50 protein-coding genes (1 of these 50 cut by a window edge) are annotated in these 53040 nt (G+C 65.5%); 12 read left to right on the top strand and 38 right to left on the bottom strand.

The window, feature by feature from the left end; genetic code table 11:
- The 5 genes from QZ709_RS12055 to QZ709_RS12075 all read right to left on the bottom strand — a co-directional run.
- Positions 1 to 1845 carry the 5' portion of a methyl-accepting chemotaxis protein gene (locus tag QZ709_RS12055; protein WP_294637545.1) on the bottom strand. The gene continues 486 nt to the left of window position 1, outside the view, so only the first 1845 of its 2331 coding nucleotides appear in the window; the start codon lies at positions 1843 to 1845; its stop codon lies off the left edge, out of view.
- Between the two features lie 53 nt (positions 1846 to 1898).
- On the bottom strand, positions 1899 to 2435 hold the full coding sequence (locus QZ709_RS12060; protein ID WP_294637546.1) for a chemotaxis protein CheW: 537 nt from the start codon (positions 2433 to 2435) through the stop codon (positions 1899 to 1901).
- Between the two features lie 10 nt (positions 2436 to 2445).
- Positions 2446 to 2811, bottom strand: a complete 366-nt coding sequence (locus QZ709_RS12065; RefSeq protein WP_294637547.1) for a response regulator — start codon at positions 2809 to 2811, stop codon at positions 2446 to 2448.
- 106 nt (positions 2812 to 2917) lie between these two features.
- Positions 2918 to 3331 (bottom strand): response regulator, encoded by a 414-nt coding sequence (locus tag QZ709_RS12070; RefSeq protein WP_294637591.1) that lies wholly within the window; start codon positions 3329 to 3331, stop codon positions 2918 to 2920.
- A gap of 86 nt (positions 3332 to 3417) precedes the next feature.
- Positions 3418 to 3570, bottom strand: coding sequence for a rubredoxin (locus tag QZ709_RS12075; protein WP_241031159.1), 153 nt, complete (start codon positions 3568 to 3570; stop codon positions 3418 to 3420).
- A 129-nt stretch (positions 3571 to 3699) separates the two neighbouring features.
- Between QZ709_RS12075 and QZ709_RS12080 the strand changes: the two genes are divergently transcribed.
- From QZ709_RS12080 to mpl, 3 genes are all read left to right on the top strand, one after another.
- A complete protein-coding gene (locus QZ709_RS12080; protein WP_294637548.1) occupies positions 3700 to 4656 on the top strand; it encodes a hydroxymethylpyrimidine/phosphomethylpyrimidine kinase in 957 nt (318 codons plus the stop codon).
- Complete coding sequence (gene hemL / locus QZ709_RS12085) at positions 4646 to 5938, top strand: glutamate-1-semialdehyde 2,1-aminomutase (RefSeq protein WP_294637549.1); 1293 nt, start codon at positions 4646 to 4648, stop codon at positions 5936 to 5938. Before QZ709_RS12080 ends, hemL begins: the two co-directional genes overlap by 11 nt.
- A 114-nt stretch (positions 5939 to 6052) precedes the next feature.
- A complete protein-coding gene (mpl, locus tag QZ709_RS12090) occupies positions 6053 to 7429 on the top strand; it encodes a UDP-N-acetylmuramate:L-alanyl-gamma-D-glutamyl-meso-diaminopimelate ligase (protein ID WP_294637550.1) in 1377 nt (458 codons plus the stop codon).
- A 91-nt stretch (positions 7430 to 7520) separates the two neighbouring features.
- On the opposite strand, the gene ugpQ is transcribed toward mpl, so the two are convergent.
- Positions 7521 to 8336: a glycerophosphodiester phosphodiesterase gene (ugpQ, locus tag QZ709_RS12095; protein ID WP_294637551.1), complete on the bottom strand. Its 816-nt coding sequence runs from the start codon at positions 8334 to 8336 to the stop codon at positions 7521 to 7523.
- A gap of 288 nt (positions 8337 to 8624) precedes the next feature.
- Here ugpQ and QZ709_RS12100 point away from each other — a divergent pair, with 288 nt between their 5' ends.
- Positions 8625 to 12641 (top strand): DUF3683 domain-containing protein, encoded by a 4017-nt coding sequence (locus QZ709_RS12100; RefSeq protein ID WP_294637552.1) that lies wholly within the window; start codon positions 8625 to 8627, stop codon positions 12639 to 12641.
- A 5-nt stretch (positions 12642 to 12646) separates the two neighbouring features.
- Positions 12647 to 13078: an HIT family protein gene (locus QZ709_RS12105; RefSeq protein WP_294637553.1), complete on the top strand. Its 432-nt coding sequence runs from the start codon at positions 12647 to 12649 to the stop codon at positions 13076 to 13078.
- 88 nt (positions 13079 to 13166) lie between these two features.
- Here the strand turns inward: QZ709_RS12105 and QZ709_RS12110 are convergent, their stop codons facing one another.
- The 4 genes from QZ709_RS12110 to QZ709_RS12125 all read right to left on the bottom strand — a co-directional run bounded on the left by QZ709_RS12110 (position 13167) and on the right by QZ709_RS12125 (position 16791).
- Positions 13167 to 13643, bottom strand: coding sequence for a chemotaxis protein CheW (locus QZ709_RS12110; RefSeq protein WP_294637554.1), 477 nt, complete (start codon positions 13641 to 13643; stop codon positions 13167 to 13169).
- A 29-nt stretch (positions 13644 to 13672) separates the two neighbouring features.
- Positions 13673 to 15829: a chemotaxis protein CheW gene (locus QZ709_RS12115; RefSeq protein WP_294637555.1), complete on the bottom strand. Its 2157-nt coding sequence runs from the start codon at positions 15827 to 15829 to the stop codon at positions 13673 to 13675.
- A gap of 53 nt (positions 15830 to 15882) precedes the next feature.
- Positions 15883 to 16245: a response regulator gene (locus QZ709_RS12120; protein WP_109037223.1), complete on the bottom strand. Its 363-nt coding sequence runs from the start codon at positions 16243 to 16245 to the stop codon at positions 15883 to 15885.
- Positions 16246 to 16341: 96 nt separating this feature from the next.
- Positions 16342 to 16791 carry a hypothetical protein gene (locus tag QZ709_RS12125; RefSeq protein ID WP_294637556.1) on the bottom strand — a complete coding sequence of 150 codons (450 nt, stop codon included), beginning with the start codon at positions 16789 to 16791 and terminating at the stop codon, positions 16342 to 16344.
- A gap of 271 nt (positions 16792 to 17062) precedes the next feature.
- Here QZ709_RS12125 and QZ709_RS12130 point away from each other — a divergent pair, with 271 nt between their 5' ends.
- Positions 17063 to 18217: a response regulator gene (locus tag QZ709_RS12130; RefSeq protein ID WP_294637557.1), complete on the top strand. Its 1155-nt coding sequence runs from the start codon at positions 17063 to 17065 to the stop codon at positions 18215 to 18217.
- A 4-nt stretch (positions 18218 to 18221) separates the two neighbouring features.
- The gene (locus QZ709_RS12135; RefSeq protein WP_294637558.1) at positions 18222 to 18851 is read left to right on the top strand and encodes a response regulator transcription factor; all 630 of its coding nucleotides are present in this window, start codon (positions 18222 to 18224) and stop codon (positions 18849 to 18851) included.
- Between the two features lie 49 nt (positions 18852 to 18900).
- Here the strand turns inward: QZ709_RS12135 and QZ709_RS12140 are convergent, their stop codons facing one another.
- The 8 genes from QZ709_RS12140 to QZ709_RS12175 form a co-directional block, all read right to left on the bottom strand.
- Positions 18901 to 19455 (bottom strand): Dps family protein, encoded by a 555-nt coding sequence (locus QZ709_RS12140; RefSeq protein WP_294637559.1) that lies wholly within the window; start codon positions 19453 to 19455, stop codon positions 18901 to 18903.
- Between the two features lie 165 nt (positions 19456 to 19620).
- A complete protein-coding gene (locus QZ709_RS12145) occupies positions 19621 to 20358 on the bottom strand; it encodes a hypothetical protein (RefSeq protein ID WP_294637560.1) in 738 nt (245 codons plus the stop codon).
- An 80-nt stretch (positions 20359 to 20438) separates the two neighbouring features.
- A complete protein-coding gene (locus QZ709_RS12150) occupies positions 20439 to 22913 on the bottom strand; it encodes a UvrD-helicase domain-containing protein (RefSeq protein WP_294637561.1) in 2475 nt (824 codons plus the stop codon).
- A 50-nt stretch (positions 22914 to 22963) separates the two neighbouring features.
- The gene (locus QZ709_RS12155; RefSeq protein WP_294637562.1) at positions 22964 to 24205 is read right to left on the bottom strand and encodes a nitronate monooxygenase family protein; all 1242 of its coding nucleotides are present in this window, start codon (positions 24203 to 24205) and stop codon (positions 22964 to 22966) included.
- Positions 24206 to 24281: 76 nt separating this feature from the next.
- Positions 24282 to 24659, bottom strand: coding sequence for a hypothetical protein (locus tag QZ709_RS12160; protein WP_294637563.1), 378 nt, complete (start codon positions 24657 to 24659; stop codon positions 24282 to 24284).
- Positions 24656 to 25120 carry a phage holin family protein gene (locus QZ709_RS12165; RefSeq protein ID WP_294637564.1) on the bottom strand — a complete coding sequence of 155 codons (465 nt, stop codon included), beginning with the start codon at positions 25118 to 25120 and terminating at the stop codon, positions 24656 to 24658. Before QZ709_RS12165 ends, QZ709_RS12160 begins: the two co-directional genes overlap by 4 nt.
- 40 nt (positions 25121 to 25160) lie before the next feature.
- Positions 25161 to 25472 (bottom strand): DUF883 family protein, encoded by a 312-nt coding sequence (locus tag QZ709_RS12170; RefSeq protein WP_294637565.1) that lies wholly within the window; start codon positions 25470 to 25472, stop codon positions 25161 to 25163.
- 59 nt (positions 25473 to 25531) lie between these two features.
- Positions 25532 to 25981, bottom strand: coding sequence for a universal stress protein (locus tag QZ709_RS12175; protein ID WP_294637566.1), 450 nt, complete (start codon positions 25979 to 25981; stop codon positions 25532 to 25534).
- A 248-nt stretch (positions 25982 to 26229) separates the two neighbouring features.
- On the opposite strand from QZ709_RS12175, the gene QZ709_RS12180 reads away from it, so the two are divergent.
- Positions 26230 to 29064, top strand: coding sequence for a valine--tRNA ligase (locus QZ709_RS12180; protein WP_294637567.1), 2835 nt, complete (start codon positions 26230 to 26232; stop codon positions 29062 to 29064).
- 121 nt (positions 29065 to 29185) lie between these two features.
- Here the strand turns inward: QZ709_RS12180 and QZ709_RS12185 are convergent, their stop codons facing one another.
- From QZ709_RS12185 to QZ709_RS12210, 6 genes are read right to left on the bottom strand one after another with little or no spacing between them, the layout of a single operon-like run.
- The gene (locus QZ709_RS12185; RefSeq protein ID WP_294637568.1) at positions 29186 to 29752 is read right to left on the bottom strand and encodes a shikimate kinase; all 567 of its coding nucleotides are present in this window, start codon (positions 29750 to 29752) and stop codon (positions 29186 to 29188) included.
- 11 nt (positions 29753 to 29763) lie between these two features.
- Complete coding sequence (locus tag QZ709_RS12190) at positions 29764 to 31899, bottom strand: type IV pilus secretin PilQ (RefSeq protein ID WP_294637569.1); 2136 nt, start codon at positions 31897 to 31899, stop codon at positions 29764 to 29766.
- Positions 31900 to 31922: 23 nt separating this feature from the next.
- The gene (locus QZ709_RS12195; protein WP_294637592.1) at positions 31923 to 32411 is read right to left on the bottom strand and encodes a pilus assembly protein PilP; all 489 of its coding nucleotides are present in this window, start codon (positions 32409 to 32411) and stop codon (positions 31923 to 31925) included.
- A gap of 44 nt (positions 32412 to 32455) precedes the next feature.
- On the bottom strand, positions 32456 to 33133 hold the full coding sequence (locus QZ709_RS12200) for a type 4a pilus biogenesis protein PilO (RefSeq protein WP_294637570.1): 678 nt from the start codon (positions 33131 to 33133) through the stop codon (positions 32456 to 32458).
- Positions 33134 to 33141: 8 nt separating this feature from the next.
- A complete protein-coding gene (locus QZ709_RS12205; protein WP_294637571.1) occupies positions 33142 to 33810 on the bottom strand; it encodes a PilN domain-containing protein in 669 nt (222 codons plus the stop codon).
- Positions 33807 to 34886: a pilus assembly protein PilM gene (locus tag QZ709_RS12210; RefSeq protein ID WP_294637572.1), complete on the bottom strand. Its 1080-nt coding sequence runs from the start codon at positions 34884 to 34886 to the stop codon at positions 33807 to 33809. Before QZ709_RS12210 ends, QZ709_RS12205 begins: the two co-directional genes overlap by 4 nt.
- A 243-nt stretch (positions 34887 to 35129) precedes the next feature.
- Here QZ709_RS12210 and QZ709_RS12215 point away from each other — a divergent pair, with 243 nt between their 5' ends.
- Entirely contained in the window at positions 35130 to 37532 is a 2403-nt protein-coding gene (locus QZ709_RS12215; protein WP_294637573.1) for a penicillin-binding protein 1A, read from the top strand.
- On the opposite strand, the gene cyaY is transcribed toward QZ709_RS12215, so the two are convergent.
- A complete protein-coding gene (gene cyaY, locus QZ709_RS12220; RefSeq protein WP_294637574.1) occupies positions 37533 to 37895 on the bottom strand; it encodes an iron donor protein CyaY in 363 nt (120 codons plus the stop codon). It abuts the gene before it with no gap.
- Between the two features lie 24 nt (positions 37896 to 37919).
- Between cyaY and QZ709_RS12225 the strand changes: the two genes are divergently transcribed.
- Together QZ709_RS12225 and lysA are read left to right on the top strand one after the other, a co-directional pair.
- The gene (locus tag QZ709_RS12225; RefSeq protein ID WP_294637575.1) at positions 37920 to 38138 is read left to right on the top strand and encodes a lipoprotein; all 219 of its coding nucleotides are present in this window, start codon (positions 37920 to 37922) and stop codon (positions 38136 to 38138) included.
- Positions 38135 to 39406: a diaminopimelate decarboxylase gene (gene lysA, locus QZ709_RS12230; protein ID WP_294637576.1), complete on the top strand. Its 1272-nt coding sequence runs from the start codon at positions 38135 to 38137 to the stop codon at positions 39404 to 39406. Before QZ709_RS12225 ends, lysA begins: the two co-directional genes overlap by 4 nt.
- A 143-nt stretch (positions 39407 to 39549) precedes the next feature.
- Here the strand turns inward: lysA and QZ709_RS12235 are convergent, their stop codons facing one another.
- Both QZ709_RS12235 and QZ709_RS12240 read right to left on the bottom strand, forming a co-directional pair.
- Entirely contained in the window at positions 39550 to 40872 is a 1323-nt protein-coding gene (locus QZ709_RS12235; protein ID WP_294637577.1) for a porin, read from the bottom strand.
- A gap of 181 nt (positions 40873 to 41053) precedes the next feature.
- Positions 41054 to 42100 (bottom strand): porin, encoded by a 1047-nt coding sequence (locus tag QZ709_RS12240; RefSeq protein WP_294637578.1) that lies wholly within the window; start codon positions 42098 to 42100, stop codon positions 41054 to 41056.
- Positions 42101 to 42415: 315 nt separating this feature from the next.
- Between QZ709_RS12240 and ruvB the strand changes: the two genes are divergently transcribed.
- Positions 42416 to 43525, top strand: coding sequence for a Holliday junction branch migration DNA helicase RuvB (gene ruvB / locus QZ709_RS12245; protein ID WP_294637579.1), 1110 nt, complete (start codon positions 42416 to 42418; stop codon positions 43523 to 43525).
- Between the two features lie 6 nt (positions 43526 to 43531).
- Here ruvB and QZ709_RS12250 read toward each other — a convergent pair whose 3' ends face one another.
- From QZ709_RS12250 to QZ709_RS12300, 11 genes are all read right to left on the bottom strand, one after another.
- Positions 43532 to 43771 carry a sulfurtransferase TusA family protein gene (locus QZ709_RS12250; protein ID WP_294637593.1) on the bottom strand — a complete coding sequence of 80 codons (240 nt, stop codon included), beginning with the start codon at positions 43769 to 43771 and terminating at the stop codon, positions 43532 to 43534.
- A 15-nt stretch (positions 43772 to 43786) separates the two neighbouring features.
- Positions 43787 to 44689 carry a cysteine synthase CysM gene (gene cysM, locus QZ709_RS12255; protein ID WP_294637580.1) on the bottom strand — a complete coding sequence of 301 codons (903 nt, stop codon included), beginning with the start codon at positions 44687 to 44689 and terminating at the stop codon, positions 43787 to 43789.
- A 684-nt stretch (positions 44690 to 45373) separates the two neighbouring features.
- Entirely contained in the window at positions 45374 to 45694 is a 321-nt protein-coding gene (locus tag QZ709_RS12260) for a hypothetical protein (protein ID WP_294637581.1), read from the bottom strand.
- Positions 45691 to 46101, bottom strand: a complete 411-nt coding sequence (locus tag QZ709_RS12265) for a M15 family metallopeptidase (RefSeq protein ID WP_294637582.1) — start codon at positions 46099 to 46101, stop codon at positions 45691 to 45693. The genes QZ709_RS12260 and QZ709_RS12265 overlap by 4 nt, the downstream gene beginning before the upstream one ends.
- Entirely contained in the window at positions 46098 to 46478 is a 381-nt protein-coding gene (locus QZ709_RS12270; protein ID WP_294637583.1) for a hypothetical protein, read from the bottom strand. Before QZ709_RS12270 ends, QZ709_RS12265 begins: the two co-directional genes overlap by 4 nt.
- 270 nt (positions 46479 to 46748) lie before the next feature.
- Positions 46749 to 47867 (bottom strand): exo-alpha-sialidase, encoded by a 1119-nt coding sequence (locus tag QZ709_RS12275; protein ID WP_366937168.1) that lies wholly within the window; start codon positions 47865 to 47867, stop codon positions 46749 to 46751.
- Positions 47864 to 48769, bottom strand: coding sequence for a hypothetical protein (locus QZ709_RS12280; protein ID WP_294637584.1), 906 nt, complete (start codon positions 48767 to 48769; stop codon positions 47864 to 47866). Before QZ709_RS12280 ends, QZ709_RS12275 begins: the two co-directional genes overlap by 4 nt.
- A 72-nt stretch (positions 48770 to 48841) precedes the next feature.
- Positions 48842 to 49120 carry a hypothetical protein gene (locus tag QZ709_RS12285; RefSeq protein ID WP_294637585.1) on the bottom strand — a complete coding sequence of 93 codons (279 nt, stop codon included), beginning with the start codon at positions 49118 to 49120 and terminating at the stop codon, positions 48842 to 48844.
- Positions 49117 to 50367, bottom strand: a complete 1251-nt coding sequence (locus tag QZ709_RS12290; protein WP_294637586.1) for a hypothetical protein — start codon at positions 50365 to 50367, stop codon at positions 49117 to 49119. The genes QZ709_RS12285 and QZ709_RS12290 overlap by 4 nt, the downstream gene beginning before the upstream one ends.
- 74 nt (positions 50368 to 50441) lie before the next feature.
- Positions 50442 to 51326, bottom strand: coding sequence for a hypothetical protein (locus QZ709_RS12295; RefSeq protein WP_294637587.1), 885 nt, complete (start codon positions 51324 to 51326; stop codon positions 50442 to 50444).
- Positions 51323 to 52645, bottom strand: coding sequence for a hypothetical protein (locus tag QZ709_RS12300; protein WP_294637588.1), 1323 nt, complete (start codon positions 52643 to 52645; stop codon positions 51323 to 51325). The genes QZ709_RS12295 and QZ709_RS12300 overlap by 4 nt, the downstream gene beginning before the upstream one ends.
- Between the last annotated feature and the right edge of the window lie 395 nt (positions 52646 to 53040).

The raw sequence follows: 53040 nt of genomic DNA on the forward strand, positions 1-53040 counted from the left end.
CGTGATGTCCGAAATCAGCTCGGTGATTTCGCCGATCTCCTGCGACGACTCGCCCAGCCGCTTGATGCGCTTGGACGTTTCCTGGATCTGTTCGCGGATGGTATTCATGCCGCCGATGGCGTTCTGCACGGCCTCCAGCCCCGAGTCGGCGGCGGCCAGCGACTGGCGCGCCACCTCGGCCGACTGCTGGGCCTGCGCAGACACCTCGTTGATTCGGCCCGCCATCTGCAGCACCGATTCACCGGTCTCGCGGATCTCGCGCAGCTGCTCGTCGGAGGCGGCCAGCAGCTCGGTCGACGTTGCTTCCACCTGGCTGGTGGTGTCCGTCACCCGCTGCACCGTGCCCTGCACCTGGGCCACGAGGTTGCGCAGTTCTTCCACGGTGAAGTTCACCGAGTCGGCAATCGCGCCGGTGATGTCCTCGGTCACGGTGGCCTGCTGCGTCAGGTCGCCTTCGGCCACCAGTTGCAGTTCGTTCATCAGCCGCAGAATGGCCGCCTGGTTCGCGTCGTTAACGCGCTTGGCCTCGCGCTCCTGACGCTCGGCCTCCTGGCGCTGGAATTCGGCGATGCGGGCGCGGTGACGCTGGTCCGTCAGGAAGACCCGTAGCAGGCCCCACGCGGCGGCGGCCGTACCCAGCAGGAACACCAGAATCAGGGCCACGTTGGCCCCGCCGATGCCTGCGCCATCGTTCAGGCGCGTCTGCACATCCTCCAGGCCTTTGCGCAGCGGTTCGCTGTCGTCGATGATGGCCACCTGGGCGTCCCGCGCGGCCACCAGACCTTGCAGCGAACCCAGGATGAAGGTGGACTGGGTGCGGGTCCGCTCGAAGATCTTCAGCAGGGCCTCCAGCTGCTCGCGCAAGGCTGGATCGCGGGTGCCGGTCAGGTGCAGATCGGCATTGCCGGACAGCAGACCTTCGGCGATTTCCTTGAAGGCGTTGAGGTCCTTGCCCAGCAGGAACACGGCCTCGGTGGACACCCCCTCCACCGTCAGGAACTCGTTGGCCGACTTGCCGATCCGCTGAGTCAGCATCACCAACTGGTTCAGTGCCAGTGACTCGCCCGTCGACACCCCGCCCTTTTCCAGCCGCGCGGTGGCAATGCCCTCGGCCAGGTCCAGCAGCTCGGACGACTGCGCGTTCACCTCGCGCAGGGCCTGGCTCACCTGGGTCAGCGTCTGCTTCTGCGCCAGCACATAGTTGGCGTTCTTCTCGGCCCGGTCGACCAGCTGCAACAGGGGGGTCAGCGACTCACGCGCCCCGCCCGATACCTCGCTCAGGCCCGCCTTTCTGTCGCCTTGCGCGAGCCCCCGCACGTTCGTGGCCAGCACCTTCACACTGTCTTGCACCTCGGAGAACGCCTGCGCCCGCCCCACCAGCGCCTGAGACACCGACTTGGCCAGCCGCTGCGACTGCATCAGCGCCTGGCCCGTCGCACCGGTCTGGGCCGCACGGCGATCGGCGGAGTTCACCGAGAGGAAGGCGCTCAGCACCAACCCCAGCACGCCCACGGCCAGCACACCACCGAGCAGCCGCTGCTGGCGATCCAGCCCGAGATGGCCGACCAGGGGCAGCCCCGACTGGGGCTCCAGCACGCCGTCCTCCAGCGTGTCGGCCTTGAGCCGGTTATCAAAGTAGTCGGGCGGGAATTCCGATGGCGCAGCCTCGGAGATGACGGAGTCGGTCTGTGTCGCTGGCTGCAGGGTCGAGGGGCTGGCCGACTGCGTGTCGACGGTTCGGGCGCCCGATGTCACGACCATGCCCTCGGTGCTCAAGGCCTCCGGCTGGACCTCGTCCTCCTCGCGCGGCTTGCCCAGCTCCTTGATTCGACTCAGGAAACTCATGTGAACGTGCTCCAAACTGACAACGGGTGAGCCTGTGGCGGGTGAGCACCCGGTCAGGCATCGATTTTCAGAAACGCTTCATCGGCCGCCAGCGCGGCCAGGTCCAGCTCGTACCAGACACGACCCTGGGCATCGGCCAGGGCCCGGACCACGAAGTGCGGGGCGGCCTCGCCGCCTTCGGCGGGCTGGAGCGCATCAGGCTGGCGCAGCCCCAACAAGCGGTCGATCAGCAGGCAGGCGTTGAGTTGCAGCCCCTGGTTGAACGCCACCAGACGGCCGGCATCCCGGGCCGGCACATCGCTGCCGGTCCGCGGAGCCCGGTCTCGCAGCCCCAGAAAGCGGCCGAGATCCGCCACGCCGTGCAGGTGGCCACGCAGGTTCGCCACGCCCAGGAACCAGGGCTGGCTGTGGGGCACGGCCTGAATGGCAGCCACAGGGAAGATTTCGCCCGCCTGGTCCAGCGGCAGCAGGAAGCCATGCGCCGCAATCTCGACCGCGAGCCAGTTTCGTGTGGGCGCCTGCTCACGCACGCGTTGCAGGCGGTCCGCCAGACGCTGCTGCAGCTGTCGTAGGGCTTCCTTGTTGGCCATCTGCCCGCCCTCAGCCGAAGGCCTTGATCTTGGCGAGCAACTCGTCCGGGTTCACCGGCTTGACGACGTAATCGCGCGCACCCTGGCGCATGCCCCACACGCGATCGGTTTCCTGATTCTTGCTGGAGCAGATGATCACGGGAATCGCGGCGTACTGCGGATCACGGGTGATGGTGCGGGTGAGCTGGAAACCGTTCTGCCCCGGCATCACGACGTCCATCAGGATCAGATCCGGCTTGTCTTCCTGCAGTCGGCGCAGCGCCTCTTCCCCATTTTCGGCGGTCCGCACCTGATAACCCTTCTTGGTCAGGAGTTCGGACAGCACGTGCAATTCGGTCTTGGAATCGTCAACCAGCAGTATTTTCTGAATCGGCATGCTTTTACCTCGGCACACGACAGGCTGCCACAAGGCCGTGGCGGCACGTGTTTCAAATCATTTCTGACACCCCGGATGACGGGACACCACGCGAAAGCCGGGACACTCACCCGCCCGCATACTGGGACACGGCCTGAAGCAACTGGTCCTTGGTGAACGGCTTGGTGAGGTAGTCCTGTGAGCCCACCATGCGCCCGCGGGCCTTGTCGAACAGCCCGTCCTTGGACGACAGCATGATCACCGGCGTGCGGGCAAAGCGCGGGTTGCGCTTGATGATGGCGCACGTCTGATAGCCATCGAGCCGTGGCATCAGGATGTCGCAGAAGATGACGTCCGGCTCGTGGTCATTGACCTTGGAAAGGGCGTCGAAGCCGTCCTCGGCCAGCACCACCTCGTACCCACCCTGCTTCAGAAAGATTTCCGCGCTGCGCCGGATCGTGTTGCTGTCATCGATGACCAGCACCTTCCTGGCACCCGCACTGCCGGCCGCCTCGGGCCCGGGCTGCGCGGTGTTTTCAATGTCTGACACGGACCCGCTCCTCCAAACGTCGGCACCCGCTCAAAAGGCGGGTCACCGTGGTCACAGCTTATATCGTCAGGATGACGTCAGACCTGAACCATCTCAAAGTCGTCCTTGCGTGCGCCGCATTCCGGGCACACCCAGTTCATCGGCACATCCTCCCAGCGGGTCCCCGGGGGAATGCCTTCGTCCGGCAGCCCTGCGGCTTCGTCGTAAATCCAGCCACAGATCAGGCACATCCAGGTTCGGAATTCGTTCACGTCAACAAGATCAGCTTGAATACAATGGATCGATTGTAGCCACCTGCCGGACGGCGCCACCCCAGGGTTTCTGGGCACGGCGCACCGGCCAGAGATACTGTTGAACGCATGAATTCACCTCAGAACAGCGCTGATGAAACCACCCCGGTGACCGGCGAGCAGGATTCCGGTGCGCCGGCATGCGTCCTGAGCTTCAACGCCAATGACCCGAGCGGCGCCTCCGGCATCGGGGCCGACATCGCCACCATCTCGGCCATGGGGGCGCACGGCCTGCCCGTCGTCACCAGCCTGCTGATCCGTGACACCGCCGAGGTGTTCGAATCGCACGAAATCGACCCCGACGCCGTGGTGGACCAGGCGCGCTCTATTCTGGAAGACTGCACCATTGCCGCCTGGAAGGTGGGCTTCCTGGGCAGCGCCGAAGGGGTGAGCGCCGTGGCCGAAATCCTGTCCGACTACTCGGACGTGCCGCTGGTGTCCTACCTGCCCAACCTGTCCTGGATGGACGAAGACCCGCAGACGGCCTACCTGGACGCCTTCCGCGAACTCATCCTGCCCGCCACGCGGGTGTTGGTCGGCAACCACAAGACGCTGACCGACTTCCTGCTGCCCGAGTGGGATGCCGAGCGCCAGCCCTCGGCCCGCGAACTCGCTGTGGCCGCCGGCGAACTCGGCGCCGACTACGTGCTGGTGACCGGCATCCAGCTGCCAGACCAGTACATCGACAACGTGCTGGCCTCGCCCCAGGGGGCCCTGTGTGGCGAGCGCTTCGAGCGCTTCGACACCGCCTTCGTCGGCGCGGGCGACACGCTGTCGGCGGCGCTGGCCGCCATCCTGTCGTCGGGCACCGAGCTGGATGTGGCCGTGTCCGAGGCCTTGAGCTTCCTCGACCAGTCGCTGGATGCGGGTTTCCGCCCCGGCATGGGCGGCGTGGTGCCTGACCGCTTCTTCTGGGCCCTGCCCCCTGGCGAACAGCCCGCGGAAGGCGCCGCCAGCGCCGCCCCTGAGAACGCCCCCCTTCTTGACGACTCCACCCCGCCGCCTTCTTCGCGCAATGTCCACTAACACCGAGCTGTTCGAGCGCGCCCAGCGCGTCATCCCGGGCGGCGTGAACTCGCCCGTGCGCGCCTTCCGCGCCGTCGGCGGCACGCCCCGCTTCATCCAGCGCGCTCAGGGCGCCTACATGTGGGACGCCGAAGGCACCCGCTACATCGACTACATCGGCTCGTGGGGCCCGATGATCCTGGGTCACGGCCACCCCGAGGTGCTCGAGGCGGTGCAGAAGGCGGCTGTCGACGGCTTCTCCTTCGGCGCCCCCACCGAGCGCGAAGTGGAACTGGCCGAGGCCATCCTGGCCCATGTGCCGAGCGCCGAACAGGTGCGCCTGGTCAGCTCGGGCACCGAAGCCGGCATGAGCGCCATCCGCCTGGCGCGCGGCGTGACCGGCCGCAGCAAGCTGATCAAGTTCGAGGGCTGCTACCACGGCCATGCGGACGCCCTGCTGGTCAAGGCCGGCTCGGGCCTGGCCACCTTCGGCCACCACACCAGCGCCGGCGTGCCCCCTGAGGTGGTGCAGCACACGCTGGTGCTCGAGTACAACAACATCGAGCAGATCGAGCAGGCGTTTGCCACCCAGGGTGACGAGATCGCCTGCGTGATGATCGAGCCCATCGCCGGCAACATGAACTTCGTGCGCGCCAGCGTGCCCTTCGTGAAGCGCATCCGCGAGCTGTGCGATCAGCACGGCGCGCTGTTCGTGTTCGATGAGGTGATGAGCGGCTTCCGCGTGGCCCTGGGCAGCGCACAAAGCCTGTACGCGCAGGCCATTCCGGGCTTCCGCCCGGACATCAGCGTGTTCGGCAAGGTCATCGGGGGCGGCATGCCGCTGGCCGCGTTTGCCAGCACCCGCGCCATCATGTCCAAGCTGGCCCCGCTGGGTCCGGTCTACCAGGCCGGCACGCTGTCGGGCAACCCGGTGGCCACGGCCTGCGGCCTGACCACGCTCAAGCTCATCGGCCAGCCGGGCTTCTTCGACGCGCTGGGGGAACGCACCCGCAGCCTCATGACCGGACTGGACGGTGCGGCCAGGGCCGCCGGCATCGAGTTCTGCACCGACAGCCAGGGCGGCATGTTCGGTTTCTTCTTCGCGCCGGAACTGCCTCAGCACTACCAGGCCGTGATGGCCCGCGGCACCGACACGTTCAACCGCTTCTTCCACCTGATGTTGGACCAGGGCGTGTACCTGGCCCCGGCCATGTACGAAGCCGGATTTGTCAGCGCGGCGCACACCGCGCAGGACATCGCCGACACGGTGGCGGCCGCCGCCAACGCCTTCCGCCAGCTCTGAACCAGGCCCAGGGCCGCGCCGCCCTCGTCCTTTCTGCCCAGGCCACCCCTCAGCGGGTGGCCTTTGCATTCAGAAGCACAAGAACGTGCCGGTGCGCTGCCTACAATGCGCGCCATGCACATCCACATCCTTGGCATCTGCGGCACCTTCATGGGTGGCGTGGCCGCTCTGGCCCGTGAGGCGGGCCACCGTGTGACCGGCTGCGACGCCGGCGTCTATCCGCCGATGAGCGACCAGCTGCGCGCCCTGGGCATCGAGCTGATCGAAGGCTACACGGTGGACCAGCTCGCGCTGAAGCCTGACCTGTTCGTGATCGGCAACGTCGTCAGCCGGGGCAACCCGCTGATGGAAGCCATTCTGGACGGTGGCCTGCCGTACACCAGCGGCCCGCAGTGGCTGAGCGAAAACGTGCTGCAGGGACGCCATGTGCTGGCCGTGGCCGGCACGCACGGCAAGACGACCACGACGTCGATGCTGACCTGGATTCTGGAACACGCCGGCAAGCAGCCCGGCTTTCTGGTGGGCGGCGTGCCGCAGAACTTCGGCGTGTCGGCCCGTTTGGGCGACACCCGCGCCGAGACGCGCCCGGCCAGCGGCCACCCCTTCGTCATCGAAGCCGACGAGTACGACACGGCCTTCTTCGACAAGCGCAGCAAGTTCGTGCACTACCGTCCCCGCACGGCGGTGCTCAACAACCTCGAGTTCGACCACGCCGACATCTTTGCCGACCTGGCCGCCATCGAGACGCAGTTCCATCACCTGGTGCGCACCGTGCCCGCCAGTGGCCGACTGGTCGTCAACGCCCGTGAAGAGGCCTTGCAGCGGGTGCTGGACCGGGGCTGCTGGAGCGACGTGGCGCGCTTCGGCGTGCGCGGTGACACGCCGGGCTTCCGCGCACGCGGCGAGCCCCACGCCTTCGACGTGCTGAAGGCCGGCGTGCTGGTGGGCCGCGTCGAATGGGCGCTGCTGGGCGAGCACAACCAGATGAATGCGCTGGCGGCCATCGCCGCCGCCGAGCACGTGGGCGTGGCCCCGCAGCAGGCCTGCGAAGCCCTGGGGCAGTTCGCCAACGTGAAGCGCCGCCTCGAACTGCGAGGCCAGGCGCGCAACATCACCGTCTACGACGACTTCGCCCACCACCCCACGGCCATCCGCACCACGGTGGACGGCCTGCGTCGCAAGGTCGGCCCCGATGCGCGCATCCTGGCCGTGTTCGAGCCGCGCTCCAACACCATGAAGCTGGGCACGATGAAGGCGCTGCTGCCCTGGTCGCTGGAGGAAGCCGATCTCGCCTTCTGCCACAGTGGCGGCCTGGGCTGGGACGCCCACGAGGCACTGGCCGAGATGGGCGAGCGCGCCATCGTGGCCGACACCATCGACGTGCTGGTGAACAAGGTCGTCAAGGCCGCCCGCCCGGGCGACCAGATCCTGTGCATGAGCAACGGCGGCTTTGGCGGCATCCACGACAAGCTGCTGGCGGCCCTCGCCTGACGCGCACCCTCGGGCGATTCAGCCCGCCTGACGTGACAACGGCGACCTCGCGAGGTCGCCGTTTCACTTTGCGGAAGAGACCCGAGCAGACTCAGACCGCCATCGCATCAGCCGCCATCATCATCAGGCGGGCCGGATTGGCGCCCAGACGCGCCTGGGGCTCGAAGGTGTCTACCCGGTCGGTGATGAGCCCGTCCAGGCCGGACAGCCACAGGGCCGATGCCTGAGCCGGCTCGTTGACCGTGTAAGTCAGCACCTTCAGGCCGGCCGCCTGCGCGGCGCGGATGCGCTCGCGGTCAAGTTCGGGGTGATGCACCACGATGGCCTGGCAACCCAGGTCGAGTGCCAGCTTGACGCCATCGACCGCCCAACGCTCCAGCAACAGGGCCCGCGGCAACTCGGGGCAGGTGCGCTGCACGGCACGCAAGGCCTCCACGCTGAACGAACTCAGCAGAGGCTTGACATGGGCGTTGGCCCACAGGCGCGCCACCTGTTCGGCCACCACACGGCCCGTGCGCTGCTCGTCACCGGGCGTGGGTTTGATCTCCAGATTGACGAGCAGGCCCAGCCCCTGCAACCAGCGCGACAGTGCCTCCAGCCGCACCAGCGGTTCACCCGCGTACATGCGACCGTGCCAGCTGCCGGCGTCCAGCCGGGACAGCGCATCCCATGTCAGTGCACCCGCCAGCCCCTGCCCATTGGTGGTGCGGTTCAGTTCGGCGTCGTGCAGCAGAAAAGGCTCCCCATCGGCACTGAGCTTCACATCGCATTCGAACATGGCAAAGCCGTGCTCGGCACCCATGCGGAACGCCGCCAGGGTGTTTTCCGGGGCCAGCTTGCCGGCGCCACGGTGGGCAATCCAGCAGGGATAGGGCCAGGCGGGGGTCGATCGGTTGGGAAGGCTCATGACTGCTTGATAAGAGGCCGTTGAAACGGTGATGCCCCTTCGCCACCAGCCGGGGCCGCCGGAGAGAAACATCGCATGACAGTCAGGATAGCCATTCTCGCCCTGGGGCAAAGCGCGCCACAAGGCGGTCAGGAGTGCCCATTTCTGGCGCATGGGGGATGGGGGTGCGGTACCATCTCGCCTCAGGCGCGAAAACCCACCCCACTCTGATCTGCGTCTGGGCGTCCTCCCCGACCCCAGGCGCGTTGATCTTTTCTCGAAACAGGCACCTTCGCACCTGGCGCCCGCATGAACGCACCGACCGAGCTGACCCACATGACCGCCCAGGCCGCCGCTCACGATGACGGCCATCCCCGCCTGCGCGAGATCCCGTACAACTACACGTCGTTTTCAGACCGTGAAATCGTTCAGCGTCTGCTGGGCCAGCGCGCCTGGGAAGTCCTGAGCCTGCTGCGCACCGAGCGCCAGACCGGCCGCTCCGCGCGCATGCTGTATGAAGTATTGGGCGACGTCTGGGTGGTTCAGCGCAACCCCTATCTGCAGGACGACCTGCTGGACAACCCCAAGCGCCGCGGTCAGCTGATCGACGCCCTGCACCATCGCCTGGGCGAGGTCGACAAGCGACGCACCCCCAGCAGCGACGCCTCCCGTGACAAGCTGGTGGCCGAGCTGCTCGACGCGGCCCGCGTGGCGGTCGACCGCTTCGCCCGCGCCTTCGACGAGATGGCCAGCCTGCGCGAGCGCACCACGCGCGCGCTGGGCCGCGTCACCAAGTCGGACAACATCAAGTTCGATGGTCTGAGCCGTGTCTCTCATGTGACCGACGCCACCGACTGGCGCGTCGAATACCCCTTCGTTGTCCTCACGCCGGACACCGAAGAAGAGATGGCTGCCCTGGTCAAGGGCTGCGTCGAACTCGGCCTGACCATCATCCCGCGTGGGGGCGGCACCGGCTACACCGGCGGCGCCGTGCCGCTGACCTGGAAGAGCGCGGTCATCAACACCGAGAAGCTCGAGCAGATGACCGAGGTCGAGCTGGTCGACCTGCCCGGCGTGGCGCACAAGGTGCCCACGGTGTGGACGGGGGCCGGTGTGGTCACCCAGCGGGTGGCGGACGCCGCCGAACGGGCGGGCTATGTGTTCGCGGTCGACCCGACCTCGGCCGAGGCCTCCTGCATCGGCGGCAACATCGCGATGAACGCCGGCGGCAAGAAGGCGGTGCTGTGGGGCACCGCACTGGACAACCTGGCCAGCTGGCGCATGGTCACGCCCCAAGCCGAATGGCTGGAAGTGGTCCGCGTGAACCACAACCTGGGCAAGATCCACGACGTCGAGGTGGCCAACTTCGAGCTGCACTACTACGCAGCCGACGGCAAGACCCACCTGCGCACCGAGAAGCTCGACATCCCTGGCCGCATTTTCCGCAAGGAAGGCCTGGGCAAGGACGTCACCGACAAGTTCCTGGCGGGCCTGCCCGGCATCCAGAAGGAAGGCTGCGACGGCCTGATCACCAGCGCCCGCTGGATCGTGCACCGCATGCCCAAGCACACCCGCACGGTGTGCCTGGAGTTCTTCGGCAACCCGACGTTGTGCGTGCCTTCGATCGTCGAGATCAAGGACTTCATGTTCGAGGAGATGAAGCAGCCGGGCGGCGCCATCCTGGCCGGCCTGGAACACCTCGACGATCGCTACCTGAAGGCGGTGGGCTACGCCACCAAGAGCAAGCGCGCGGTGGGCGGCAACGGCCTGCCCAAGATGGTCCTGATCGGCGACATCGTCGGTGACGACGAGGACCGCGTGGCCCGCGCCACCAGCGAGGTCATCCGCCTGGCCAATGGCCGCAATGGCGAGGGCTTCGTGGCCGTCAGCGCCGACGCGCGCAAGAAGTTCTGGGCCGACCGCAAGCGCACCGCCGCCATCGCCAAGCACACCAACGCCTTCAAGGTGAACGAAGACGTGGTGATCCCGCTGCCGCGCATGGGCGAGTACACCCTCGGCATCGAGCGCATCAACATCGAGCTGAGCCTGCGCAACAAGCTGGCCCTGCTGGACGCATTCGACGGCTTCTTCAAGGGTGGCAACGCGGCCATCGCACAGTTCATGGGCAAGACGGACGACCCGTCCGAGCTGCCCAGCGACGAGCAACTGGCCGAGAAGGTGCAGGCGGCGCAAGCCCTGCTGGACCAGGTACGCGCACGCTGGACCTTCCTGTACGAGCACCTCGACACCCCGCTGAGCAGCGTCTCGGCCGATCTGGTGGCCCTGGGCTACACCCAGCACCAGGACGGCACCTACGTGCCCGACGAAGCCACGGCGGGCCGCGACACGGTCTTCAACCTGCTGCAGACGTGGAGCATCCGTGCCGGCTGGAAGAAGGAAATCCGTGAGCCACTGAGCAAGGTCTTCAATGGCGGCGCGCTCAGCCCCGTGATCGACGAACTCAAGCGCATCCACAAGCAGGTGCTGCGCGGCCGCGTGTGGGTGGCCCTGCACATGCACGCCGGCGACGGCAACGTGCACACCAACATCCCGGTCAACTCCGACAACTACGAGATGCTGCAGACGGCGCACGAAGCCGTGGCCCGCATCATGAAGCTGGCGCGTTCGCTCGACGGCGTGATCTCGGGTGAGCACGGCATCGGCATCACCAAGCTCGAGTTCCTGACCGACGACGAGATCGCGAACTTCACGGCCTACAAGCTGAAGGTCGACCCGGAAGGCCGCTTCAACAAGGGCAAGCTGCTGCGTGGCGCTGCCTTGAAGGCGCTGGGCGACGACGTCCACGCTGCCGACCTGACCGAGGCCTACACGCCCTCGTTCGGCCTGATGGGCCACGAGTCGCTGATCATGCAGCAGAGCGACATCGGTGCGATTGCCGATTCGGTCAAGGACTGCCTGCGCTGCGGCAAGTGCAAGCCGGTGTGCAACACGCACATCCCGCGCGCCAACCTGCTGTACAGCCCACGCAACAAGATCCTGGCCACCTCGCTGCTGGTCGAGGCCTTCCTGTACGAAGAGCAGACGCGCCGGGGCGTGTCGATCAAGCACTGGTCCGAGTTCGAGGACGTGGCCGACCACTGCACGATCTGCCACAAGTGCCTGACGCCGTGCCCGGTCAAGATCGACTTCGGCGACGTGTCGATGAACATGCGCAACTTGCTCAACAAGATGGGCAAGAAGAGCTTCCGCCCCGCAGGCGCGGCCGGCATGGCCATGCTCAACACCAACAACCCGCAGACGATCAAGCTGATCCGCACGGCGCTGGTGGATGTGGCGATGCCGTTACAGCGCGTGGCCAACGACGTGCTGAAGCTGGCTGCCCGCAAGCAGACCAGCGCGCCGCCGGCCACGGTGGGCAAGGCGCCGCTCAAGGAAGAGATCATCCACTTCGTCAACAAGAAGATGCCGGGCGGCCTGCCGAAGAAAACGGCGCGCGCCCTGCTGGACATCGAGGACAAGGACTACGTCCCCATCATCCGCAACCCGAAGGCGACCACGGCCGACACCGAAGCGGTGTTCTACTTCCCCGGCTGCGGCTCGGAGCGCCTGGTCAGCCAGGTGGGCCTGGCCACGCAGGCCATGCTGTGGCATGCGGGCGTGCAGACCGTGCTGCCACCGGGCTATCTGTGCTGCGGGTACCCGCAGCGCGGTGCCGGCCAGTTCGACAAGGCCGAGAAGATGATCACCGACAACCGGGTGCTGTTCCACCGCGTGGCCAACACGCTGAACTACCTGGACATCAAGACGGTGGTCGTGTCCTGCGGCACCTGCTACGACCAGTTGCAGGGCTACCAGTTCGACAAGATCTTCCCCGGCTGCCGCATCATCGACATCCACGAATACCTGCTCGAAAAGGGTATCACGCTCCAGACCAAGGGCGCCTTCCTGTACCACGACCCCTGCCACACGCCCATGAAGCTGCAGGACCCGATGAAGACGGTGAAGGCCCTGGTGGGCGACGGCGTCATCAAGTCGGACCGCTGCTGCGGTGAATCGGGCACGCTGGCCGTCAACCGGCCGGACATCTCGACGCAGGTGCGCTTCCGCAAGGAAGAAGAGATCCGCAAGGGCGAGGCCGCGCTGCGCGAACAGGGGCTGCTCGACCCGAAGGACAACGTCAAGGTGCTGACCTCGTGCCCGGCCTGCCTGCAGGGCCTGAGCCGCTACGTGGACGACGCCCAGAACGGCCTGCTGGAAGCAGACTACATCGTAGTCGAGATGGCCCGCCAGATCCTGGGCGAGAACTGGATGCCGGAGTACGTGGCCCAGGCCAACAACGGCGGCATCGAGCGCGTGCTGGTGTGACCACGATGACCCGCTGTGAGCTGTGCGAGCAGGAAGGCGGCATCCCCGTCTTCCGCAACGACACCCTGCGCGTGATCCGCGCGGAAGATGCAGATCACCCGGCTTTCTACCGGGTGATCTGGAATGCCCACGTGGCCGAGTGGACCGATCTGGCGCCGGCCGACCGCAGCCGCATCATGCAGGCTGTGGCCAAGGTCGAAACGGTGCTGCGCGAGCGGCTGAAACCGACCAAGGTCAACCTGGCGAGTCTGGGCAACATGGTGCCGCACCTGCACTGGCACGTCATTGCACGCTTCGACTGGGATGGGCGCTGGCCAGCCCCCGTGTGGGCACCCCTGCGCGAGCGAGTGCCCGACGCGGCTGCCCGTCTGGGCCTGCCGCTGGCGGAACTGGACCGGCACGTGGCCCAGGCGCTGCAAGGCCTGACGACCGACTGACGCGCCTCGGCCAACGGAGCATCACAGCAAAAAGGCCCGGTATGACCGGGCCTTTTTCATGGGGTTTGGCGTCTTTGCCGCCACCGGCTCAGTCGACGAGCCCCATGTCCTGGCTCATCAGCATGCTCTCGATGTCGAGCAAGATCACCATGCGCTCACCCACCTGGGCCAGGCCCTTGATGTAAGTGGCATCGATCGCCGAGCTCATCTCGGGCGCCGGACGGATGGCCTCCGCCGGAATCTCCATCACGTCGCTCACCGAGTCGACCACCGTGCCGATGGTGCGCTGCCCGATGTGCAGCACGATGGACACGGTGAAGGCGTTGTACTCGGCCGAGCTGCAGCCGAAGCGCAGTCGCAGGTCGACGATGGGGACGATCGTGCCGCGCAGGTTCACCACCCCCTTCAGGAAGTGGGGCGCGTTGGCAATGCGCGTCGGGTTCTCGTAGCCACGGATCTCCTGCACCTTCAGGATGTCGATGCCGTACTCCTCGTCACCGAGACGGAAGGTCAGGTACTCGCGCGCCAGATCGGTCTGCACGTCCAGTTTTTCCATCATGCCCATGTTGGCTTCTCCTTCACTTCATGCCCGGATCAGTGACGCGAGCGGCGCACGAGGCTGCCCACGTCCAGAATCAGGGCCACGCGGCCGTCACCCATGATGGTGGCGCCCGACACGTCATTGACCTTGCGGTAGTTCGATTCGAGGTTCTTGACCACGACCTGTTGCTGGCCGAGCAGCTCGTCGACCAGCAGGGCCACGCGCCCGCTTTCGGCCTCGACCACCACCATGATCCCGCTGTTGTGTTCCCAGTCGAAACGGGGCACCTGGAACACCTTCTCCAGCTCGATCACCGGCATGTACTCCTCGCGGACCTCGACCACGCGGCCGGAGCCGCCGATGGTCTTGACCATGTCGGGGCTGACCTGGAAGGACTCGACCACCGACGACAGCGGCAGGATGTAGACCTCTTCGCCCACGCCCACGCTCATGCCATCCATGATGGCCAGCGTCAGCGGCAGGCGCACCGCCACCCGCATGCCGTAGCCTTCGGCCGAATCGATCTCGACCGTGCCCCCCAGCGAGGTGATGTTCTTCTTGACCACGTCCATGCCGACACCGCGGCCGGACACGTCGGTCACTTCTTCCGCCGTCGAGAAGCCCGGCGCGAAGATCAGGTTCCACACTTCCTGGTCGGTCAGGGTGTCCGGTGCGTCGATGCCCTTCTCGCGGGCTTTCTTCAGCAGCTTCTCACGCGACAGGCCGCGGCCGTCGTCGCGCACCTCGATCACGATGGAGCCGCCCTGGTGCGAGGCCGCCAGCGTGATGGTGCCGACTTCCGGCTTGCCATTGGCCAGACGCACATCCGGCATTTCGATGCCGTGGTCGCAGCTGTTGCGCACCAGGTGGGTCAGCGGGTCGGTGATCTTCTCGACCAGGCCCTTGTCCAGTTCGGTGGCTTCACCCTGCGTGACCAGCTCGACCTTCTTGCCCAGCTTGTTGGCCAGGTCGCGCAGCATGCGCGGGAAGCGGCTGAACACAGTCGACATCGGAATCATCCGGATCGACATCACGGCCTCTTGCAGGTCGCGGGTGTTGCGGTCCAGATCGGTCAGGCCCGACACCAGCTGCTGGTAGACGACCGGGTCCAGGCCACGGCTGTTCTGGGCCAGCATGGCCTGGGTGATCACCAGTTCGCCCACCAGGTTGATGAGCTGGTCGACCTTTTCGACCGAAACGCGGATGGTGGATGCCTCCAGGCCGGCATGCGGCTTGTCGGCCTTGGCCGCTGCGGGCGCGGCCGGCTTGGCGGGCACGACGGCCGCGGGCTTGGGCGCTTCGGCAGCCGGTGCTGCGGCCTTTTCGGGCGCACCGGGGGCGTTGTCGAAGAAGCCGTAGCCCTTTTCCGGCGCCGGTTCAGCAGGCGCGGCGGCGGCCTCGGGGGCCGGCGTGTCGAAGAAGCCATAGCCCGGGTCGACGGCCGGCTGCGCGGCGGCCGACTCGGCTGCACCACCCATGGCGACGAAGCTCACCTGCTCACGGGCCACGTGGAAGGTGAACAGGTCGACCAGTTCCGATTCCTCGGTGGCCGTGCTGACCTTGAAGCGACGGATCCCGGCCAGTGCGGGGTCATCGGCCAGCGGCTCGATGGTGCCCAGGTCGGTGATTTCCTTGAACAGATCGACCAGGTTGTCTGCCTGGGCCGGGTCAGCCAGCGGGCCCACGCGCAGTTCAACGGTGCGTTGCCCCGAGGTCGGCGCTGCCGCAGCGGAAGGCGTCGGGGCGGCGGCCACGGGCGCAGATGCCGGCGCAGCCACCGGGGCCTCGCCCGAGCTCATGGCGCGGATGTTGAAGAGCAGCTCGGTCGTGTCGACCTCGCCACCGCCAGAGCCCTGATGGCGCGCCAGCATGGCCTTGAGCGCATCACCCGACTGCAGCAGCACGTCGACCATCGGGGCCGTCGGCGCGAGTTCGTGGCGGCGCAGCTTGTCCAGCAGCGTCTCCATCTGGTGGGTCAGCTCGGCGACGTCGCTGAAGCCGAAGGTGGCCGCACCGCCCTTGATCGAGTGCGCGCACCGGAAGATGGCATTGAGCTCTTCGTCGTCGGCCGCGTTGATGTCCAGCTCCAGCAGGAGCTGTTCCATGTTCTCGAGGTTTTCACCGGCTTCTTCGAAGAAGACCTGATAGAACTGGCTCAGGTCGATGCCGGCGGAAGAAGAGGCGCTGTTGTCCGTGCTGGTCTCTGCCATGTCAGGCTCCTGGAGATTGTCGTGCGCTGCGCGGGTCGTGGCCCGTCGTCAGGTCAGCGGATGACCTTCTGGATCACCTCGATGAGCTTGTTGGGATCGAAGGGCTTGACCAGCCAGCCGGTCGCCCCGGCTGCGCGGCCCGCTTGCTTCATCTGGTCGCTCGACTCGGTCGTCAGAATCAGGATCGGGGTGGTCTTGAACTGCGGGTTCTCGCGCAGCTTCTTGGTCAGGCTGATGCCATCCATGCGAGGCATGTTCTGGTCGGTCAGCACCAGGTCGAAGCTGCGGCCGCCGGCCTTCTCGTAGGCATCCTGACCGTCCACGGCCTCGACGACGTTGTAGCCGGCGCTCTTGAGGGTGAAGGAAACCATTTGGCGCATGGACGCAGAATCGTCGACGGCAAGGATCGAATGCATGTCGCTCTCCGGTACTTGAAATAGCAGGACAGATCGGCTGTCTGGAAAAAATGAAACCAGTCGCTTGACGGGATTTCGACAGATGGGACGGAATCTTTAGAACAACTCGACCGACCCGGCGTCCATTTCGTCCTGGGTCACCGGGTTGGGTTTCATCGGGGCATCCACCACCACGGCTGCGCCGTCCGGGTCGTCATCGCCCAGCGCGTCGCGCGCAATCTGGTCGGCACAATTCCGCAATCGCTTGTTGGTGTGCGCAATCAGCTGCGTGGCCATGTCCTGGAACTGCAGCGCCGTCACCGTTCGGTACAGCGTCTGGCGCACTTCTTCCAGGTGGGGCGTGATGGCATGCCCTTGATCGATCACGTCACTGAGCTGGCCGGCGGTGCCGTGAAAGCCTTCCATCAGCACGATGCAGGCGTCATCGAGCAGACGCTGAAGACGCTCCAGGTCGTTGGAGGCCGTCATCAGGTGGTCCTGCAACTCCGCCGCGAGCAGGAGCGGCATCTCCGCTGGCGCGTTGTCGACTGGTTCGTCGTAACTCATTGTGGCTCCACTCAACCTGTTGGTGTCACGTCGACGGCTGGCTGTCGACGCGAGAAAACGGGGTGCTGCTGATACACCCAGCCCCCGTGTCTTCGGCAAGACGGGCCCGGTCTTGAACCGGTTGTTAGAATTTTTCGCATTTCCCGGCGCCAGTTGTTCACAATCACGTGGCAAAACCTGGCACTCATCGACGGATCGAAGGCCGCGCGTGTCCGATTTCACATCTCAGCCCCCTCAAGACGCCGTAGCGCCCGCCCCGGAGGCGGAAGGCATGCCGCCCGTGCGCCTGAAGGTGCTCCACCTCGAAGACAACGAGGAGGATGCGGCGCTGGTCGCCATCCACCTGCGGCGCGGCGGCATCAATGCCGACATTCACCGCATCGACACCGAGGTGGCGCTGTCCGACGCCCTGCACGAGGAATGGGACCTGATCCTGTCGGACTACAACCTCCCCGGCTACTCCGGCCTGGCGGCGCTCGACAAGATCCGGGCCCTGGGCAAGCTGGTGCCCTTCATCCTGGTCTCGGGCGAGATCGGCGAGGACATCGCCGTGCAGGCCATGCGCAACGGCGCGAACGACTACCTGCTCAAGAGCAACCTCACACGCCTCGCTCCGGCCGCGCTGCTGGCCATCGAGGCCAACCGCATCCGCATCGCCAAGCAGCGGGCCGACCTGGCCCTGAGCCGCTCGCGCCAGCAACTGCGCGAGCTGGCCCAGCATCTGCAGACCAGCATCGAGCAGGAGCGGGCCGCCATCGCCCGAGAGATCCACGACGATGTGGGCGGCGCGCTGACGGCGGTGAAGTTCGACCTGGCCTGGATCGCCCGCCATGCGCCCACCCCGCAGATTGCCGAGCGGGTGCAGCAGGCGCTCGAGTCGGTGGGGCACGCCCACGAGGCCAGCCAGCGCATCATGCACAACCTGCGTCCGGCCATTCTCGAGCAGGGCCTGGTGCCGGCCCTGCAGTGGATGACCGACCGTTTCGGCAAGCGCACCGGCATCCACGCCCTGTTCCGCACCAGCCAGGAGCAGCTCCAGCTGCCGGCCGGCGTGCCGCTGGTGGCCTACCGCTTCGCCCAGGAGGCCCTCACCAATGTCTCCAAACACGCACAGGCCACACAGGTCAGCGTCGATGTGACCCAGGCCGGTGGCGTGCTGTCCATCGAAGTCACCGACAATGGCCGTGGCCTGAGTGCCGACGATCTGGCCAAGGCCCGGTCATTCGGCATCCGGGGCCTGCACGAGCGGGCGGAAACCGTGGGCGGTTGGGTCGACATCAGCAGCAACCCCGGCGGGACCACGCTCATTCTGTCCGTGCCCCTGTCGGGCCCGGAAAATGGGTTCATCGACCAACTGTTCACCAACCTCGACGTCGACACGCCTTCCGGCGACGCAGACCCGGACGATCCCACGGTATGGGGCTGAGCACATGATCAAAGTCATTCTCTGCGACGACCACGCGCTGATCCGCCGCGGCATCCGCGACACCCTGGCTGACGCCGCCGACATCGAGGTGGTGGGCGAGGCCGCAGACTACGGCGAGCTGCGCGCCCTGATGCGCGACAAGAGTTGCGATGTGCTGGTGCTCGACATCAACCTGCCCGGCCGCAGCGGCCTGGACGTGCTGCACGTGCTCAAGGAAGAAGGCAGCACGCTGAAAGTGCTGGTGGTGTCGATGTACCCGGAAGACCAGTACGCCATGCGGGCGCTCAAGGCGGGCGCCTCGGGCTACCTGAACAAGGGCAGCGACGCCGCCCAGATCGTGGCGGCCGTGCGCACGGTGGCACAGGGCAAGAAGTACGTGACGCCCGAGATGGCGCAGATGCTGGTCGACAACCTGACCACGCCGGCGCAGGAAGACCTGCACCAGAAGCTGTCCGACCGCGAGTTGCAGACGCTGGTGATGATCGCCTCGGGCAAGCGGCTGTCGGACATCGCAGAGCAGCTGCTGTTGAGCCCCAAGACGGTGAGCGTCTACCGCGCCCGCGTGCTGGAAAAGCTCGGGCTGACGAACAACTCCGAGCTCACGGTCTACGCCATCCGCAACGGGCTGGTCTGAACGCCTGGCCCGCCGCGGTCGGCCGGATCGACTCCGGCCGCAGGCTGCGTCACTCTTCGAGCATCGAGCGCAGCATCCAGGCTGCTTTTTCGTGCACGTCCAGGCGCTGCGTCAGCAGGTCGGCCGTGGGTTCGTCAGAGGCCTCGTCGACCAGCGGGTACAGACCACGGGCGGTGCGCGCCACGGCCTCGTGCCCGTCCACCAGGATGCGGATCATCTCCTTGGCCTTCGGTGGCGTGCCCGGTGCATCCGGCAGGCTGCTGGCCTTGCTGTAATCGGCGAACGAGCCCATGGCCGGGAAGCCCAGGGCGCGAACGCGCTCGGCAATGGGGTCGACCGCATTCCACAGCTCCGTGTACTGCGCCATGAACATGGTGTGCAGCGTGTTGAACATCGGGCCGGTGACGTTCCAGTGGAAGTTGTGCGTGGTCAGGTACAGCGTGAAGGTGTCGGCCAGCAAGGCGTTCAGGCCCTGTGCGATGGCGGCACGGTGCTCGGCGCTGATGCCGATGTCGATCGGGGCCGCGCCCGGGGCCACGGCCACACGGGCAACCTTGGCCGACTTGGCAGCCGATTTGGAGGGGGACTTGTCAGACTTGGCCATGCTGGATCTCTCCTGGAGTGTGTTGAGACGGCGCTGAGCAAAAGGTCAGCAAGAAAAGCTGCTGCTCACTTTAGCGCGACCGCCTCCCTGCACGCGCCATGGCCTTTGAATTGGCTCAATGAACGCCATCGATGCGTTCAATGAGCCCGGCCCCGATGACCAGGGTCAGAAGCGCAGGCCGGCGCGGATGCTCGCGCTGGTCGCGTCGCCGGTGCGGTCTGCCTCGAAGGCCAGGTTCACCAGCAGCAGGCTCACGTTCACGCCGGCAAACAGGCGGGTCTGCGTGTAGCGCTCGCGGGCCCAGCGGCCGGTGTCATCCGAAGCACGGCTCTGCACCAGGCCGACACCGCCGTACGGCGTGACGTTCGCAAAGCCCTTGGACACCGACAGGTCCACGCCCTGGCTGCGCAGGCTCATGTCGCCCAGGCCGCTGGTCTGCGTGTAGAAGCCGCGCACGGCCACGGCCGGGGTCAGCACGCCGCCTTCGATGAAGGCCCACTTGACGTTGCCGCTGACCGCGCGCACCGACGTGCCCGGGATCACGGTGTAGGCCGCCCCCACGTCCACGCCGAAGGGCAAGCCCTTTTCGGCGCGCAGGGTCACGGTCGGCAGCGTGCTCGGCACGTTGTCCGATCCGGTGGCACGCTCGACGATCTTGTGGCTCTTCACGCTGGTGCCACCCAGGCTCACGCCCAGGTCGAAGCCGGTCAGGCCCAGGCCTTCGGCGGGCGCCTGCGGCTTGAAGGCCAGCGTGGCGCTCAGGTCTTCCGACAGCTGGCGGAACTCGGCCTGCGAGGCCAACTGGTCCAGGGCGTTGAATTCATAGGCCTGGGCCGCGGAGGCCGAGCCCAGGGCTGCGGTGATCAGGGCGGCGCGCAGACGAACAGAGGTACGGTGAGACATGGTTGGATTCGTTACGGTTGAAAAGAAAGTTGGGTTGGGGCTGACGGCGCCCGCGCTGCGGCATGCCGTCATGCCCCGTTTCATTCGATCGGGGTGAGCTTGGCCACGCTGAGCATCAGCCATTTCGTGCCATGCCGGCCGAAGTTGACCTGCACACGGGCGTCGGGCCCGCTGCCTTCGAGCGTCAGCACCACGCCTTCGCCGAACTTGGTGTGGAACACACCCTGCCCCACGCGCAGCCCGCCCTCGCTCTTGGCGGCGGCCATGGCCTTGGGCAGCGGCGCCGTCAGGTCCTTGAAGTCGTCTTCCTTGCGGGCACCGCCCCAGGCCTGGCCGCCATAGCCGCCACGGCTGCCGCCACCGTGGGCGCCCTGGCGATAGGGTTGCGCACCGGCGCCCACCATCGAGCCCATGCCGCGGCCGCTGGACCACGCATCCTGGTAGGACTTGGCAAAGCCCGAGCCGAAGCCCTGGTTGCGGGGCGTGAGCCACTTCAGCGAGGACTCGGGCAGCTCGTCCAGGAAGCGGCTCTTGATGTTGTAGCGCGTCTGGCCATGCAGCATGCGCGTCTGGCTGAAGCTGATGTGCAGCCGCTGGCGCGCGCGCGTGATGGCCACATACATCAACCGGCGCTCTTCCTCCAGGCCCTCGGTGGTGTTCATCGAGTTCTCGTGCGGGAAAAGGCCTTCCTCCAGCCCGGTCAGGAACACGTTGTTGAACTCCAGCCCCTTGGCCGCGTGAATGGTCATGAGCTGGACGGCATCCTGCCCCGCCTGAGCCTGGTTATCGCCGGCCTCCAGCGAGGCGTGCGTCAGGAAGGCCAGCAGCGGCGAGATGATCTCGCCGGTCTCGGCATCGGGCAGCGTGTTGGCCAGGGCCACGGCAGCGGGCAGGCCCGCGCTGATGGCGCCGGCCGGCTCGTCCACCGGCAGGGCCACGGCGTCTTTCCCGAAGCCCTCCTGCGTCACGAAGGCCTCGGCCGCGTTCACCAGTTCGGCCAGGTTCTCCAGCCGCTCCTGGCCTTCCTTCTCGGCGCGGTAGAAGTCGGCCAGGCCCGAGGCCTCGACCACATGCTCGATGATCTGGCGCAGCGTCAGGCCGCGCGTGCACTCGCGCATCGCATCGACCAGGGCCACGAAGCCCTGCAGGTTGGCGCCGGTCTTGCCGGGCACGGCCGTCACGCTCTGCGCCAGGCTGCGGCCCGTGCTCCGCGCCGCATCCTGCAGCAGCTCGACGCTGCGCGCCCCGATGCCCCGCGCCGGGAAGTTCACCACGCGCAGGAAGCTCGTGTCGTCGTTCGGGTTCTCGATCAGGCGCAGGTAGGCCAGCGCGTGCTTGATTTCCGCGCGTTCGAAGAAGCGCAGGCCACCGTACACCTTGTAGGCCACGCCCGCGTTGAACAGCGCCGATTCGATCACCCGCGACTGCGCGTTGCTGCGGTAGAGCACCGCCACCTCGTGCAGCGGGTGCCCCTCGCGGTGCAGCAGGCGGGTCTCCTCCACGATCCACTGGGCCTCGGCGTAATCGCTCGAAGCCTCGTACACGCGGATGGGCTCGCCCTGGCCCGCGTCGGTGCGCAGGTTCTTGCCCAGGCGCTTGCTGTTCTGGGCGATCAGCGTGTTGGCCGCATCCAGGATATGGCCGAAGCTGCGGTAGTTCTGCTCGAGCTTGATGACCTTGGGCACGCGGAACTCGCGCTCGAAGTCGGCCATGTTGCCCACCTGGGCGCCCCGGAAGGCGTAGATGCTCTGGTCGTCATCCCCCACGGCAAACAGGCTGGTGCCCGTTTCTTCGGGTCGGCCCGCAAACATCTTCAGCCACAGGTACTGCAGCCGGTTGGTGTCCTGGAACTCGTCGACCAGGATGTGCTGGAAGCGACGCTGGTAGTGGGCGCGCACCTCCGGGTGGTCGCGCATGATCTCGTAGGTGCGCAGCATCAACTCGGCAAAGTCGACCACGCCCTCGCGCGCGCACTGGTCCTCGTAAGCCTGGTACACGGTCAGCTGCATGCGGCCCAGTTCGTCGCGCGGCTGGATGTCCTTGGGGCGCAGGCCATCTTCCTTGCAGTTCGCGATGAACCAGGTGGTCTGCTTGGGCACGCACTTCTCTTCGTCGTACTTCAGCGCCTTGATGATGCGCTTGACCGCCGAGAGCTGGTCCTGCGTGTCGAGGATCTGGAAGGCCGACGGCAGGCCAGCAATGCGGGCGTGCGCGCGCAGGAAGCGGTTGCACAGGCCGTGGAAGGTGCCGATCCACATCGCCCGGGTGTTCACAGGCAGCATGGCCGACAGACGGGCCTGCATCTCCTTGGCGGCCTTGTTGGTGAAGGTCACGGCCATGATGCTGGCCGGCGTAGCCTGGCCAGTCTGCAGCAGCCAGGCGATGCGGGTTGTGAGCACGCGCGTCTTGCCCGAACCGGCACCGGCCAGGATCAGGGCAGGCCCGGGCGGGGCCGTCACGGCGGCAAGCTGCTCGGGATTCAGCCCGGCCAGCAAGGAGGAGGAGCCGGCGGCGTGCGAGGCCGCCAGGCCGGAGGGCGCGTTGTGCTCGGTCATCGACCGATTTTAGGCGGCATTGCCCTGCCGCCTGGGTCGCCGCGCGCCGCTCAGGCCCCTTGGGGCACTGGCGAGCCCAAGGCCATGTCACGTGTCAGCAAACGCGACATCAGCTCGCCCACACTGCGGATCTGGTCGCCGAAAGGCAAGGCCCCCGCACCGCGGAAGAACAGCCCCTTGCTGACGTCCCCCCGCAGGGCGGCGGCCAGCTGGTTGTCGATGCAGAACTGCCCCCAGCCTGCCAGGCCATCGCGCAGCCCGCATTGCGCCAGGCAGTCGAAGGCCTTGGTGCAGCGCTTGCGCACCTGGGTCACGGCCTGCAGGCGGTCTTCCACGCGCAGGTAGGCCTTGAGCCAGGGGGTCATCACGGCGCGGGCGGGCAAGCCGGCCACGCTGGTGAAGGTGGTCAGGTCCTCGTCGCGTGCCTCGGCCAGCACGCGCTTGAACTCGGGGTGCGCGTCCGATTCCTGCGTGACCGCGAAGGGCGTGCCCAGCTGCACGGCGGCCGCACCCAGGTCTTGCAAGCGCTGGATGTCTTCGAAGGTGCGGATGCCGCCTGCGGCAATCAGCGGCACCTCCTTCTCGATCCCGGCGTCACGGAGAAAAGCCCGCACGGCCGGGATGACGTTCTCGAAGTCGAATCGCGTGTCCTGCAGGTCGGCCACCTTGGCGGCCCCCAGGTGGCCACCGGCCAGGCGCGGGTGCTCGATCACGATGGCATCGGGCAGGCGTTTCTTGCGCTCCCATTTGCGCACCACCAGCTGCACGCCCCGGGCATCCGACAGGATGGGCACCAGCAGCGCGTCGGGATGGTCCTGCGCCAGGTCCGGCAGGTCGAGCGGCAGACCGGCGCCCACCACCACGGCATCGATGCCGCATTCCAGCGCCCGTTTGATGGCCGGCGCGTACTCGCTCACCGCCCGCATCACATTGACCGCGAGCAGGCCACGCCCTTGCGACAGCGCACGGGCTGCCGTGATCTCGCGCTCGAGCGCTTCCAGGTTGGCCTCGTCGATCTGGGCCTTGGTGTCTTCGTCCTGGCCGATGCGCGAGGCCAGCCCCTGCGTGCGCGCCATCAGGTCGGGATGATGCCGACGCAGGTCGACGGACGACAGGGTGCCCACGCCGCCCGCTGCGGCCACCGAACCGGCCAGCCGGTGCGCCGACACGCCCACGCCCATGCCCCCCTGCACGATGGGCAGCAGACTGCGCCCGCCCAGAGACAAAGGCCGCAGGCCACTGCGCGCCAGCAGGTCGGACAGCTCAGGAGGAACGTGGGACGGATCGATCATGACGGGGCGAGGCAGAAGCGCATCAGCGCGGAACCGCCACGGTAGCCGTGCGCAGCAGTGCGCTGCTTGCCCCAGGTCAACGGCCCGGTGTGCCGTGATGCGGAGACGAGACGGCCGACGCTTGCGCCGACGCTGCGCGCGCAGCGAGCACGCCTCCTGCCAGCCCGACCACCGATCGGACCAGGGGCTGCCAGCGCTGCCACGCCTGCCAGGCCACCCACAGGCGTCCGCCCAGGGACACCACGCCAGTGGCCCGACGCGGGCGCCACAGCAGCCAGGCCAACGCCAGCCCGCCCAGCAGCCAGGGGCGCTGACGCAGCCACTGCCCGGCCCCCACCACCCGGTCCAGCACCCGCTCGGCAGGTGACACCAGGGTCAGGTAGTCCTGGCCCAGTTGCCGCCGCAGCAGGGCGCTCTGCGCCAGCAAGGCGCGCTTGCGAGCCTGGCGGTTCACGGGCGCCCCTCTGCGGCAGACGACCCGGCGGGCGACGAAGGCTGAGGGTGCGGCTCGGCCAGCGCCCCCAGCAAGGCTGAGCGGTCGGCTTCGAGCTCGGCCAGCGTGGCAGGCAGAAGCCCGTCGTGGCCCGACCACAGCCGGCGGATCTGCCACCAGGCAGTGCCTGCGGCCACCCCCAGCAACACCGTCACCCCACCCAGAGCGGTCAGGCGGTGCGTGTCCCAGAACAGCACCGTCACGAACACCGCCACGAACGCCAGCGTGAAGCACCCGAGCACAACGGCCGCAGCACCCCAGGCCAGCGTCGCGAGCAGGCGGTCCCGCTCTTCTTCCAGCTCGAGCGAGAGCAAGGCCAGCCGGTTGTGTCCCAGAGCCACCAGCGTGGCCAGCAGGCCGCGCACGGACGCCGTCAGGCGCCCCGATGCGCTGGCCGCCCCGGAAGGAACGGCTTCACTCATGCGACGGCATCGATGACGACCGCATCGGCATGCCGGCGGCTCAGCGGCGGCCGATCACCACGCCCAGCAGCAGGCCCACGCCCGCTGCCACGCCGATGGCCTTCCAGGGGTTCTCGTGCACATAGCCATCGGTCGCCTTGGCCGCTGCCTTGGCCTTGTCCACGACCGCGGCCTGGGCCTCGATCAGGCCGTCCTTGGCGTGCGACAGGGTCGCCTGCAGTCGGCCGCGCACATGTTGCAACTCTTCGGCGCTGTCGCCCGCCGTGGCCCTCAGCAGGGCCTCGGCATCGGCCAGCACGCGCTTGAGGTCGGCGGCCAGTTGTTCCTTGTGGGCTGCGGTGGTGTCGCTCATGTCTTGCTCCTTGATGTGGTTGACGAAACGAAAACGCAAAACGGAAACAGGCAAGCCGGTCAGCCGTGAAGCACCAGCAACGGCACCTGGCTGTGCGCCAGAACGCTCTTGGTGAGCGAGCCGTGGATCAGGGCATCCAGACCGTGTCGCCCATGCGTGGCCATCACGATCAGGTCACACCCCTGACGCTTGGCGGTGTCGACGATGGCGTCCTGCACGCTGTCGGTGATGACGAACTGTCCGTCGAACGGCACGCCCGCCGCCTTGGCCTTGTCGGCAAAGGCCTGCAGCACCTCGCGGGCATGGGCCTCGCAGCGCTTTTCATGCTCCTGAAACGTGGCCACGTCATAGGCCACGGCCGACTGCTCGACGACCAGCACCGGCAGCGGCGGCTCGGCCGTGAAGCCGGTGATCGACGCGCCCAGCATCTTGGCCAGACCGATGCTGTGCTCGATCGCCTTGTTGGACAGATCGCTGCCGTCCACCGGCACCAGAAGATGTTCGTACATGACAGGCCTCCTTGAACCAGACGGTGACCTCATGGTCGCCCTGCCCCATGCTAGGACGACAAGACCCTGCTTGCCAAGTGCTTTACCGAGCAGACACACAGCGCCATCCCCTGCGCCCTTGATCCAGGGCAGCGTGGATGCGTCGCGTTGTGGCGTGGCAGGAACGCTGGCGCCCGACCTAAAATCGCACTTTGCGCCGCGCACGCCGTTCGTGCGACGACCCACCGGGCACTGCCCCGCACCACACAATGACCGAACTCGCCAAATCCTTCGAACCCGGCCCGATCGAGGCCCTGTACGGCCCGCAGTGGGAACAACGCGGCCTGTACAAGCCCACGCTCGATGCGGCCAAGCCCTCGTTCTGCATCCAGCTGCCGCCCCCCAACGTGACCGGCACCCTGCACATGGGCCACGCGTTCAACCAGACCATCATGGACTCGTTGACGCGCTACCACCGCATGAAGGACCACAACACGCTGTGGATCCCGGGCACCGACCACGCCGGCATCGCCACGCAGATCGTGGTCGAGCGCCAGCTGCAGGAAAAGGGCCAGTCACGCCACGACCTGGGCCGCGAAGCCTTTGTCGCCAAGGTGTGGGAGTGGAAGGAAAAGTCCGGCTCGACCATCACCCAGCAGATGCGCCGCATGGGCGACTCGGTCTCTTGGGAGCACGAGTACTTCACCATGGACGACAAGCTGTCCAAGGTCGTCGTCGAGACCTTCGTGCGCCTGTATGAAGAAGGCCTGATCTACCGTGGCAAGCGCCTGGTCAGCTGGGACCCGATCCTCAAGTCCGCCGTGTCGGACCTCGAAGTCGAGAGCGAGGAAGAAGACGGCTCGATGTGGCACATCCGCTACCCGGTGGAGGGCAGCGACGCCAGCCTGGTCGTGGCCACCACCCGGCCTGAGACCCTGCTGGGTGACACGGCCGTCATGGTCCACCCCGAAGACGAGCGCTACACCGCGCTGATCGGCAAGCAGGTCCGCCTGCCCATCACCGGCCGCCTGGTGCCCGTGATCGCCGACGAGCACGTCGACAAGGCGTTCGGTACCGGTGTCGTCAAGGTCACACCGGCCCACGACACCAACGACTACCAGGTCGGCCTGCGCCACAAGCTGCCGATGCTGACCATCTTCGACCTCGAAGCCAAGGTCAGCGCGCACGAAGCCACCGACATCCCTGCCGAGTACGTGGGCCTGGACCGCTTCGTGGCCCGCAAGCAGATCGTCGCCAAGCTCGAAGCCGACGGCCAGCTGGTCGAGGTCAAAAAGCACAAGCTGATGGTGCCGCGCTGCGCCCGCACCGGCCAGGTCATCGAGCCCATGCTGACCGACCAGTGGTTCGTGGCCATGACCAAGCCCGGCGCCGGCGGCAAGAGCATCGCCGAACAGGCCATCGAGGCGGTTGAATCGGGCGACGTGAAGTTCGTGCCCGAGAACTGGGTCAACACCTACAACCAGTGGATGAAGAACATCCAGGACTGGTGCATCAGCCGTCAGCTGTGGTGGGGTCACCAGATCCCCGCCTGGTACGGCAGCAACGGCGAGCTCTTCGTGGCGCGCTCCGAAGCCGACGCCCGCGCCAAGGCCACCGCGGCCGGTTACACCGGCGAGCTGACCCGCGACGCCGACGTGCTCGACACCTGGTACTCGTCGGCGCTGGTGCCCTTCTCCACCCTCGGCTGGCCCGAGCAGACGAAGGAAATGGACCTGTTCCTGCCCTCGTCGGTGCTCGTCACCGGCTACGACATCATCTTCTTCTGGGTCGCCCGGATGATCATGATGACCAAGCACTTCACCGGCAAGGTGCCCTTCAAGCACGTCTACATCCATGGCCTGGTGCGCGACGCACAGGGCAACAAGATGTCGAAGTCGGAAGGCAACGTGCTGGACCCGGTCGACCTGATCGACGGGATCGAGCTGGCCCCGCTGCTCGAGAAGCGCACCACCGGCCTGCGCAAGCCCGAAACCGCCCCGAAGGTGCGCAAGGCCACCGAGAAGGAATTCCCGGAAGGCATTCCCGGCTATGGCGCCGACGCGCTGCGCTTCACCTTCGCCGCGCTGGCCAGCCTGGGCCGTGCGATCAACTTCGACAGCAAGCGCTGCGAGGGCTACCGCAACTTCTGCAACAAGCTCTGGAACGCCACCCGCTTCGTGCTGATGAACTGTGAGGGGCAGGACTGCGGCCTGAAGGCCCACACGCCGGGCGTCTGCGCCACAGGCGAATACCTGGCCTTCAGCCCCGCCGACAAGTGGATCGTCAGCGAACTGCAGCGCGTGGAAGCCGCCGTCGAGCAAGGCTTTGCCGAGTTCCGCCTGGACAACGTCGCCAACGCCATCTACCAGTTCGTGTGGGATGAGTACTGCGACTGGTACCTCGAGATCGCCAAGGTGCAGATCCAGACCGGTAACGAGGCCCAGCAACGCGCCACCCGCCGCACCCTGATCCGCGTGCTGGAAACCGTGCTGCGCCTGTTGCACCCCATCACCCCCTTCATCACCGAAGCGCTGTGGCAGGTGGTGGCGCCCGTTGCCGGCCGCAAGGACGCAGGCAGCGACGCCAGCCTGGTGATGGCCGCCTACCCGGTGGCCGACCTGGGTCGCGTGTGCGCCGAGTCGGATGCCTGGGTGGCCAAGCTCAAGGCCGTGGTGGGCAGTGTGCGCAACCTGCGCGGCGAGATGAACCTGTCGCCGGCCGAGCGCGTGCCCCTGCTGACCACCGGCGACGCCGCGTTCATCACGCAGGCCGCGCCCATTCTCAAGGCCCTGGGCAAGCTCGGCGAAGTGCAGGTGCTCGATGACGCCGCGTTTGCAGCGGGCACCGCCATGGCCCCGGTGGCCGTGCAGGGCGACACCCGCCTCGCACTGCACGTCGAAATCGACGTGGCCGCCGAGAAGGAGCGTCTGGGCAAGGAAATCAAGCGCCTGGAAGGCGAGATCGCCAAGGCGCAGGCCAAGCTGGGCAACGAGAGCTTCGTCGCCCGCGCCCCGGCCGCTGTGGTCGAGCAGGAAAAGCAGCGTGTCGCCGATTTCGGCGCCGCGCTGACCCGCGTGAAGGACCAGTTCCAGCGACTGGGCTGAAATGCGGCACAGGCCTCGATGCCTGTGCTCGCTTCAAACAAGAAAGCGCACCCAGGGGTGCGCTTTTCTTTTGCGAAAAGGGTGTTCGTCGCCCGCCATCCAGCCGTCGCTTGATGGCGACTCAGCGTGGGCCCGACTGCGGATTGTGCGAGGTAGGAACGGGGAGCTTGCCGGCCAACTCCAGCTGGGACACGATCATGCCGACCAGCGTCGAGACCGAGGGTCGACCGGTGTCCACACAGAAGTGCGCCGTCTCCTCGTACAGCGGGTGGCGTTGCGCATGCAGATCGCGCAGGCGCGCGAGGGGATCGGCCACCTGGAGCAACGGTCGCTGCGTGTCGTGCCGCAGGCGGCGAAACAGCTCTTCCGGGGAAGACCGCAGGTAGACCACCGTGGTGCGGTCCTTGAGGTGCGCCCGGTTGGCCTCGCGCAGCACCGCGCCACCGCCGGTTGCCAGCACCAGGGGCTCGTCCCGGTAGGCGCTCAGCTCGTCGATGACCCGCTCTTCCAGGTCGCGAAAAGCCGGCTCACCATGCTGCTCGAAGAATGCTCGGATCGGCATGCCGATCCGCTCTTCCAGAACATGGTCCGCGTCCAGAAAACGGGCGCCAAGCCGGCGTGCGAGCTGGCGCCCGACCGTGGTCTTGCCACCGCCGGGCAGGCCTACGAGAGAAACAACAGAAGCCAAGCAGAGTCAGGTCAACGCAGGGCGGTCTTGTCCGAAACCACCTTCGGGGTCAGGAAGACGAGCAACTCCGAGCGGGCACTGCTGCGGACGTTGTTCTTGAAGAAGAAACCCAGCACCGGGATGTCGCCCAGCAGGGGCACCTTGTTCTCGGTCTCGTTCTCGGACTGCGTGAAGATACCACCGATCACCACCGTGCCGCCGTTCTCGACCAGCACCTGCGTCTGCACGTGCTTGGTGTTGATGGCAAAGCCCGCCGTGGTGACACGGCCGACGCTGTCCTTGTTGATGTCGACCGACATGATGATGCTGCCCTCGGGCGTGATCTGCGGCGTGACCTCCAGTTTCAGGTTGGCCTTGCGGAAGGTCACCGACGTGGCGCCGCTGGACGTGGCCTGCTGGTAGGGCAGTTCTTCACCCGACTCGATGATGGCCTTGACCTGGTCGGCGGTGATCACGCGGGGGCTCGACACCACCTTGCCCTTGCCGTCGGCTTCCAGCGCGGAAATCTCGAGGTTCAGCGCATGGTTCACGCTCGACGAGAACAGCGACACGCCCAGCGTGGCGTTCGACGCACCGGTCGACAGCGCCGTGGCCGGCAGGTTCACGAAGTAGCTGTTGGCCACGCTGGCCGCCGCACCCGTGAGGCCCTGGCCCGTTTCGGCCACGACGCCGGAGTAGTTGCCCGACAGCCCGAGGTTGAGCTTGCCGGCTGACGCCACTGCGGTCTGGTTGGACGTCCCGAGGCGGGCGCCCAGCGTACGGCCAAAGGAGTCTTCAGCCTCGATGATGCGGGCTTCGATCAGCACCTGGCGAACCGGGATGTCGATCTTGGCAATCATCTGCTGGACCTCTTCCAGCTTGGACGGAATGTCGCTGACGAAGAGCTGGTTGGTGCGGGTCTCGAAGATCACGCTGCCACGCGGCGACAGAATGCGCGAGGTCACCCCCGAGCTGACGCCACCGGTGCTGGTGCCTAGCAGGCCGCGGGCGATGTCTTCCGCCTTGGTGTAGTTGAGCTGGAAGGCCTGCGTGCGGGTGGGCTCCAGTTGGGCCACCTGAGCACGGGCCTCCAGATCCATCTTCTCCTTGGCGTTGATCTCGTCCTTGGGCGCGATCCACAGCACGTTGCCCGACTTGCGCACCCCCAGGCCCTTGGCCTGCAGAATGATGTCGAGCGCCTGATCCCACGGCACGTCCTTCAGGCGCAGCGTCACGTTGCCGGTCACGCTGTCGCTGGTCACCACGTTGAAGTTGGTGAAGTCGGCGATCACCTGTAGCAGCGACCGCACCTCGATGTTCTGGAAGTTCAGCGACAGCTTCTCGCCCGCGTAACCCGGCCCTGGGGTCAGCTTGTTCGGGTCGGTCTTGCGCTGCCGGACTTCAAGCACGAACTGGTTGTCCGTCTGGTAGGCGGAATGCTCCCAGTCCCCCTTAGGCTCGACCAGCAGGCGTACGCGGTCGCCCGTCTGGCTGGCTGACATCTGGCGGACCGGCGTGCCGAAGTCGGTCACGTCAAAGCGGCGGCGAAGCCGCTCGGGCAGGTCGGTCTTGAGGAACTCGACCACCAGGTTCTGGCCCTGCTGCTTGATGTCGACGCCCACCTGGTTGCTCGGCAACTCGACGACCACGCGGCCCGCACCATCCTGCCCACGACGGAAGTCGATGTCCTTCAGCGTCAGCGGCGTGACGTTGCGGCTGTCGGCGAAGTGCACTGCATCATCCGCCTTGCCCTGCCGCAATGCCGGCGCAGCCTGCGGCGCGGTGGCGGCAGACTGATCCAGCACCAGCAGCAGCGCGTTGCCCTGCAGCTGGGCCTTGTAGGTCGTGGCCTGGCGCAGGTTCAGCACCAGGCGCGTGCGCTCACCCGCCTGGGCCACGTTCACGGAACGCAGGTTGCCCTGATTGATGTCGACCTGGTTCTTGGCCAGCGCGCTGGTCACGCCCGGCAGATCGATGGCGATCCGCGGCGGGGTCTGCACGACGAAACCGGCCGGCACCGCGGCGAGCGGCTCGCTCAGCTCGATGCGGACGACTTCTGATCCGGCCTGCTGTGCACTCGTGATGGCCTGGATGGCGGCGGCGGCCCAGGACAGCGGCGACACACATGCCAGCGAGAGGCTGGCCAACGCCATACGCCACGGTTTCATAGTCGGTTTCTCCAGCTTCAATGTCATCGCCCACTCTCCTGCAGCTGCAGCGTGGTGGGGCGTTCAATCCATTCGCCCGCGGCGTCCTGCACGATCTCGCGCAAGGTGATTTCGGTTTCCGTGATCTTGGTGATCCGGCCGAAGTTCTGCCCCAGGTACTCGCCCGCCTTGACCTGATAGAGCAGGTTGTCGACCTTCAACAGCGCGTAAGGCACGCCGCGGCGGTTGACGCTGCCCACCATGGTCATGCTGTCAAGCGGGAAGGCTTCCAGGGGTTCCTTGCGGCGGTTGAGCTCGGCCGCCACCGCGGAGTTGGGCTGGCGGGACTCCTGGCGCAGCGCGCCCGTCAGCTTCTGCGTGCTGAAGGGCTCGACGCCATCCATGCCGGTGTAGGCCTGGGGGTTGAACTTCTGCGGCGGCTCCAGAGGGGTGACGCTGGGCCGCACCTCGTGGCGCTGCTGCTCCATCCACCCATTGAGTTCATCCTGCTCGCCGCTGCAACCGGCCAGCATGGCCACGCCGATCAGCGCGGCCAGCCAGCGTTGAGACTGCTGGATCACTTCGGTTGACCTTTCTTGTGCTGCTCGGCGCGCATGGCGTCCACCTCGGACTGGTCCAGGTAGCGGTACGTCCGGGCCGTGGCCTCCATCACGAGGTTGGCCTGCCCATCCTTCGGTGAACCGAGTATCACCAGGTTGTGCAGGGTCACGATGCGGGACAGGTTGGCGATGTCTGCGGTGAAGGCGCCGATGTCGTGGTAGCGCCCGCTCACCTTAATGGAGATGGGCAGCTCGGCGTAGTAGTCCTTGACCGACACCTGTCCGGGGCGGAACAGCTCGAACTCCAGCCCGCGCCCCAGACCGGCCTGGTTGATGTCAGACAGCAGGGCGTCCATCTCGGCTTTGCCCGGCAACTGCTTCTCGAGTTGCTTGACGTACTCCTCGACCTGCACGCGCTGCTTGCGCAGTTCGCTGAGGTTCACGGCCTGCGCCACCTTGCTGCGGTACTCCTCTTTCAGGCGGGGCTCGGTGTCGACCTCGGCCTGCAAGGCCTCGCTCTGGCCGGACACCAGCGTGAACCAGCCGAAGGCCACCACCCCCAAGGCCGTGGCCGCAAAGGCCGCGAGCTTGGGCAGCAACGGCCACTGCCCCGGCTCATTCGTGTTGAGGCCGCGGAACTGCTCCTGCGCATCCTCGAACCAGGCATTCAGATCGATGTTGATGTTCTTTGCCATGGCTTACCTCAGGATGACGCGGCCATGGAGGCGCTGGGGGCCGGTGCAGCGGCAGCCGGTGCAGACGCCGCAGCAGCAGCCGATGCCGCTGCGGCAGCGGCTGCTGCCGCGCTCACATCCTGCGGCCGACGCAGGCTCACGCGCATGGAGAAGTCGAACAGGCGCTTGCTCTCACGCCCCGCCCCTACGACGGCAGCCTTGATTTCCTGCAGGTCCGCGCGCTCGAGCCACTGGGAGCTGGCACTGGTGTTGCGGAGGAACTCGGCAACCCGTTCGTTCGTCTGGGCCTGGCCACTGACCAGCACCGTCTGGCCGTCCTGCCGGATGGCGGTCAGGTAGACGCCCTCCGGCGTCTGACGCACCAGTTCATTGAGCAGGTAGACCGGCATGTTGCGATCGGTCTGCAGGTCCTCGACCGCGCGCTGGCGGGCCTTGAGGGCCTCGATCTCGCCCTTCAGGGACGACACGTCCTTGATCTCTTCGTCCAGCTTGCTGATGGCGCCACGGAGGAACTCGTTGCGGTCCATCTGCGATGCCGTCATCTGCTGCAGCACGGCGTACCACAGCGCCACGATCACGGCCCCGGCCACGGCCGACAGGCCCAGACCGACAAAGAAGGCCTGCTTGCGCAGCCGTCGTTTTTCCTCTCGGTGAGGAAGCAGGTTGATGAGAATCATGCGAGGAACCTCCGCATCGCCAGGCCACAGGCCGTCAGGTAGGAAGGCGCCTCGCGGCGAAGCTTGCTCTCCCGCACGGCCGAGCCCAGCTTCATGCCCTCGAAGGGATTGATCACCATCGATGCGAATCCGGTCAGCTCGGTCACGCGGTCCTTGAGGCCCGGCAGCGTGGCCGTGCCTCCAGCCAGCATCACGTAGTGCACCTTGTGATGCGGGGTGCTGGTGAAGAAGTACTGCAGTGCCCGGCCGATTTCCTGGGACAGGCTGTCGACGAACGGGCTGAGGATGGTGGCTTGGTAGTCCTCGGGCAGGTCACCCGAGAGCTTCTTGAGTTCGGCCTCTTCGAACGAGAAGCCGTACTGCCGGGAGATGAGTTGCGTCAGTTGAGCCCCCCCGAACGCCTGGTCGCGGTCGTAGAGGAGTTCGTTGTCACGCAACACCTTCAGGCTGGTGTTCTCGGCCCCGATTTCGAACAGCGCCACCAGGGCGTCCTTGCCTTGGCCCGGCAGACCTTCGATCAGGCGCTGCACGGCGAGACGCGATGCGTAGGATTCGATGTCGAGGATGGCCGGCTTGAGGCCCGCGGCCTCGGCCAGCCCCTGACGGTCCTGCACACGGTCCTTGCGCGAGGCGGCAATCATCACTTCGACGTCACCGGCGGACGTCGGGCTCGGGCCGATCACGCAGAAGTCCAGGCTGACCTCGTCCAGTGAAAAGGGGATGTACTGGTTGGCCTCGGCCTCAACCTGCATCTCCATTTCCTCTTCGCGCAGACCGGCCGGCAGCATGATCTTCTTGGTGATCACTGCCGACTGGGGCATGGCCATCGCGACATGCTTCGTCCGGGTCCCGCTCTTGACGACGACCTTGCGGACGGCCTCGGCCACCTCATCGAATTTTTCGATCTGTCCGTCGGCAATCCAGCCCTTCTCGAAAGGCTCTGAAGCAAACCGTTCCAATACGTAATCGCCAGATGCAGACTGGCTCAGCTCGACCAGCTTCACGCTCGATGAACTGATGTCCAGTCCGATCATCGGCGGATGCTTGCGGCCCAAGAGCGTGTCAAGAAAGCTCACACCATCCCCCATGCGTCGGGGCACGACGCTGGAAAGTTAATAAACCAGATCAATGCTAGCAGCAAAGAAAAACGGCTTGAACGCAGAGTTAGCAGGAGAATTCCCCATCACGTTGCGGGATGCACACGTCTTACAAGCGGTTTCAAACATCCGCAAACAGATGCTTTTTGACCGCGCACGGTGGTGTAACGGGTCGGATGCAACTGGTTTCTATAATCCGCGCACCTTCCACGGTCCGAGACCATGAGCGAAAAGCAGCAGCCTTCCAGCACCCCGTCCCCCAGCGCCCCACGTGGTCGCCGCCCCTGGTGGGTCACCTGGCTGATCAAGCCCGTCGCCGTGCTGATGGGGCTGGTGCTGGCTGGCGCGGTCAGCGTCGTCCTGCTCGCCGGGCTGGGGCTGGCGGTGGCCTACCCCAACCTCCCTGAAGTGCGGGGGCTGGCGGACTATCGCCCGAAAATCCCGCTGCGGGTGTATTCGTCGGACGGTGTGCTCATCGGTGAATTCGGGGAAGAGAAAAGACAGTTCACCCCGATCCGGGCGATCCCGAAAGTCATGCGCGATGCCGTGCTCGCCATCGAGGACGCACGTTTCTATCAGCATGGCGGCGTCGATTACATCGGCGTGCTGCGTGCAGGTCTGGCCAACTTCGGCGAATCCCGCAGCCAGGGGGCGTCCACCATCACCATGCAGGTGGCACGCAACTTCTACCTGCCAACAGAAAAAACGTTCACCCGGAAGATCTACGAGATCCTGCTGGCCATCAAGATCGAGCGGCAGTTGAGCAAGGACCAGATCCTCGAGCTCTACATGAACCAGATCTATCTGGGCCAGCGCGCCTACGGTTTTGCCGCGGCATGTGACACCTACTTCGGCAAGCCGCTGGCAGAGATCACCGTGGCCGAGGCCGCGATGCTGGCGGGGCTGCCCAAGGCGCCGTCGGCCTACAACCCCGTGCGCAACCCCAAACGGGCGACGCTGCGCCAGCAGTACATCATCGACCGGATGCTGGACAACGGTTTCATTACGACAGACCAGCATGACGCCGCCAAAGCCGAGGTGCTGCGGTACCGCACCAAGGCCCCCATTCCGACGCACGCCGACTACGCTGCCGAGGCTGCGCGCCTGCTGATGCACGAGCAGTACGGGCCGGAAGCCTACACGCGAGGCTTGAACGTCTACACATCCATCGACATGGTCGAGCAGACCGCCGCGTGGCGAGCCCTCCGCAAGGGCCTGCTGGACTACGACCGCCGTCAGCCGTGGCGCGGTCCTCAGGGCTACGTCGACCTGCCGCAGGACCCCAAGCTGGTGGACGTGCGGGTGGCCGAGGCCCTCGAGGATCACCCCGACAGCGAGGGCAACCGCGCCGCCGTGGTGCTGCAGGCAGAGCCCCGCCAGATCGTGGCCGTGCTGCAAAGCGGAGAGCAGATCGTGATCGGCCCGGATGGCCTGCGTGCCGTGGGCCAGGCGCTGACAGACAAGGCCAGCCCGAAGCACCAGATCCGCCGGGGCGCCATCATCCGGGTGAACCGCACGGCCGAGGGCAACTGGTTCGTGCAGCAACTGCCCGAGGTCGAGGGGGCTTTCGTGTCGCTCGACCCGCGCACGGGCCTCATCAATGCCATGGTGGGTGGATTTGATTTCAAACGAAACAAGTTCAACCACGTGACACAGGCGTGGCGCCAACCTGGCTCCAGCTTCAAACCCTTCATCTATTCAGCAGCCCTTGAAAAGGGGTTCACCCCTGCCACGATGGTCAATGACGCCCCGCTGTTCTTCGACACCGGGGTGACGGGCAGTCAGCCCTGGGAGCCCAAGAACTACGACGGCAAGTACGAAGGCCCGATGACCCTGCGCCGCGGGCTGGCCAAGTCCAAGAACATGATCTCGATCCGGGTGCTGAAATCGGTGGGCACCCGATATGCGCAGGACTGGGTCACTCGCTTCGGCTTCGATGCCGAGAAGCATCCCGCCTACCTGACGATGGCCTTGGGTGCCGGCTCCGTGACGCCGCTGCAGATGGCCGGCGCTTACGCGGTGTTTGCCAACGGCGGCTACCGCGTCAACCCGATGCTGGTCACCCGGGTGACGGACAACCGCGGCACGGTGCTGGCCGTGAACCGCCCCACCCCGCTCGACGAGCGCATGCGCACGATCGATGCACGCAACGCCTTCGTGATGACCAGTCTGTTGCAGGAAGTGACGCGCTCCGGCACGGCGGCCAAGGCGCAGGCCACGCTGAAACGCCCGGACCTGTATGGCAAGACCGGCACGACGAACGACTCGATGGACGCCTGGTTCGCCGGCTACACCACCACCAACGTGGCCGTGGTGTGGATCGGTTTCGATCAGCCTCGCAAGCTGGGCGACCGGGAAACGGGGGGTGGCCTGGCACTGCCGGTGTGGATCGAGTTCATGGGCACCGCCTTGCGCAATGCCCCGGTGGCCGAACCATCTGCGCCCGAAGGCGTGGTGAACATGGGCGGCGAATGGTTCTACGAGGAATACGCGGCAGGCAGCGGCGTGCGAGAACTGGCCCCGGACGCGGCCGACGGGCGCCCCAGCGCACCGCCCGCGCCGACCGCCGAGGAAAAACGGGGGATCCTCGACATGTTCGGCGGCGAGGGGCAGAAACAACCCTGATCAGAACGACAGACCGGGCTGCCCCCCCTGCTCGCTCGCGCAAGCGGACAGCAACGCGAAGAACTCCTCTCCGGAGCGGGTGTCCAGCCAGCGGCCGCTTGCGATGTCATATCGGAAGTGGAAGCCCCCTCGCCGCGCAGCCAGCCACAACTCGTGCAGCGGCGGTTGGGCGTTGACGATCAACTGGCTGCGATTGGGCAGCGACAGCGTGATCATGCTGCCGGTGCGCGCCGTATCGATGTCGATGACGTCGTCTTCCAGCCAGCGGTCCACCGTCGATTCGATGCGCGCCAACGCCACCCGGATGGCCTCGTCGTACTGGGCGTCGGTGAGCCCGGAAGTCGTGTCGAGGGAGGTGCTCATGGCGGGGATCCTTAGAATGTCGGGATGAGTCGCAAGAACGAAATTCTAGGCAGCCCCGGCCGCTCGGGGCAGGCCACGCGTCGATCTCCACTGAAACCGTGGGGCAAGCGCCGCATCGCGGGCCTCGCCGGCCTCGCGCTCGTGGCCGTTGTGAGCCTGTCGGCCTGCGGCCAGAAAGGCTCGCTGTACCTGCCTGGCCCCGCCGGCAGCGCCCCTCCACCCCCAGTCCTTCCGAACAAATGACCCTCCCCGGCTCCCCCTTCCTGGCTTACCGCGGCGACGACCTTCATCTGGAAGGTGTCTCGCTGAAGGCGCTGGCCCAGGCCCACGGCACGCCGCTGTACGTGTACTCGCGCCAGGCCATGCTGGCTGCGCTGGCCCCCTATCAAAAGGCGCTGGCCGGTCGGCCGCACCTGGTGTGCTATGCCGTCAAGGCCAACTCCAACCTGGCCGTGCTGCAGACCTTTGCCGAGGCCGGCTGTGGTTTCGACATCGTGTCCGGGGGCGAGCTGGCCCGTGTGCTGGCCGCTGGCGGAGACCCAGCCAAGGTCGTGTTCTCCGGCGTGGGCAAAACCCGCGCTGAAATGCGGCAGGCACTGGAAGCCGGCGTGCGCTGCTTCAACGTCGAAAGCACGGCCGAGCTCGAGGTGCTGTCCGAGGTGGCCGCGGCAGCGGGCCGCACGGCACAGGTCAGCCTGCGCGTGAACCCCGACGTCGACGCCGGCACCCACCCCTACATCTCGACCGGCTTGAAGGGCAACAAGTTCGGCGTGGCCCACGAGCAGGCGGTGGCGACCTACCGCCGCGCCGCCGAGCTGCCCGGCCTGGCCGTCACCGGCATCGACTGCCACATCGGCTCGCAGATCACCGAGGTGGCGCCCTACCTGGACGCGCTTGACCGCGTGCTCGATCTCGTCGAAGCGATCGAAGCGGCCGGCGTGCCCATCCACCACATCGACCTGGGCGGCGGGCTGGGCATCACCTACACCGACGAGGCCCCGCCGGCCGCCGACGCGCTCATCGGCCAGCTGCTGGCCCGCATCGACGCGCGCGGCCACGGCCACCGCGAGGTGTTGTTCGAGCCCGGTCGCTCGCTGGTAGGCAACGCCGGCGTGCTGCTGACCGAGGTGATGTACCTGAAGCCCGGCGAACAGAAGAACTTCTGCGTGGTGGATGCCGCCATGAACGATCTGGCCCGTCCGGCACTGTACGAGGCGTGGATGGCCATCGTGAACACCTCCGTGCGCCAGGGCGACGCGCCGGTGTGGGACGTGGTGGGCCCGGTGTGCGAATCGGGCGACTGGCTGGGCCGTGACCGGGCGCTGAACGTGCAGGCCGGCGATGTACTGGCCGTGCTGTCGGCCGGTGCCTATGGCATGACGATGGCCAGCAACTACAACACCCGTGGACGAGCCGCCGAGTTGATGGTGGACGGCGAACAGGTGTGGGTGGTGCGCGAACGCGAGCAGGCAGCCGACCTGTTCAAGCTGGAAAAGCGCCTGCCGCGCTGACCGTCGCACCACGCGATCGCGATATCCAAACAGAAAGGGGCGCCTCGAGCGCCCCTTCTGCTTTTTTCTTGTCTTGCTGGTCGGATGACCGCCCCGAAGGGCGGCTCCGTTTCTTCTTCTTATTGTCTCCTCGTCACCGAAGATCAGAAGCTGTGGCGGATGCCGGCACCGATGTAGCGCGAGGTGCCACCCGGGTTGATGCCGGCGCCGGCGAACAGCGGGGTTTCGCGGAAGCCGAAGGTAGTGGCAATGACATCCGGGCCGCCTGCAATGCCACCCAGCGCTGGGTTCAGGCCGGCGTCAGCGCGTTGGCCTTCGTCGTCACGAATCTGCACAGCGCGGGCAAACAGTGCCGTGCGCTTCGACAGCGCATACTCGGTGCCCAGCATCACGCCGGTGTCCTTGCCCTTCGTGAAGTTCGCGAACTTGATCTGCGATGCCTGTGCAGAGAACGTCCACTGACCAACGGGAATACGGGTGCCGACTGCGAAGAAGCGCAGACGCATGTGGTTGTCGCTGGTGGTGAAGTCGTAACGACCCTGACCGAACGCGCCGTCAACCATGATGCCGTTGCCGAACGTGTACTTGGCACCGATGTTGGCCGCGTCATAGCGCTCCAGCTTGTAGTTGGATGCGATCAAAGAGCCGCCGCTGTAGATGCCGAAGGCGGCACCGCCAAACAGGTTGCGGTGCAAGCCCAACGTGACGTTGAAGTCCTTGCTGAAGGCGTAGTTGGCAAACGCACCGAGGGCGCGACCCGTGTTGTTTGCCGCCTCAGTGCCAGAGGATGCCGCCCCCAGGATGCCGCCGACAGACGACGACACTTGGGCGCCACGCGCCGCAGAGACGGTGCTCAGAGAACCCGCGTTGGGCGAATAGGCCACGGAACCGGTGAAGCCACCGGACTGCACCCAGTAGCTGATCTGGTTGTCCCAGCGGACTTGCAGGTTGTTGGTGGCACCGCCCTCGATGAACAGGTCGGTCGCGCCGAAACGCTCGCCCGTCACGAAAGCGGTCGAATAGAAGATAGGAGCGTATTGACGACCCAGACGCAGTTCGCCGAACGGGGTGGTCAGGCCGACGTAGCTCTGGCGGCCGAAGATGCGGCCGTCCTGGCTCAGGCCACCGGTGTCGTGGCTCAATTGACCTTCCAGCACGAAGGAGGCCTTCATGCCGCCGCCGAGGTCTTCGACGCCACGGAAACCGAAGGAGGTCTGCGACGTGGCACTCGGGGAAACTCGGGTGACCGTCGAGCTGGTCCCCTGAGTGGCTGCCGCTGCCGACACACCACCCGGCAGAGCAGGCAGGGTACCGTTCAGAAGCGGCACACCGGCAGACTTGTGCACGTTGTCGAGGCTGATGTCGGCGTTGCCGTAGATCGTGAGGCTGGACTGGGCGAAGGCGGTGCCAGCGGCGAGCGACGCCAGGGCAAGCGTGACGGCGGTGGTCAGGACGGACTTTTGCATCTGTTTTCTCCTTGGTACTCCCTCAACGAGGGCTGGGAGAAATTGTTCCTGAACGCCCGTTCGGGGAACCCTGAGGTTTACGCCATGTGTCGCAAAATGCCTACACCGTTCGGCGTAGAACCCGTGATAACCCGCACAAAAAAAGGGCCCGAAGGCCCTTTCGGTGTCCGATATTGTGGGATCAGAACTGGTGCGACACGCCCACGGCCAGACCGCGAGACGTCTTACCAAAACCTGCCGTGGCGCCCGACACCACCAGGTTGGCGTTGTCACTGTTGTTCACGTTGGTGAACAGGCCGTACACGGCGGTACGCTTAGACAGGCTGTAGACGCCCTTCATGGCCACGATGGTGGCGTTGTCATCGTCACCGCGGGTGGCCAGGGTCGTGTTCTTGACCTTCGACACGGAGGCTTGAACAGCAAATTCCTTGCTCACCGGCACGTCAAGGCGCACACCGATCAGGCGGCGGATTTCCGCAGCGTCGGTTTGCTTGTCCATGTTGTAGTAACCGGTCAGCTTGGCCACGGCGAAGTCGTAACCAGCGTAGGCCAGCACACCGGTGTCCTTGACGGAACCAGCGGGATTGAACTTGCCGTTGACATAGCCCACACCAGCCACCACGCCGTCAGCAGCGTAGGCCACGTTGAAACCCCAGGTCTTGCCCTGGTCGTTGCCATAGGCCTCGGTACCCGTTGCACCAGAGGTACCCGCTGCAGTGCTGTACTGCACCTGTGCGCTCAGGCCCTTGACCAGAGTAGGCAGCAGATAGGTAACAGCGTTATCCAGACGACGATAGCCGTCACCTGCGTAGGTCTTGGCGATCTTCAGATCGTCGTAGGCTTGAGCACCAAGCAGGGACGTGTTGCCCGCCAGAAGACCAGCGGAAGAGTCTTGGCGACCCAGGCGGAGTTCACCAAATCCACCAGCCAGACCGGCCCAGGCAGCGCGCTCGAAGAAGCGAGCGGAGTTGCCTTGTGCACCCGTGTCAGACTTCAGAGCCGTTTCCAGCACGAATTTGGCCTTCAGGCCGCCGCCGAGGTCTTCGGTGCCCTTGAAACCCAGGCGCGAGGTGGCCAGGTTGTCGGACGACACGCGCGACACGGTGGTGTCATTGCCCTTGATGCTTTCAACGGAAGCATCGACCACGCCGTACAGGCTCACGGACGATTGAGCGAAGGCAGCCGACGAAGCGGCGATGGCAGCCAGAGCCAGCAGAGTCTTTTTCATGGACTTCTCCAGAGTAGTTTCGAACGCTTTGGACGACCTTCATGGGCTGCGGGGCGGCGCCCCGTCTGTGCACGCCAGATCGGGGTGGTGACCCGGCTTGCCGTCCAAAACTGAGGTGGATTGCAGCAGACTTTCCTCATCGGGGTGATGACACGGTTGTCATAAACGGGGCTTTGCAAGATGAAATGTTGCCGACCTGCAACATGAAAGCCGCTCTCAAGACCGATCAAACCTTCTTTTTCGGACGGCTTGGGCGCCCATGCGCCTGGATCAAGACCAAGGGATGGGCAGCCGATCTCCGTCGATAATCACTGTATGAGCATCCAGACCGACGACTTCGACCCGCCGCCGTCCAGCAAGGGGCGCCGTGCCGCTTCGCCCTCGCCTTTCGAGGCGGAGCCGGCCGAGCGCGTGGTGGGCGCGTCGGTGGCGTCGAGCAGCGAAGATGCGCTCGAGCGCGCGCTGCGGCCCAAGGACCTGGACGAGTATGTGGGCCAGGCCAAGGCGCGCGAGCAACTCGAAATCTTCATCGGGGCGGCGCGCAAGCGCCAGGAGGCGCTGGACCACGTGCTGCTGTTCGGCCCTCCCGGTCTGGGCAAGACGACACTCAGCCACATCATCGCGACCGAACTCGGCGTGAACCTGCGTCAGACCTCGGGGCCGGTGCTGGAAAAACCGAAGGACCTGGCCGCGATCCTGACCAACCTCGAACGGCACGACGTGCTGTTCATCGACGAGATCCACCGGCTGAGCCCAGTGGTCGAAGAGATCCTCTACCCGGCGCTGGAGGATTACCAGATCGACATCATGATCGGCGAAGGGCCGGCGGCACGGTCCATCAAGCTGGACCTGCAGCCCTTCACCTTGGTGGGAGCCACCACCCGCGCGGGGATGTTGACCAACCCGCTGCGCGACCGCTTCGGCATCGTCGCGCGGCTCGAGTTCTATTCCGCCGCCGAACTGCAGCGCATCGTGACGCGCTCTGCCGGGCTGCTGGGGGCACCGATCGACGAGGCCGGTGCGCTGGAGATCGCCAAGCGGTCACGCGGCACGCCGCGGATCGCCAACCGCCTGCTGCGGCGGGTGCGCGACTATGCGGACGTGAAGGGCACGGGCCGGATCACGCGCGACATGGCGGACAAGGCACTGGCCATGCTGGACGTGGACCCCGTCGGCTTCGATGTGATGGACCGCAAGCTGCTCGAAGCCATCATCCACCGCTTCGACGGGGGGCCGGTCGGCCTCGACAACGTGGCCGCCGCCATTGGTGAGGCCCGCGACACGATCGAAGACGTGATCGAGCCGTATCTGATCCAGCAGGGTTACCTGCAGCGCACGCCGCGGGGCCGCATTGCCACCGCCACGGCGTTCAGACACCTGGGCCTGCAGCCGCCGCAGAGCGGAGACCTGCTCGACGGGGTGTGAGCCGCCTCAGCGGCGGCGCAGCAGGTGGATGAACTCTTCGCGGCCGTCAACTTCGTCGGCCTGCTGGTCGACCAGCTCATTGCCGGTCTGGCGTGCGAAGGCCTGGAAGTCGCGCACGGAGCCGGGGTCGGTGGCAACCACCTTCAGCACATCGCCGCTCTGCATGTCGGCCAGGGCCTTCTTGGCCTTGAGAATGGGCAGCGGGCAGGTCAGGCCGCGTGTGTCGAGTTCTTTGGCGATGGCAATGGACATGGCTGGGGCTCAGGCTGGGAAGACACCGGTGGAGAGGTACCGGTCGCCTCGGTCGCACACGATGAAGACGATGGTGGCGTTGCTGAGATTCTGCGCCAGTTGCAGCGCGGCCCAGCAGGCGCCGGCAGCCGAGATGCCGCAGAACAGCCCTTCTTCGCGGGCCAGGCGGCGGGCCATGTCTTCGGCGTCGGCCTGGCTCACGTAAATGAGTTCGTCGACGCGGCTGGGCTCGTAGATCTTCGGCAGGTAGGCCTCGGGCCACTTGCGGATGCCGGGGATGCGTGAGCCTTCCTGCGGTTGCGCGCCGACGATGCGCACGGCGGGGTTGCGCTCCTTGAGGAACTTCGACGTGCCGGTGATGGTGCCGGTCGTGCCCATGGCGCTCACGAAGTGGGTGATGCGGCCCTGGGTGTCCGCCCAGATCTCGGGGCCGGTGGTGTCGTAGTGCACCGCCGGGTTGTCGGGGTTGGCGAACTGGTCGAGCACCACGCCCTTGCCTTCGCGCACCATCTGGTCGGCCAGGTCGCGGGCGTACTCCATGCCGCCGCTCTTGGGGGTGAGGATCAGTTCGGCACCGAACGCCTTCATGGTCTGGGCGCGCTCGATGGACAGGTCTTCCGGCATGATGAGGATCATGCGGTAGCCCCGGATGGCGGCGGCCATCGCCAGCGCGATGCCGGTGTTGCCCGAGGTCGCTTCGATGAGGGTGTCGCCCGGCTTGATCTGGCCACGCTCTTCGGCACGGCGGATCATGTTGATGGCGGGACGGTCCTTGACAGAACCGGCGGGGTTGTTGCCCTCGAGCTTGGCGAGGATGACATTGCCGCGGGCGTCGTTGTCGGCACCGGGCACGCGCTGCAGCCGCACGAGCGGCGTCTTGCCGATGGCGTCTTCGAGGGTCGGGTAGTTCATGCCCGCTATTGTGGCAGGGAGCCAATGCCCGACGTGGTCAGGCGGCGTTGCTGCAGCGGCTGGTGCCCCGGGCCAGACTCGAACACCCTTGTTTGACAACGACTTGCGAAGCAAGAGGGAATTTTGAGGGAGAAACGCGCTAGAATTGACGCCTGACACCCCGGAAAGACGGGGGCTCTCACATCAGCGGCGGCGTGGATGGACACGCGCTAAGCAGACCATGGCCGTAGCGCTGCGGGCGTCGGATGAAAGAAGCCGGAAACATGGAGCAGGTATCAAGCCCTGCCCGCTGATGTGAGGGAATGCCCATTGGTGATGGGCTACGAGAAAGAGCAGTGCAACGAGCCGATCCTGAATCAGGACTGCGCGGCAAGCCGGGGATCACCTCCGGCCCCTCAACCTTCACGCATGGCGTTGAATCTGCCCATATGTTGCTGGCTGGGGTTGGGCAAATCCTAGGTGACATGATCCTAAGCCAGCCGCCAGCCGTGAGGGTTTTCGTGGGCTCTAGGCTACGCTGGCCGATGGTGCCTTTATCGGTTCGACTCCGACGACGATAGCGGCCCTCAGTCTTTGCCCAACGCCGCCTCCCGGCAGCGATTGAACCTCTGCGCCGCGTAGACCGACCACTGCAACAGGTCGCCCATGTCCTTGCCCTCAAATGGGCGCAGTTTGGGGCCGCACTCAATCTCCACCAGCGGACTCGGTGATGGTGCCGCTGATGGCGTCGTTGAGCAGCCCGACACCAGCGTCAGGCAGCACGCAATCGCGGTAGACAGTGTTGGTCTTGACTTCATGGGTGACACGCTCCGTGATGCGATCCTGTTGCGGGGTCATGGCTGCGATGGCTTTGGCGGTTGCCGTGAGTGCTGACCGCTGGCCCTCAAGCTCGGCGAGCCTGGCTGCATCCCGCTTGTCCGACTCAATCGTGATTCCAGCCTTGATGCCGAGTCCGAACATCAGCACAAGGGCCAGGACTGCGGCTGTGATGCGGGTTGGGCTCATGCCAGTTCCCAATGCGGAGAGTCAGTCTCACCTTTCTCTCGAGGCTTGCCGTTCGCGTTCCAGTCAGCGCCCCAGCGCACCGGAACGCCGAGTTCCTTGGATGCCGAGTACATGGCAAGCGCGATGGCGTCGAACTTGGCCGAGTCGTTCCAAAGGATCACGCCATCAGCGATGGGGGCCAGATCAACCGCCCGCCCCTCAAGATGCTTGCTCGCCATCGTCCACGTCACGATCTTGCCTGGCTTGGTTCGCCCCTGTGCGTAGAGTTCGGCCTGACGCTCTTTCGTGCGCAGACCTTCGACCACGAACAGGGTGAAAGGCAGCTTCTTCGCCGCCCGTCTCACGACAGACACAAGCGCGTCGTTCACGCCGACAAGGCGCTTCTCGGAGCGTTCGTCGAGGTTCATAGTCCCACCTTCCCGCCGATGGCATCGGCACCTTTGTCGCGGATCTTCTTCGCAAGGTTCTGGAGCATCCCGACCAGACCCCAGAACAGCCCGCCGAAGACAAACATCATCGGCAGCACGACAGTGCCGATCCAGTCAAGGATTTCCTCCAGGCCAGCGGCAGGCGGGGCCATGCCTGGGATGTAGTGAGCGGCCAGCCTCAGAACAGCGCCACCGACGAACACTCCGCCGATGCCTGCACCAATGGCCCTCCACCACGTCTCCCGCCTTGTCTCCGGGTGATACGCCGCGATGAACGCGGCCCCCACTGCGCTCGCCAGAAACATCCCGCCGAACTTCGCCGCGCCAACTGCCCCGGCTCCCGTTTCAATCGCCATGTGTTTTTCCATACGCGCCACGCACGTCATCTGTCCAATACCACCCGACACCACGGCTCATGTCGCGAGCCACCGGCCTATCAAGCCCATACCCCACCGCCATCTCCAGAGCCGCATCTGACGATGCCCGCGCGAGCGTGTAGCACTCGCGGGGCGTGAGATGCAGCCATGCGCAAACCAACTGAGCGCCATGAGCGCCCGAGGATCGCCGCCTGTTGGCGTTTTTCCTTGGGTCGGGGCTCATAGGGCAACAGATGGTATAGCTGGGGGTCAGACGCGTGTTGCGGATGTGATCCGGCGCGCGTGAGAACCAGCGACGTAGCCCGAAATCCGAGAGTCTGTGTAAGGGCGCATCAGCGCGTAATACACGCGGGTATCTGTCGCGTCGCCGTCATACCACGTCAGCATCCGCAGTGAGCGATCTGGCGTCTGTGCAACACCGGGGTATCCAAAATCACGCGAGACAGCACCGCGGAAAACTCGGAATGGCCGACCCAGATCACCCGCCAACAACTGCGCGCCAGTCACATTGCTGCACCAGATTTGAGACATGCTGTCAGGCTGATTTCTGCGGCTGCTCCAGTACAAATCATAGGTGCCGTCAGGATTTGCGATGCCGTCGAGATTGCCGTTGGTCATTTCCGTCGCGTCCGGAGAGCACAACTGCCACGGCGTCCACGTCAGACCATCGTCGGCGCTGACGCTGTAGCACGGCCGCATATTGAGGCTGTAGATGGCGTCAATCCGCAGGCGTGCGATGCAGACTATAGACCCGCCGACTTCGAAAAAACGGCCCTCAACCGGAGCGTTTGTCGAGACAGCGCCGCCCGGCAGCAAACTGCGGTCGCCGCCGACTGAGGTCCAATTTACAAGATCCGATGGCGATGCGTACCAAATCGACGTTGCGCCCGTTTCCATCGTCCGATGCAACAGCAATCTGCCCGTCGAGGTCTGAAACAGATGACTGCCGAGGTAGGGGTTAGACGCAGATCCGCCGACCTGCAACTGCCCCATATTTGCCCACGTCAGACCACCGTCAGTCGATTTTGAAATCCACGTCCCGCTGGTCGAGTCGCTTCCGAGGCCGCTTGTGCGCCGGACGAGTACGAGATAATCACCGCCCGACGTGATGACGAGCCCGTTTTTTTCCTTGTACCCGGTCGGCGCGTCGGCTGAAAGCGATACTGCGCGCTCGTCTGACCACAACAACGTGGCCGGGTCAAATGTCCGCATGTATACCCCTTGGTCAGACGCAACATGCGACGATCCACGGTTGTAGACGCAAACAAACACCCCCCGCGTGGCGTCATACCGCAGCGTACTGGGCCAGCACGTATACCCGGACCCAAACCCCAGCATCCGGTTGCTGATCTGGAGTTTCGCGCTCATCGCAGCACCACCATCATTTCGTTCACGCGGGGCGTCTGGGTGCTGCCGGACATCTGCTGAGTAAACGTCAGCAGGGTCTCACTATTGAGCGAGTCAACAGTGATATTGCTGGCAACCGTGGTATCGGTCGATCCCCAGATAAACGCTGCCGGAGCTGCTGTCGTGCCAGCCGCCGTAATCTGCGGGACCATCATCGGCCTCAGCTGAGTCGGCGACATCACGGCCAGGACGAACCCGAACATTTCCTGCGCGTTGGCCGCGCCCGCGCGGGAGACGATCTGAGCATCAGCAAACGTCCCGGTAGACCCGATACGCATGCGCGTCGTCAAAGTCTCCGTGCCAGCCGCAGTTTTTCCAGTGCAAAGCCGGACCTCGATCCGGTCACCCTCCGCCAAAAACCCGGCAGGGATGCGTGCTGCGGTTTTAACAAGCTGCTCGCTCGTCGTTGCAGCGAGCGTTACCGGAATATCGATGCGGTCCAACACAAACCCAGACTGCCATTTCCATCGCGCGCCCGTCCACGAAACTTCCATACCGCGCGGACCGCCAAAGTCGGTGACGAGCGCGACGTTGTAGCCGCTGTTGAGCGTCGGGGAGCCCAGAGCGAGGTCGGCTGTCGTGGCGGCTCGCAGCCCGGCCCACGTGCCCGCAAACCAGTAGGACGCCGCCACAGAGCCAGAGCCGGTGGAGATGGGGGAGCCGTCGTCGGTGACGAGCGAATTCTTCCGCTTGAACACGCGCTCCTTCTCGTAGTACGAGAACAAGCCAGTGGCGATGAATGCCGCCTCAAACGAGTCATCAACAAAACCGGACTGACCAGGCATCCAGCTTTGCTGAGTGCCGGTGATCGGCGTTTCAAAGTAACGGGCGGTGCCGTTGTACTGCAAGCGAACGAGGGGCATCGTGTGACCTCACAAATGAAAAAGGCCCGCCGAAGCGAGCCAGTCAGGAAAAAGAAAACCCGCCGAAGCGGGTTATTTGGATGCCGACTCGATTGCGGCGACGACATCAGGGTTTGATGAGAGAAAAGCCTTGAGCTTGTCGAGCGGCGGAACAACAGGCGCAGGCTCGACCGGTTCTGGTTGCGGCGGTTCCGAGAACACGCCGGAGTCGTAGAGCCAGCCCACTTGCACATCCGATCCGCACTCCACCCAGACGAGAGCGGGGTGGAACAACTCTGCAATGTTGCCGTCCGTCGCGAACAACTCGGCCACACGGCCATCATGAATGCGTGCGTAGGTCTTCATGGTCATGCGTACTCGTAAACGATCACAATTCCTCGGCGGCCTGCGCCGCTTGCAGCAGTACCGGCGATAACGCCAGCGCCTCCGCCGCCGCAGCCGTAACCGCCGCCAGCCAGGCCCTGCCCCACAGCGGCCGAGTTACCGGCCCGACCGCCGCCGCCGAACTCATTGCCACCACCCGTGCCGCCGAATCCAGTCAGGAATGAGCCTGAGTTGTAGCCGGCCCATGCGCCGCCTCCCGCGCCGCCCGACGAGGCGAACAAGAAAGAGCCCGACGGCGATCCGCCGTCTCCACCAAGGGCAGTCTGGATCACGCTACCGCTTACGGTGTGGCCTCCACCAGCACCACCAGTACAACTCAACAGCGATCCGAAGCTGGTGGTGCCGCCAGAGTTCCCAGGCCCGCCGGTAGAAGATGCCCCACCGGCTCCGATGGTCACCTCTCGCGCCGCGCCAATTTCGGCGGCCGTGAACAACGCGACCGCCGTCGCCCCAGCGCCGCCACCGCCGCCACCTAGCCCTGTGTTTGAACCCACAGACCCACCACCACCGGAGCCGCCGCCGCCAGCCATGCGAACAAGACACTGCTTCATCCCAGCCGCTGGCGTGTAAGTGCCGGAGTTTGTGAACACCAATACGCGAATGAGCCGACCGAAGCCCGCACCATCAATCGCCGTCTCCATTTGCGACTTGCGAACCAGCCCGTTAGCCGTTGATGCGTCGTCGTTGCGGCCCGGCCCGAACTTGTCGACGTAGAACCGATTGGTGCCGCCGATGAAGAAGGCGAAGGCGTCGGCGGCGCGGTCGTACGATAGAAAGTCGTTCGCGTCAAAGTTGAAGATGACCTTGCCGCCTGGTGCGTCATAGTTCCAGTAAACGCTTGCAGCCGCGTTCATTACGAACGAGTTCGCATACAAGGTTCCGCTGAATGTCTCAGTGCCGCCGCGAGGAACGCTCAGACCAATCGACCAGGCGGCAAGCGTGCCGCTGCCCGTGTAGCTCAGGACATTGACGGTCAACGAGCCGGTCGTGCTGTTGTAGTCAGTGATCTGACCAAACATCAGATTGGCAACGCTGGCCGAACTGGCGATGTAGACGAACGCGCCAACAACCCACGCCTTGCCCGCTTGAGTCGTAAGCGTCTTGGAGCCGGTGCCGATTGCAAGGCTTGTCGTGCTGGTGCCGGTCGTGGCTACCCTCTGCAAGGACTGCTCAAGCGAGTTTGCTGCCTCACCGAAAGCAGGCAAAGCGGCCAAGAACGCATCAGCACGCGCGGAGAAGTTCGCCGGGTCGTCACGCGACGGCGGCGTCGGAAGGGTAGGCAATGGCATCAGGAAAGCCCCTCAATGGTCAGGCTACAGTTGCTGAACTCTGGGTAGGCCACATCAATCGCGAACTCCTTGAAGAAGCCGTAGACGATTGATTGGTCATAGGACGTGGATGCAATCCACACGACGGGGGTGGCGCGGATCAGAGCCAAACGGCGCGACACCTCATCCACATCAATGGCATTGACAACCACAGGCACGGTCATGCGCTTTGCAAAGGCGCGCTGCGTGACAGTCGTAGCGCCGTAGGCGTCGGTCGTCTTGACTGAGTAGTCAATGATCCCGAGGCTCATGCCGAAGCGCGAGCGGCCAACGGTGAACACAGAACCTGCGGCCACAGTGCCTATGGAAACAGGACCGGAGCCGTTGACCGTCACGGTGATCTGCCCAGCCGAATACGGAGGAAGATCAGTCAGGACGACAGTGCTCTTGCGAACTATGTCGTTGAAGAAGTACGTGTCCCAATCGTTGACGCCATAACCTGTGTTCAGGCTCACAGTCCGGCTGTAGACAGTCGTGCCGCCGTTCGTCATGGTCACGGTCACGCTGTTGCCGGTGATGTCCAGCAGAGCAATGCCGCGCACCATGCCGGGCGCGATGGTTACCGTGATCGAGTCCGTTGCAGTGCTCAGCGTCCCGGTCGCACGGTCGAACATGCACCAGCGGTTCGTCGGTCCAATCCTGATCCAGTTGGCGGCGTCCACATCCGGCGATTGCGCACTCGTCCCAGCGACAAGCCGCTGATAGATGCTGTGCGTCGACGCCAGCACCACGCGAGCGCCGACAGCGTAGGCAGTTGCCGCATTCCACGCCGGATGGTCAGTCTCGGCGATGGAAGACGACACCAACATGCTGTCGGTGATCGCAACAGGGGTCAGAAACTTCATACGGCCACCGTGTTGATTGCAGTCCCGTCGCGCGTCACGCTGTCAAGCGTGCGAGCGGTGCGGCCCGTGTTCGCTGCTACCGTCGTCATGCCGATGCGCTGCTCCTCGCGGTAGGCTGACAGTTCGGCCCGCATGGCGCGAATCTCAGCAGCCGTTCCGCCGTCCTCGCCGCGCAGAATCCGAGCGGTCTCCGATGCGTCGAAGATCCGCGAAGGGCCAGTCGCCTCAAGCTCAGGGCCGTTCTCGCCAACCACACGCCAGCCACCACCGAACGAGCCACCAGAGGCGAAGCCCGGCACGTAGTTCGTCGGGTTCTTGATCGCCTTCAGAGTCTCTTCCAGGCTCGCCAGCGTCTGCGCTTGGATCGTCGCCACGTCGATGCTGCTTTGAGCAGTGGCTTCAGCGGCCTTGAGCAGGCTCTTGCTCAGATCGGGGAGAAGGTCGATTGCAGCCTGATCGCCAGCCCGAGCCTTTGCCGTGTTGATCGCAAAGGACGCCTGAAGCTCTGCGAACGATTGGGAGCCAGTCGAGCCGGTCAGGCCCTTTATCCGCTCAATCTCCGACTCGATGCCGCTGCCCACATCGGTCAGCGCATCCAGCAAATCGCCGAACGCTCCGCTCAGGCTCAGCACCTGACCGAGCAGCAGTTGCCCGGCGTCGGTGCTGGTGTCGATACCCTTGACGAGCGACACGAAGCCGGACGCCGAGGCAGGCAGCGACAGGCCGAGATTCGAGAACTGCTTGGACAGCTTCGCGGCGCTGATCGACACCTTCTCTGCTTCGGACAGGAAGCCGCCTTCGAACGCCGCCACCGAGTCAACCAGCGACTGCAAGCCGCCAGCACCTTGCAGCAGAGAGAACGAAACCGCATCAGCATCCAGCCCGAGCAGTTTGAACGACAGCCGAACATCCGTCAGGGACTGGTAAGCCTCAGTGATTTCCGATGCGGACCCGTCGATTGCCGAGATGATGTCGGCGATGCCGGTCATGCCCTCTACGGCTTTGATCGAATCCCGCGCCAGCTCAGCAGCGACATCGCCCTGCTTGTCCGTGATCTTCGTGTAGTCGATGGCCGTGACGCCAAGCCGCAGCAGCGCCGAGCGAGCCTCTTCAAGACCGGACGCCACTCGGACAACGGTCTCAAAGTACCCTTCGCCGACCTTCTGAAACGCCGTGAGCCCGCTGATTGCCGCCGAAGCAATGTTGTCACCGGCGGCACTGAACACAGCCGTCAGGCGCTCCGAAATCTGCTCACCGCTCAGGCCCTTCAGATCAATGCGGCCGATGCTCACGACAAAGCCGTTCAGCTTTGCTTTCACATCGTCCAGCGACAGACCCAGCGGGCCGGATGCGGCAATCAGCGAGTCAGTGAAGCTCTTGAAGATCTTGGTGACTTGGTCCTCAAGCTGGGCGTCTGCCTCGGTGTAAACCGTCTTCAGCTTCTTGCTCGTCGTGAACCCGAAAGCCTTGCTCTTCTTCTCGATGTCTGTGTAATACGAGGCATCGAATCCGCTTGTCAGGATGTCAGCGAGCGACTGACCTCCTGCGGCGATACCCTGCCCCTTGATGCTGGTCTTGGTTCCGAACAGATTCGATACGACGCCGCCGATGGCCTTGTTGAGCCCGCCTAGCTGACCTGCCCCCCACCAGCCGTACCAGTCTTAAGTGAGTGAAGTCCGTCAACCACCAGGAGAATGACGGACATGAAGAAGAG

This window comes from uncultured Aquabacterium sp. (genome assembly GCF_913773725.1).
Lineage (GTDB): Bacteria > Pseudomonadota > Gammaproteobacteria > Burkholderiales > Burkholderiaceae_C > Aquabacterium.

What these genes read in the sequence shown, in the direction of transcription:
- ruvB (WP_294637579.1), top strand. Translation starts at nt 42,416, where the DNA reads ATGAGCATCCAGACCGACGACTTCGACCCGCCGCCGTCCAGCAAGGGG.
- QZ709_RS12115 (WP_294637555.1), bottom strand. Translation starts at nt 15,829, where the DNA reads ATGGCAGAGACCAGCACGGACAACAGCGCCTCTTCTTCCGCCGGCATC.
- QZ709_RS12260 (WP_294637581.1), bottom strand. Translation starts at nt 45,694, where the DNA reads ATGAGCCCAACCCGCATCACAGCCGCAGTCCTGGCCCTTGTGCTGATG.
- QZ709_RS12215 (WP_294637573.1), top strand. Translation starts at nt 35,130, where the DNA reads ATGAGCGAAAAGCAGCAGCCTTCCAGCACCCCGTCCCCCAGCGCCCCA.
- QZ709_RS12295 (WP_294637587.1), bottom strand. Translation starts at nt 51,326, where the DNA reads ATGAAGTTTCTGACCCCTGTTGCGATCACCGACAGCATGTTGGTGTCG.
- QZ709_RS12270 (WP_294637583.1), bottom strand. Translation starts at nt 46,478, where the DNA reads ATGGCGATTGAAACGGGAGCCGGGGCAGTTGGCGCGGCGAAGTTCGGC.
- QZ709_RS12075 (WP_241031159.1), bottom strand. Translation starts at nt 3,570, where the DNA reads ATGTGCCTGATCTGTGGCTGGATTTACGACGAAGCCGCAGGGCTGCCG.
- QZ709_RS12225 (WP_294637575.1), top strand. Translation starts at nt 37,920, where the DNA reads ATGAGTCGCAAGAACGAAATTCTAGGCAGCCCCGGCCGCTCGGGGCAG.
- QZ709_RS12165 (WP_294637564.1), bottom strand. Translation starts at nt 25,120, where the DNA reads ATGAGTGAAGCCGTTCCTTCCGGGGCGGCCAGCGCATCGGGGCGCCTG.
- cyaY (WP_294637574.1), bottom strand. Translation starts at nt 37,895, where the DNA reads ATGAGCACCTCCCTCGACACGACTTCCGGGCTCACCGACGCCCAGTAC.
- ugpQ (WP_294637551.1), bottom strand. Translation starts at nt 8,336, where the DNA reads ATGAGCCTTCCCAACCGATCGACCCCCGCCTGGCCCTATCCCTGCTGG.
- QZ709_RS12240 (WP_294637578.1), bottom strand. Translation starts at nt 42,100, where the DNA reads ATGAAAAAGACTCTGCTGGCTCTGGCTGCCATCGCCGCTTCGTCGGCT.
- QZ709_RS12140 (WP_294637559.1), bottom strand. Translation starts at nt 19,455, where the DNA reads ATGGCCAAGTCTGACAAGTCCCCCTCCAAATCGGCTGCCAAGTCGGCC.
- QZ709_RS12280 (WP_294637584.1), bottom strand. Translation starts at nt 48,769, where the DNA reads ATGCCCCTCGTTCGCTTGCAGTACAACGGCACCGCCCGTTACTTTGAA.
- QZ709_RS12195 (WP_294637592.1), bottom strand. Translation starts at nt 32,411, where the DNA reads ATGCTGGCCGGTTGCAGCGGCGAGCAGGATGAACTCAATGGGTGGATG.
- QZ709_RS12110 (WP_294637554.1), bottom strand. Translation starts at nt 13,643, where the DNA reads ATGGGCATGATGGAAAAACTGGACGTGCAGACCGATCTGGCGCGCGAG.
- QZ709_RS12065 (WP_294637547.1), bottom strand. Translation starts at nt 2,811, where the DNA reads ATGCCGATTCAGAAAATACTGCTGGTTGACGATTCCAAGACCGAATTG.
- QZ709_RS12205 (WP_294637571.1), bottom strand. Translation starts at nt 33,810, where the DNA reads ATGATTCTCATCAACCTGCTTCCTCACCGAGAGGAAAAACGACGGCTG.
- QZ709_RS12190 (WP_294637569.1), bottom strand. Translation starts at nt 31,899, where the DNA reads ATGAAACCGTGGCGTATGGCGTTGGCCAGCCTCTCGCTGGCATGTGTG.
- QZ709_RS12130 (WP_294637557.1), top strand. Translation starts at nt 17,063, where the DNA reads ATGCCGCCCGTGCGCCTGAAGGTGCTCCACCTCGAAGACAACGAGGAG.
- lysA (WP_294637576.1), top strand. Translation starts at nt 38,135, where the DNA reads ATGACCCTCCCCGGCTCCCCCTTCCTGGCTTACCGCGGCGACGACCTT.
- QZ709_RS12235 (WP_294637577.1), bottom strand. Translation starts at nt 40,872, where the DNA reads ATGCAAAAGTCCGTCCTGACCACCGCCGTCACGCTTGCCCTGGCGTCG.
- QZ709_RS12285 (WP_294637585.1), bottom strand. Translation starts at nt 49,120, where the DNA reads ATGACCATGAAGACCTACGCACGCATTCATGATGGCCGTGTGGCCGAG.
- QZ709_RS12155 (WP_294637562.1), bottom strand. Translation starts at nt 24,205, where the DNA reads ATGATCGATCCGTCCCACGTTCCTCCTGAGCTGTCCGACCTGCTGGCG.
- QZ709_RS12180 (WP_294637567.1), top strand. Translation starts at nt 26,230, where the DNA reads ATGACCGAACTCGCCAAATCCTTCGAACCCGGCCCGATCGAGGCCCTG.
- QZ709_RS12275 (WP_366937168.1), bottom strand. Translation starts at nt 47,867, where the DNA reads ATGAGCGCGAAACTCCAGATCAGCAACCGGATGCTGGGGTTTGGGTCC.
- QZ709_RS12175 (WP_294637566.1), bottom strand. Translation starts at nt 25,981, where the DNA reads ATGTACGAACATCTTCTGGTGCCGGTGGACGGCAGCGATCTGTCCAAC.
- QZ709_RS12150 (WP_294637561.1), bottom strand. Translation starts at nt 22,913, where the DNA reads ATGACCGAGCACAACGCGCCCTCCGGCCTGGCGGCCTCGCACGCCGCC.
- mpl (WP_294637550.1), top strand. Translation starts at nt 6,053, where the DNA reads ATGCACATCCACATCCTTGGCATCTGCGGCACCTTCATGGGTGGCGTG.
- QZ709_RS12125 (WP_294637556.1), bottom strand. Translation starts at nt 16,791, where the DNA reads ATGAGTTACGACGAACCAGTCGACAACGCGCCAGCGGAGATGCCGCTC.
- QZ709_RS12120 (WP_109037223.1), bottom strand. Translation starts at nt 16,245, where the DNA reads ATGCATTCGATCCTTGCCGTCGACGATTCTGCGTCCATGCGCCAAATG.
- QZ709_RS12170 (WP_294637565.1), bottom strand. Translation starts at nt 25,472, where the DNA reads ATGAGCGACACCACCGCAGCCCACAAGGAACAACTGGCCGCCGACCTC.
- QZ709_RS12200 (WP_294637570.1), bottom strand. Translation starts at nt 33,133, where the DNA reads ATGGCAAAGAACATCAACATCGATCTGAATGCCTGGTTCGAGGATGCG.
- QZ709_RS12080 (WP_294637548.1), top strand. Translation starts at nt 3,700, where the DNA reads ATGAATTCACCTCAGAACAGCGCTGATGAAACCACCCCGGTGACCGGC.
- cysM (WP_294637580.1), bottom strand. Translation starts at nt 44,689, where the DNA reads ATGAACTACCCGACCCTCGAAGACGCCATCGGCAAGACGCCGCTCGTG.
- QZ709_RS12265 (WP_294637582.1), bottom strand. Translation starts at nt 46,101, where the DNA reads ATGAACCTCGACGAACGCTCCGAGAAGCGCCTTGTCGGCGTGAACGAC.
- QZ709_RS12145 (WP_294637560.1), bottom strand. Translation starts at nt 20,358, where the DNA reads ATGTCTCACCGTACCTCTGTTCGTCTGCGCGCCGCCCTGATCACCGCA.
- QZ709_RS12105 (WP_294637553.1), top strand. Translation starts at nt 12,647, where the DNA reads ATGACCCGCTGTGAGCTGTGCGAGCAGGAAGGCGGCATCCCCGTCTTC.
- hemL (WP_294637549.1), top strand. Translation starts at nt 4,646, where the DNA reads ATGTCCACTAACACCGAGCTGTTCGAGCGCGCCCAGCGCGTCATCCCG.
- QZ709_RS12060 (WP_294637546.1), bottom strand. Translation starts at nt 2,435, where the DNA reads ATGGCCAACAAGGAAGCCCTACGACAGCTGCAGCAGCGTCTGGCGGAC.
- QZ709_RS12135 (WP_294637558.1), top strand. Translation starts at nt 18,222, where the DNA reads ATGATCAAAGTCATTCTCTGCGACGACCACGCGCTGATCCGCCGCGGC.
- QZ709_RS12100 (WP_294637552.1), top strand. Translation starts at nt 8,625, where the DNA reads ATGAACGCACCGACCGAGCTGACCCACATGACCGCCCAGGCCGCCGCT.